The organism is Massilia sp. UMI-21 (genome assembly GCA_015277795.1).
Taxonomy (GTDB): Bacteria; Pseudomonadota; Gammaproteobacteria; order Burkholderiales; family Burkholderiaceae_D; genus Telluria.
Genome location: CP063848.1, coordinates 634388 through 692058, shown reverse-complemented (window position 1 = coordinate 692058; position 57671 = coordinate 634388). Strand labels below are relative to the sequence as shown.

41 protein-coding genes (2 of these 41 running past the window's edge) are annotated in these 57671 nt (G+C 64.3%); 14 read left to right on the top strand and 27 right to left on the bottom strand.

Features of this window, described 5'->3' with window-relative positions; genetic code table 11:
• Window positions 1–917, top strand: partial view of a HAMP domain-containing histidine kinase gene (locus tag IM543_02965; GenBank protein ID QOY94876.1) — the 3' portion only. It extends 445 nt beyond the left edge of the window; only the last 917 of its 1362 coding nucleotides appear in the window; the start codon falls outside the window, past its left edge; the stop codon is at window positions 915–917.
• 37 nt (window positions 918–954) lie between these two features.
• Window positions 955–1731, top strand: a complete 777-nt coding sequence (locus tag IM543_02960) for a spermidine synthase (GenBank protein QOY94875.1) — start codon at window positions 955–957, stop codon at window positions 1729–1731.
• Window positions 1732–1789: 58 nt separating this feature from the next.
• Here IM543_02960 and IM543_02955 read toward each other — a convergent pair whose 3' ends face one another.
• From IM543_02955 to IM543_02935, 5 genes are all read right to left on the bottom strand, one after another.
• Entirely contained in the window at window positions 1790–3433 is a 1644-nt protein-coding gene (locus IM543_02955; protein ID QOY94874.1) for a DUF2235 domain-containing protein, read from the bottom strand.
• 1 nt (window position 3434) lies between these two features.
• On the bottom strand, window positions 3435–3914 hold the full coding sequence (locus tag IM543_02950) for a DUF3304 domain-containing protein (protein ID QOY94873.1): 480 nt from the start codon (window positions 3912–3914) through the stop codon (window positions 3435–3437).
• A 112-nt stretch (window positions 3915–4026) separates the two neighbouring features.
• Window positions 4027–4893 carry a DUF4123 domain-containing protein gene (locus tag IM543_02945; GenBank protein QOY94872.1) on the bottom strand — a complete coding sequence of 289 codons (867 nt, stop codon included), beginning with the start codon at window positions 4891–4893 and terminating at the stop codon, window positions 4027–4029.
• 9 nt (window positions 4894–4902) lie between these two features.
• Window positions 4903–7752: a type VI secretion system tip protein VgrG gene (locus tag IM543_02940; GenBank protein QOY94871.1), complete on the bottom strand. Its 2850-nt coding sequence runs from the start codon at window positions 7750–7752 to the stop codon at window positions 4903–4905.
• 117 nt (window positions 7753–7869) lie between these two features.
• Window positions 7870–9153, bottom strand: coding sequence for an alpha/beta hydrolase (locus IM543_02935; protein QOY94870.1), 1284 nt, complete (start codon window positions 9151–9153; stop codon window positions 7870–7872).
• Here IM543_02935 and IM543_02930 point away from each other — a divergent pair.
• The 5 genes from IM543_02930 to IM543_02910 all read left to right on the top strand — a co-directional run bounded on the left by IM543_02930 (window position 9094) and on the right by IM543_02910 (window position 17427).
• The gene (locus IM543_02930) at window positions 9094–9309 is read left to right on the top strand and encodes a hypothetical protein (protein QOY96841.1); all 216 of its coding nucleotides are present in this window, start codon (window positions 9094–9096) and stop codon (window positions 9307–9309) included. The two genes, IM543_02935 and IM543_02930, sit on opposite strands and share 60 nt — an antisense overlap.
• Window positions 9310–9449: 140 nt before the next feature.
• Window positions 9450–11888, top strand: a complete 2439-nt coding sequence (locus IM543_02925) for a TonB-dependent receptor (protein QOY94869.1) — start codon at window positions 9450–9452, stop codon at window positions 11886–11888.
• Window positions 11889–12032: 144 nt separating this feature from the next.
• A complete protein-coding gene (locus tag IM543_02920) occupies window positions 12033–12971 on the top strand; it encodes a universal stress protein (protein QOY94868.1) in 939 nt (312 codons plus the stop codon).
• Window positions 12972–13010: 39 nt separating this feature from the next.
• Complete coding sequence (locus IM543_02915) at window positions 13011–15725, top strand: cation-transporting P-type ATPase (GenBank protein QOY96501.1); 2715 nt, start codon at window positions 13011–13013, stop codon at window positions 15723–15725.
• Complete coding sequence (locus IM543_02910) at window positions 15718–17427, top strand: cation:proton antiporter (protein QOY94867.1); 1710 nt, start codon at window positions 15718–15720, stop codon at window positions 17425–17427. The genes IM543_02915 and IM543_02910 overlap by 8 nt, the downstream gene beginning before the upstream one ends.
• A 59-nt stretch (window positions 17428–17486) precedes the next feature.
• On the opposite strand, the gene IM543_02905 is transcribed toward IM543_02910, so the two are convergent.
• The 10 genes from IM543_02905 to IM543_02860 form a co-directional block, all read right to left on the bottom strand.
• Window positions 17487–19016, bottom strand: coding sequence for a hypothetical protein (locus IM543_02905; GenBank protein QOY94866.1), 1530 nt, complete (start codon window positions 19014–19016; stop codon window positions 17487–17489).
• Window positions 19013–20992, bottom strand: a complete 1980-nt coding sequence (locus IM543_02900; protein QOY94865.1) for a hypothetical protein — start codon at window positions 20990–20992, stop codon at window positions 19013–19015. Before IM543_02900 ends, IM543_02905 begins: the two co-directional genes overlap by 4 nt.
• A complete protein-coding gene (locus IM543_02895; protein ID QOY96500.1) occupies window positions 20976–21968 on the bottom strand; it encodes a BatA domain-containing protein in 993 nt (330 codons plus the stop codon). Before IM543_02895 ends, IM543_02900 begins: the two co-directional genes overlap by 17 nt.
• On the bottom strand, window positions 21968–22876 hold the full coding sequence (locus tag IM543_02890) for a DUF58 domain-containing protein (protein QOY94864.1): 909 nt from the start codon (window positions 22874–22876) through the stop codon (window positions 21968–21970). The genes IM543_02895 and IM543_02890 overlap by 1 nt, the downstream gene beginning before the upstream one ends.
• A gap of 2 nt (window positions 22877–22878) precedes the next feature.
• The gene (locus tag IM543_02885; protein QOY94863.1) at window positions 22879–23883 is read right to left on the bottom strand and encodes a MoxR family ATPase; all 1005 of its coding nucleotides are present in this window, start codon (window positions 23881–23883) and stop codon (window positions 22879–22881) included.
• A 3-nt stretch (window positions 23884–23886) separates the two neighbouring features.
• Window positions 23887–24507 carry a DUF4159 domain-containing protein gene (locus IM543_02880; protein ID QOY94862.1) on the bottom strand — a complete coding sequence of 207 codons (621 nt, stop codon included), beginning with the start codon at window positions 24505–24507 and terminating at the stop codon, window positions 23887–23889.
• A 9-nt stretch (window positions 24508–24516) separates the two neighbouring features.
• Complete coding sequence (locus IM543_02875) at window positions 24517–25854, bottom strand: TldD/PmbA family protein (GenBank protein ID QOY94861.1); 1338 nt, start codon at window positions 25852–25854, stop codon at window positions 24517–24519.
• Window positions 25855–25866: 12 nt separating this feature from the next.
• Window positions 25867–27504, bottom strand: coding sequence for a TldD/PmbA family protein (locus IM543_02870; GenBank protein ID QOY94860.1), 1638 nt, complete (start codon window positions 27502–27504; stop codon window positions 25867–25869).
• Window positions 27505–27637: 133 nt separating this feature from the next.
• On the bottom strand, window positions 27638–28972 hold the full coding sequence (locus tag IM543_02865) for a TldD/PmbA family protein (GenBank protein ID QOY94859.1): 1335 nt from the start codon (window positions 28970–28972) through the stop codon (window positions 27638–27640).
• A 14-nt stretch (window positions 28973–28986) separates the two neighbouring features.
• On the bottom strand, window positions 28987–30621 hold the full coding sequence (locus tag IM543_02860; GenBank protein QOY94858.1) for a TldD/PmbA family protein: 1635 nt from the start codon (window positions 30619–30621) through the stop codon (window positions 28987–28989).
• 397 nt (window positions 30622–31018) lie between these two features.
• On the opposite strand from IM543_02860, the gene IM543_02855 reads away from it, so the two are divergent.
• Both IM543_02855 and IM543_02850 read left to right on the top strand, forming a co-directional pair.
• The gene (locus IM543_02855) at window positions 31019–31825 is read left to right on the top strand and encodes a class I SAM-dependent methyltransferase (GenBank protein ID QOY94857.1); all 807 of its coding nucleotides are present in this window, start codon (window positions 31019–31021) and stop codon (window positions 31823–31825) included.
• A 132-nt stretch (window positions 31826–31957) separates the two neighbouring features.
• Window positions 31958–33529 carry a trypsin-like peptidase domain-containing protein gene (locus IM543_02850; protein ID QOY94856.1) on the top strand — a complete coding sequence of 524 codons (1572 nt, stop codon included), beginning with the start codon at window positions 31958–31960 and terminating at the stop codon, window positions 33527–33529.
• Between the two features lie 104 nt (window positions 33530–33633).
• Here the strand turns inward: IM543_02850 and IM543_02845 are convergent, their stop codons facing one another.
• Both IM543_02845 and IM543_02840 read right to left on the bottom strand, forming a co-directional pair.
• Window positions 33634–35250 (bottom strand): serine hydrolase, encoded by a 1617-nt coding sequence (locus tag IM543_02845; GenBank protein ID QOY94855.1) that lies wholly within the window; start codon window positions 35248–35250, stop codon window positions 33634–33636.
• A gap of 23 nt (window positions 35251–35273) precedes the next feature.
• Window positions 35274–37130, bottom strand: coding sequence for a M1 family metallopeptidase (locus tag IM543_02840; protein QOY94854.1), 1857 nt, complete (start codon window positions 37128–37130; stop codon window positions 35274–35276).
• A gap of 173 nt (window positions 37131–37303) precedes the next feature.
• On the opposite strand from IM543_02840, the gene IM543_02835 reads away from it, so the two are divergent.
• Window positions 37304–37879 carry a TMEM165/GDT1 family protein gene (locus tag IM543_02835; GenBank protein QOY94853.1) on the top strand — a complete coding sequence of 192 codons (576 nt, stop codon included), beginning with the start codon at window positions 37304–37306 and terminating at the stop codon, window positions 37877–37879.
• A gap of 23 nt (window positions 37880–37902) precedes the next feature.
• On the opposite strand, the gene IM543_02830 is transcribed toward IM543_02835, so the two are convergent.
• The 7 genes from IM543_02830 to IM543_02800 all read right to left on the bottom strand — a co-directional run bounded on the left by IM543_02830 (window position 37903) and on the right by IM543_02800 (window position 48322).
• The gene (locus tag IM543_02830) at window positions 37903–38667 is read right to left on the bottom strand and encodes a response regulator (protein QOY94852.1); all 765 of its coding nucleotides are present in this window, start codon (window positions 38665–38667) and stop codon (window positions 37903–37905) included.
• A complete protein-coding gene (locus IM543_02825; GenBank protein ID QOY94851.1) occupies window positions 38664–41366 on the bottom strand; it encodes a sensor histidine kinase KdpD in 2703 nt (900 codons plus the stop codon). Before IM543_02825 ends, IM543_02830 begins: the two co-directional genes overlap by 4 nt.
• A 60-nt stretch (window positions 41367–41426) precedes the next feature.
• On the bottom strand, window positions 41427–42023 hold the full coding sequence (kdpC, locus tag IM543_02820) for a potassium-transporting ATPase subunit KdpC (protein ID QOY94850.1): 597 nt from the start codon (window positions 42021–42023) through the stop codon (window positions 41427–41429).
• Between the two features lie 10 nt (window positions 42024–42033).
• On the bottom strand, window positions 42034–44070 hold the full coding sequence (gene kdpB / locus IM543_02815; protein ID QOY94849.1) for a potassium-transporting ATPase subunit KdpB: 2037 nt from the start codon (window positions 44068–44070) through the stop codon (window positions 42034–42036).
• 9 nt (window positions 44071–44079) lie between these two features.
• A complete protein-coding gene (gene kdpA, locus IM543_02810) occupies window positions 44080–45783 on the bottom strand; it encodes a potassium-transporting ATPase subunit KdpA (protein QOY94848.1) in 1704 nt (567 codons plus the stop codon).
• A 42-nt stretch (window positions 45784–45825) separates the two neighbouring features.
• Entirely contained in the window at window positions 45826–46527 is a 702-nt protein-coding gene (locus IM543_02805) for a hypothetical protein (GenBank protein QOY94847.1), read from the bottom strand.
• A 136-nt stretch (window positions 46528–46663) separates the two neighbouring features.
• Window positions 46664–48322 carry a CehA/McbA family metallohydrolase gene (locus tag IM543_02800; GenBank protein ID QOY94846.1) on the bottom strand — a complete coding sequence of 553 codons (1659 nt, stop codon included), beginning with the start codon at window positions 48320–48322 and terminating at the stop codon, window positions 46664–46666.
• A 314-nt stretch (window positions 48323–48636) separates the two neighbouring features.
• Between IM543_02800 and IM543_02795 the strand changes: the two genes are divergently transcribed.
• Window positions 48637–49251, top strand: a complete 615-nt coding sequence (locus tag IM543_02795; GenBank protein ID QOY94845.1) for a DUF4760 domain-containing protein — start codon at window positions 48637–48639, stop codon at window positions 49249–49251.
• Between the two features lie 100 nt (window positions 49252–49351).
• Here IM543_02795 and IM543_02790 read toward each other — a convergent pair whose 3' ends face one another.
• The 3 genes from IM543_02790 to IM543_02780 form a co-directional block, all read right to left on the bottom strand.
• The gene (locus IM543_02790; protein QOY96499.1) at window positions 49352–50584 is read right to left on the bottom strand and encodes an abortive infection family protein; all 1233 of its coding nucleotides are present in this window, start codon (window positions 50582–50584) and stop codon (window positions 49352–49354) included.
• Between the two features lie 198 nt (window positions 50585–50782).
• Window positions 50783–51202, bottom strand: coding sequence for a hypothetical protein (locus IM543_02785; protein QOY94844.1), 420 nt, complete (start codon window positions 51200–51202; stop codon window positions 50783–50785).
• 155 nt (window positions 51203–51357) lie between these two features.
• Window positions 51358–52719, bottom strand: a complete 1362-nt coding sequence (locus IM543_02780) for an SIR2 family protein (protein ID QOY96498.1) — start codon at window positions 52717–52719, stop codon at window positions 51358–51360.
• Between the two features lie 846 nt (window positions 52720–53565).
• On the opposite strand from IM543_02780, the gene IM543_02775 reads away from it, so the two are divergent.
• The 3 genes in view from IM543_02775 to IM543_02765 are tightly spaced (at most 18 nt apart) and all read left to right on the top strand, a layout consistent with a single transcriptional unit that may run on beyond the window.
• Complete coding sequence (locus IM543_02775) at window positions 53566–55449, top strand: TonB-dependent receptor (protein QOY96497.1); 1884 nt, start codon at window positions 53566–53568, stop codon at window positions 55447–55449.
• Window positions 55450–55467: 18 nt separating this feature from the next.
• On the top strand, window positions 55468–56073 hold the full coding sequence (locus tag IM543_02770) for a YfiR family protein (protein ID QOY94843.1): 606 nt from the start codon (window positions 55468–55470) through the stop codon (window positions 56071–56073).
• 2 nt (window positions 56074–56075) lie between these two features.
• A protein-coding gene (locus tag IM543_02765) for a response regulator (GenBank protein ID QOY94842.1) crosses the window boundary here: on the top strand, window positions 56076–57671 show its 5' portion. 855 nt of this gene lie beyond the right edge of the window; 1596 of the gene's 2451 nt are visible here — the first part of the coding sequence; it begins with the start codon at window positions 56076–56078; its stop codon lies off the right edge, out of view.

Genomic DNA, 57671 nt, shown 5'->3' with positions numbered 1-57671 from the left:
CCGGCACCATCGTCTATGCCAACCTGGCGGCGCGCCAGCTGTTGTCCGAAGGCCGCAAGCTCGAAGGGCACGGCCTGGGCGCCATCCTCGAGAGCGCGGCCCCGGCCCTGAAGGACGCGCTGGCGCGCGGCGGCGACGGCCTGTTCACCGCCGGCGAATCCGAAGACGAAGAGGTCTATCACCTGGCGCGCAGCAGCTTCACCCTGAACGGCCGGCGCCACGAACTGCTGCTGCTGCGCCACCTCACCACCGAGTTGCGGCGCCAGGAAGTGCAGACCTGGAAAAAGGTGATCCGCGTGATCAGCCATGAACTGAACAATTCGCTGGCCCCGCTGGCCTCGCTCGCGCACTCGGGCGCGGAACTGGTGCGGCGCGGCCAGACCGAGCGCCTGCCGCAGATCCTGCAGACCATCGGCGAGCGCACCCGCCACCTCGAAACCTTCATCCTGGGCTATGCCCGCTTCGCCAAGCTGCCCACGCCGCGCCTCGACGCGGTGCCCTGGCAGGTCTTCGTGGACCGCCTGGCCGACCAGGTGCCCTTCCAACTGTCGGGTGAGCTGCCCTCGGCGCCGGCCTGGATCGACGCCGCCCAGATGGAGCAGGCCCTGCTCAACCTGATCAAGAACGCCCACGAATCCGGATCGAAGCCGGAGGACGTCGAGCTGCACGTGCGGCGCATGCAGGAGGCGGTGCGCATCGACGTGCTGGACCGCGGCAGCGGCATGAGCCACACCGTGCTGACCAATGCGCTGGTACCCTTCTACTCCACCAAGCGCAGCGGCACCGGCCTCGGGCTGGCGCTGGCGCGCGAGATCGCCGAGGCCCATGGCGGGCGCATCTCGCTGTCCAACCGCGACGGCGGCGGGCTGGCCGTGACCCTCATCCTGCCGGCCCTGCCGACCGCCCCACGGGCATAAAGCCGTTATGATCGGTTTTTGCCGCCCTTGTATTACCATGCCGCCTTCCTACACCCGTACCGATCCCCGCTTCGCCCAGCCCGGCCACCCGCCGGCCACCATCGACGAATTCGACGGCGTACGCTTCCTGCACCTCGGCACCTCGTGGGTGCAGGGCGCCATGCGGCTGTCCAAGCCGGACGCGATCGAGCTCGAATACGTCCAGATGATGATGATGTGGACGCTGTTCAACGCCGCGCCGCGCCGCATCGTCCAGCTGGGCCTGGGCAGCGCGGCCCTGACCAAGTTCTGCTACCGGCGCTTTCCCGACGCCCGCGTGAGCGTGGCCGAACTCAATCCCAACGTGATCGCCATCTGCCGCGCGCTGTTCGGCCTGCCCGAGAACGACGCGCGCCTCGACGTGCGCGAACTGAACGCGCTCGACTTCGTGCTCGACGCCGGCAACCACGGCCGGGCCGACGTGCTGCAGGTGGACCTGTACGACCACGACGCGCGCGGCCCGGTGCTCGATTCGCTGGAGTTCTACCAGGGTTGCCACGACTGCCTGACGGAGAACGGCATCATGACCGCCAACGTCTTCGGCGACTTCAGCAGCTACGACAAGAACCTGCTCACCATGCAGCAGGTGTTCGACGCCGTCGTGTGGCTGCCCGAAGTGCACGACGCGAACATCGTGGTGCTGGCCTTCAGGCAGGCGCCGCAGATCGACTTCGCGCTGCTGTACGAGCGCGCCGGGGAGATCCGGCGGCATCTCAACCTGCCGGCCAGGAAATGGGTCGACGGGCTGAAGGAATGGATGCGCGACCACGCGTGAGGCGTTTTGTGCTCATGTACATCCGCTTTGCTGCCGTGCTCACTTGGCGCTACGCTCATCAGTCATCGCCGAGAAAAATTTTACGAAACTTGAAAATTCCAAGCCCATTCATGTGGAACTCATTGGTCATCCACCCACCCATTTCGATGAAGCCGGCCATTGAATCGTGCACATAATTGCCTAAAAAATGTTCAATTGTTGAGTTCAACCTCTCTGGTTTTATTGCATCTACCATTGTAAGAAGATGCTCTGCCTGCCGAGAATCCAAGGCCTTTAACCGGGCGGGCTCCGGAATCTTCTGGTGCTGGGCCACCGCGTCAGCGAAGTTGTACTTCTCGTCGCTTGGCGGGATCGGATAGTTCATCAAGGAACTTAGACGCTTGTTGAAGGTTCCTGTGGTAATTTTGATGAAAGATTTATGCGATGCCGACGCGCGCTGGAAGAACGGCAAGGAGACGATGGAATTGCGGTACTTATATCGATAACTCAAGTACAAGCTCATGTGTTGCTGGTGCGCTTGCTCGACTGGTCCTGCTTTTATGTTAGCGGCCTTGATATACGCGTTGAAATCGGTGATCGTTGCTGGAGAGACTGTAAGATCCGCTCGCACGGACTTCAGCAAGCCATCCCAGTTTACCAGCGGCACTCCCGCGACCCGCGCATCATAATACATTTGCGACCCGGGAATCCTGGCCATCTCGCTCGCAATTTCCGGCGCAATACCAACCGCATTTGGCGCATAGCCGCCACCGAGGTCAGAGTGGGCGCCTGGGTACATCACCTCCTTTGCGTTGCTTGGATAGACCCCGCCAATTCGCACAGAATCAAGTGGAAACGAAGCACGGACTTCGTGCCCTGCGACAAAGTGAACACATTGTTCGACAGCGGGGTGTATCTGCATATTGTTGTCCGCCCAGGACTGGTGCCCTTCCGCAATTGAGTTGCTGAATGAGTTAGGAATTCCGACCGAAGCAACAGTGTCGAAAATTCCTAAAAATCCAACTCGGATAGGCATCCCTGCAAATTCCCAACCGCCACGTACTGGCTCACACACTTCGAATAACCAATTGCAAAATGCCCTAGCTTCTGCTGCCCCTCGGGAAAAGCCAAAAATCGATAAATTGATCAGCTCGACGCGGGGCTTTTTCCCATTCAAATTTGACGCCAGGGTCTCCTGCCAGGTCTTCAATACATGCCGGCGCATGAACGCAGGGTTTGTGACCGATGCCATATTTTCAGTGATACGAGCTGAAAGTTTGTCATCCAGTAGAAGGCTGTTGAGTATATATTGCTGCGGTGCATTTAGCAGACGAGTAAAAGCCCAAATAATTCTATTCTCACCATTCCAAGCCGCCCCACCCCCCAATGGATTCTTCCCGTCGTCGCCAATTTCTGGAAACGACGTTCCTACACCGGGAATGTAATATTTGAAATAGCCACCATCATTCTGGTCGGGATAAGTGTGGAAAAGCTTGACGATATTGCTATGCTTGCGATTTAGAGGACCGAGACTTTCATAGTCAATCTTTCTGCTGTTTCCGGTTCCATCAAAAAAGATTCCAACATTTAGATGACCAGCGCAAGATGGAGTAGTTCTATTTGCAAGAGTGCAGTTCAATGCTTTCGCACGTTGCATGATTTCTTTTCCTGTGAGCTTACGAAGACCATTGCTCGGAAAAGATTCGGGAGGGAGGGTTGCCATGTTAATTTGGCCTGGGATATGGGTAATCAGGGTGGCCGATCGTTTTGCTAGTTACAAGCACTTTGACAGTATCGTCCGGGTAGAAGTGAACGGCAAAGATGCCGATATCTTTGTCGGTATATTTTGGAACCTCGACGGCACGTTGCTTGGATGGGCCAGGCACGCTCGCATCTTCGACCCATCGGACATTGACCATCATGCCAGAACGCCATTTTCTTGGTATGCTTATACAGCATACGAAAGCACCTCCTCCGCCGTTTGGGTAGATAGCATGGCCGCTGTATCCATCAACTGAAAAATCTGCAATTCCAATATCTTTAAAATTTATCCCAGACACTTCAATGCTGGCGTTGACTCTTTCCCCCAAGCATGCAGACAGTTGAGCTGCAAAAAACAATATAATTGCCCAAGATTTGCAGTTCGAGAATTTCCCTACCGAGAATGTACGAGAGAAAAGAACGGTTCGGAAAGGCAAGCTCATGGAAAATCCTTCAGCTTATCCCAAGCACAAGTCGACTCAAGCGCCCTGCATCGAAAAAGAAATCCACCGGAATTTTACGCCCGCAATCATTTTTTATCTCTTGTGCGACGTTCTACTCAAAAAAATCCACTAGGTGGTTGATTAGACTTCCTGATACCCATTCTGAACGCAAAAACATGTCGCCAAGCGTCGGATCCTGCAATTCCTTCCCGTCTTTTAAAAGGGCTAGATAAGCCAGCGCAACCAGATCGGGAAAGGCGGATACTTTATGTCTTTGGGCGAAAAGACACGCGTCGGCTACCTTCTGGTAGATCGCCGCCCGATTGAACTCGGGAAGTGCCTCAGGGTTGCCTTCTGCAATTGCGTCGAGAATCGCATCAGGCTCACTACTGGCGACAAGCTTTGCGAACTCGGCAGGCGACAGTTGAAACCTGCTTTGCAGCGACGCCCTGTTCGCGTTCAGCGGCAACGGACGTGGTTGGCCATCCCGGTCAATCACGATCCAGTTGGCAAGCAGGCAGGTCATCCCATCCCAGTATTCCCGCCGCAGGGAGTCCGGAAGCCCAACCAACACCCGCGTATCCGCAAACCGAAGAAGAAACTCTTGCCCTTCGTCCGTCGCCGCAGCGGCGAACAGCCGAAAGTTCTCATTGACAGCGGATGCCGACAAGGAGGTACCGATGAAGCTCAGCATCGGCCTCTCCTTCCGGTGCAGAACCAATGCGGTCAATTCACGCTGCAGTCGCTCTGCATCGTGGGCGGTGAGTACGATCAGGTAAGGTGATGCCGCGAGCAGGTCCGACATGCCGTCGTGGTCGTACAGCGCATGACGTTCGCCGGGCAAAGAGAGGCCGGCCCGGCCATGATCGAATGCTCCGTCAACCAAGGCGAGCCAGGTAAGATCTGGCTGCTCCCTGATTTTTTCTGCAAGTTCCCTGGTTACAGCTCTCGTCTTGCAAGGTTCAGATGCGAAATACATCAATCCCCCTTATTTGAGCGACAAGGCGCTGCCTGATTTCAACGCCTTCAGGAGGCACTCGATGCAAACTTCCCGGGGCAGGCGCGGAAGCAGGTAGTCCAGGCGCGCGGGACCGATCAAGCTCTTCTTTCCCGCGCGGACTGTCATTTTTCCCGGACACTGCACGGTGATATTCCCGCCTTCGATCGCGATACTGGCCCCCCCAGAAGTCGACAGACGGATACTCTTCGCGGCAGCCCAATCAATGTGAGAAGTGGCACTGATCACGTTCACTTCATCACGCGCCTGTACGGTAGCCGTGTCCCGAAGCGCCTGGAAATCGTTCGCATCTTTCGCAGCGATTAGCTGCAAGCCGGTGTTATTTTCGCCAGCCTTTGATGCACCGCTCAAGAAGCCAATCGTCTGGCCGGTGTGATTTCGAATAGCGCCGCCTGCGATGCATTGGCTGTCTTGGCCACTGAGCGTCGTTACTGCTTCTCCACTGGCCAGCTGCAAACTCAGACCAGCATCCCCGCCGAGCCCGGCCTGGGCGGAAATCCCAAGGATTGCGTCGCTCGCATGCGGCAGCTTTCCTTTGGCAATCCCGATATGTTTTTCCGCCGCATCGGAGCGCGCGGAATCGACAGTTTGGTCGCTGACCGTTTCCGATACTGTCGTCAGCAAAGCCTGAAGCAGCGGCGCGGATGGGTCGAGCGCACTGGCACCCTTCGCGTGCGTGCCAATGTGGGACGCGAAGGCTACTGTCTGATGTGTGGCGGCGGCGTTGCTGAAGGTCTCGCCGAGCGTGAGGGCTTGCTTGGCCATCGCGATACCCGCTGCGTTGTCGCCTGCCGCATCGCGATGGCTCGCCTGATGGTTGACCGTATAACTGGTGATGAGCAATCCGGCACCAGCACGGACGGCGCCGTAGCCATCCGTACGCAACTCGGCGCCCCGGCCGCGGAAACTGCCGCGGTAGTTATCGGCGGTATGGATCAGATGCCCCAGATTGAGTTGGCTGGCAAGGCGTGAGCTTGAGAGCTGAACGCGCCCTTGTCCATCGGTGTCATCGAACAGGAGCTGGTTGTATTTCGAACCACCGAATTCCTTGCTCCGGATGCCCCATTGGGCCGCGGCATTGCGATGGCCGGCACTGTCACCGGAAGCGCCGTGCCACACCGGGCTGTGGCCTCCGGCGCGATTGCCTTGTCCCGCAAACGCGTGGTCATTAGCCTTGGCAAACAGTAATGCGTCGCTCACGCCAACTGATCGCCCTCCAGGCGTTGGCGCAACGCCGCCTTCACCCTGCCCGTTGTACAGGGAGCCAACGATCACGGGGCGGTTGATATCCCCCTCGAGGAATTTCACCAGTACTTCGGTCCCGATGCGCGGCAGGAACTGGAAGCCAATTCCGTCGCCAGCGAATCGTTGCGCTACACGAACCCAGCAACTGGCCTTCTCTTCCTGCCAGTGGAAATGAATCCGCACGCGGCCGAGCCGGTCGCAATACAGCTCATTCGCCCCCGTCGGTTCCTCGCCGCCGTCGGCGCCGACCACGATGGCGGTTTGTGAGCCGGGCGCGGTCGGCCGGCTACTGCCGTCGCCGTCTCGCAATCGAGGCCGCCAGACCACCTTGGCTGGCAAGGCTTCGAAACAGTTTGCATAACCGGTTTCCCTGGCCTGCTCGACTACGAGTGCAAAATCCGCCGGCTCGCTGGTGCTAACGATATCCTCCAGCAGTTCGGGGATGGGACCGAACAGCTCAGCCAATGCGTGCTGTGCCGGCGGCGGCATATTGTTCACGCCTACGCTGAGCACGCGAAGCACCGTGAAAGGCGTGTCGCCGAGCTTCTTCAACGGGGTGTCGAGAACCGTCAGCCGCGTCCCGGCCCGCAGGGTGCGCAAGGTCGACCTGCCGCTCCACACCTGGCTGAGCGCCTCGCGTCTTTCCATCTGTAGATCCGCGGCGCGCCGCGCCTGGCGCGAGTTGGCGTAGGCATCCGGGCCGGGCGTGTCGCAGGATTCGAGAGGGGGCACCTTGCCGTTATGAAGGATGGACGGCGCGCTCGCCGCCACTACTCTCTTTGATTCGAAGTCATAACTGAGCACCATCGACACCGACGTTCCCAGTTTGTGCGTCGACCACAGGCTCTGTACAGTATCCTGGCGCTCGCATGCACCCGCACGGTGAAAACGAACTCCACCGTCGGCTTCGCTAGTAGCGTCCTCTGGACATGCTGACAGCCGGGTGCTGTCCGCAAACAGCACGACCCCAGGGCCATCCTCGCCTTGCTCGAAACGCCAGCCCAGGCCGGCTTCGGTCAACAGCCTTTGGAGGAAGTCCAGGTCGGATTCGCGGTATTGGCAGCAGTAGTCAAGCGGGCCGGCATCCTCCATGATGTACCGGGTCTCGACGCTCCAGCGCCACCGTGCCAGTGGCAGGTAAGCCGAGAATACCGCATCGACAATCTCGACAATGTTTTTGTCTTGCCATACCCGGCAGTTGCGTACCTTGCTCAAACGCCACAACCATGGCGACAGCCGTAAGCGATGGCGCGCCAGGCCGCCATCGCTGCCCAGCATCGCGATATCGGTGATTTCGCCCGCAAAAACGCTGAGGCCGCCGTTGGCAAGCCGCAGCTCCAGCCTGGACTGTTTGCCCAGCAGCGGCTCGAGCGGAACGTGAGCGTCAAGCGACAGCACAATGATGTCGCGCCATCCGATACCTTGCACCTCGTCGTTGGCGGCGAACGCCTCGACCAGCAGCTTGTCCGCGCCAAGGTGGGCAGTATCGTCTTCAAAACCGAGTCCGTACAGCCTGGTCTTGCTGGAAAACTCCACCAGTGCCGCAGTGATCTTGTCAGTCAGAGAGACGCTCATATACGCCTTAGCTCGAGTCCGGGAAGGCCATCAGACTGGACAGCTTACGAGCTTGCTTGGCGTCATTATTGCGGGCCGTCAACCTATGAAGCGGGTTGATCCTCCGCCTGGCGGGCTTCAGCGCGCCAGCGCCCCCTCGGCCTTGGCCAGGTTGGCGCGGTAGCCGGCCAGCACCTTGTCGCTCTTGCCCTGCCCTTTGGCCAGCGTGATCGCCTTCATGAACTGCAGCTTGGCCTCGAGCGGCTTGCCCGCCGCCAGCAGCACTTCGCCATAGCTGTCCTGAACATTGTCTGAAGTGCTGAACCTGGCGGCGTTCGCTTTCATCAAGCGTTCGGCGAGCTGGGGCTGCTTGCGCGGCCCGAGCAGCTCGTAGCCCAGACGATTGATCTCCGCTTCTCCCAAACCGCTTGCTTCCAGCGCCTGGGCCATGTGGGCATCGCTACCGCCCTGCTCGACACTGCGCATCAACCCGGCCCGCGCTGCTTCGCGCACGCGCTTGATGCGCGCGCTTTCGGCTGCCGCGATCACGCCTTCGACCGCCGCGACGACCAGCTGCGGCTGCTCCTGGTGGATGTTGTGGCCGCTCTCGGCGGTCACGATGTGGCTGCCGTTGCTGAAGGTCCGGAAAAAGCGCTCGTGCAGCGTGCGCCAGACCTGCACCGCGGCCGGCGTCTCGAGGAAGAGCTGCGGCTGCTCGCGTTTCTGCACCGAGGTCAGGACCGCCACCGGCACGTCGGGCAGCGCGCCCGCGAAAGGCAGCTTGCCGCTGTCGAGCACCGCCTGCACGCTGCGCAGCTCGGCCTGGAATTTCGGCGGCACGAACTGCTCGGTGAGCCTGGTGTCCTGCTCGACCGCCGCGGCGTCGAGCTTGCGCAGCTCGACATTGAACCCTTCGTCGCTCGGGTCGACGAACACCATGCCGGCGACCTGCTCCGGATGGCGCACGGCATAGCTGCGGACCAGTAAGCCGCCATAGGAATGCCCGACCAGCACGAAAGGCGGCGTCAAGCGTGCCGCGGCGATCAGCTGTTCCAGCTCATTGGTGCGCGCCACGATGGTCGGCGCCTCCGGCCGCGGGTCGGACTTGCCATGTCCCGCGCGCGAATACGCCACCACCTTCGCCGATTTGGCCAGGGCCGGGGCCACGTTGCGCCACACGCCCAGGTCACGTCCGAAACCGGCTTCCAGGATCACGGTGTAGCGACCGGAGCCGAGCGTGGCCATCTGCACATGGTAGTCGCCGACCTTGACGGTGTCAGGGCCGGGCGTGGCCGCCTGGAGGGTACCGGACAATGCGAGCGCCAGCATGGCGGCGGCGACATGGCTACGACAGGAAACGGGATGCTGCAATGCACTCTCCTCGACATGGTGGGGTTCCTGGCACGGAACCAGCCCAGGCATTGTAGGCAGCTTGAGGCCGAAAAGTTCAGCCTGCCGAATATTACCCAATCCGGATATCACGCCAGTCCGACCAATATTCACATCGGCGACGTGATCCCGGTCGACTTCAGCGCTCTACATGGCATCTCCATGCTGGATACCCCCCTCGTTTTGTGAATACGACAAATTACGTAAAAGTGTTGTGTATTGCACAGTTCACACTTGTACTTACAGAAAGATTTGTTCAGAATCAATTCGCTGTGGTTATAGGAGACCTAGTTTTTGTGATTGCGTAATTAACTCAACAAGGGGACAAGATGAATCAACCGAAGAAGCGGGTATTGCTGGCGACCGCACTGGTATCGGCCATGGCATCGGCGTTCGCGCAGGAAGCCGCGAACAGCCAGAGCGGGCAGGCCAGCGCGCCGTCCACGGTCGTCGTGCTGGGTTCGCGCACCCAGGCCAAGACCGCGCTCGACACCGCCGTGCCGGTCGGCCTGATCAGTGCCAAGGACCTGCAGTCGGCCGGCTCGCTCGAACTCGGCAAGGTGCTGCAGGACCTCGACCCGTCCTTCAACTTCACCACGACCTTCATCAGCGACGGCACCGACATCATCCGCCCCGCCACCCTGCGCGGCCTCGGCCCCGACCAGCTGCTGGTGCTGGTCAACGGCAAGCGCCGCCACCAGCAGGCGCTGGTCAACGTGCAGCAGACCATCGGCCGCGGCTCGGCCGGCACCGACATCAATGCGATTCCGCTGTCCGCGATCCAGTCGATCGAGGTGCTGCGCGACGGCGCCGCCGCGCAGTACGGCTCGGACGCGATCGCCGGCGTGATCAACATCGTGCTCAAGAAGGGCGTCACCGATACCCAGCTCAGCGCCAGCGCCGGCACCACCAGCGAAGGCGACGGCGACACCTATGCCGCCAGCGCCCACAAGGGCATCGCCCTGGGCCAGGACGGCGGCTACCTGAACCTGTCGCTTGAAGGCCGGCGCCGCAACGAAACCAATCGCGCCGGCGTCGACCAGCTGCGCGTGGATCCGCCGCGCGTGACCCAGCGCATCGGCGACAGCCTGGCCAAGGACGGCTACCTGTGGATGAACGCGGCGCTGCCGGTCGGCGGCGGCGAACTGTACGCCTTTGGCGGCGCCTCCAGGCGCACCGGCGACGCCGCCGGCTTCTTCCGCTCCGCGGGCGACGCGCGCAACGTGCCGGCGGTGTACCCGAACGGCTTCCTGCCGAACATCCTCACCACGGTCAAGGATGCCTCGCTGGCGGTCGGCTACAAGCACGACCTGTCGAACGACTGGAGCGTGGACCTGAGCCTCAACCACGGCCGCAGCGAACTCGGTTTCCACGAGCGCAACTCGATCAACGTCAGCTACTACTACGAGACCGGCAGTTCGCCGCTCGAAGCCGATACCGGCAAGCTGAAGTTCGACCAGACCACCCTCAACCTCGACTTCAAAGGATCGGTGGACTTCGCCGGCGCCCCGCTCTACATCGGTACCGGCTTCGAGTGGCGCCAGGACAACTACCAGATCGTCGCGGGCGACCCGGTGTCCTACCAGTACGGGCGCAGCAACAACCCGGCCATCGTCATCCGCGACCAGTCGGGCGGCATCGCGGCTTCCGGCATCCAGGGCTTCCCGGGCTACACCCCGGGCACCGAAGTGGACGACGGCCGCCACAACACCGCCTATTACCTCGACCTCGAACGCAAGCTCGGCGACCTGCTCTCGTTGGGGGCGGCCCTGCGCCACGAGCGCTACTCGGACTTCGGCAACACCACCATCGGCAAGCTGAGCGTGCGCTACGACCCGTCGCGCCTGATCGGCCTGCGCGCCAGCGCCTCGACCGGTTTCCGCGCCCCGGGGGTGCAGCAGAAGTTCTACAGCTCGGTGTCGACCAACCTGAACGCCGCCGGCGTGCTGACCGAAACCCTGACCGCGCGCGAGAACAGCGCCGTGACCCGCGCCTTCGGCATCGCACCGCTGCAGGAAGAAACCTCGAAGAGCGCCAGCGTCGGCATGATCCTGCGCCCGACCCAGAACTTCTCGGTCACGGCCGACCTGTACCGCACCAACATCGATGACCGCATCGTGTTCTCGTCGAATATCGCGCCCGAATCGGGCGCCTGCACGACCGCAGCCGCCTGCCCGATCAAGGCCATCCTCGATCCGCTGCGCGTCGGCCAGGCGCAGTTCTTCACCAATGCGATCGACACCTCGACCACCGGCTTCGACCTGGTGGCCCAGCACACCACCCGCGGCCAAGGCTCGACCCTGGTGCTGTCCGGCCAGCTCGGCTTCAACCGCACCAAGGTGAAGGACCGCCGTTCGCAGTCGCCAGTGCTCTCCGGCGAGCAGCTGTTCGACGACACGCAAGTGACCCTGATCGAAAAGGGCCAGCCGCGCCAGCACCACGTGGTGGCGGCCGACTATACCGTCGGCCAGTGGAACGCGACGGCGCGCGCCAACTACTTCGGCGAAGTGGAAGGCCAAGGCTTCACCCCGGGCTTCATCCAGACCTGGTCGGCGAAGTGGATCCTCGACCTGACCGGCCGCTACAACTTCAGCAAGAAACTGAGCCTGACGGCGGGCGTCAACAACGTGTTCGACACCTACCCGACCAAGTGGGATCCGGTCAGGGCGGCGCCATTCCCGCAGCTGGGCTTTACCTACTGCTGGGAGACCTGCCCGTTCGGCATCAACGGCCGGTCGATGTACGCGAAGCTGGATTACGCCTTCTAGGAACCTGTCCAAGCAGGAAGGAGCAAGGACTCAACTGGGAGAGGTGCTACGCGCATGCCTGCCACCCGCGCAGGTTTGCTGTCATAATTGGCAGGACGGCTTTCAAGCACTTTCACGCAACTCTGGCCCAAGAGGAAAGTAGCCATGCAAACATTTGATCGCATTTTGTTTGTCAGCCGCGGCCTCACCCAGGACGTCGACGCCTTGCAGCAGGCGCTCAGTCTTGCCCGCCTCTACCACGCAGACCTGCACGCCCTGCTCGCCTGCCCCGACTTTCCCGACGATCTGGCGAAATACAAGGACGGCTACACGCGCTGGCTGTCCCAGCAACTGGAAGGCGCCATCCAGGTGGCGCGCGAAAGGAGCGGGGTCGGAGAACAGGAGGTGCCGGTTCCGGTGGCGGTCGAATGCGGCGATGCTCCCGCCGTGCGCATCATCCGCCAGGTGCTGAGGAATGCGCACGATCTCGTGGTCAAGGAAGCGGAGAAGAAAGAAGATGGCAAGGGATTCGCGGCGGTCGACATGGAACTGCTGCGCAAGTGTCCTTGTCCAGTCTGGCTGGGCCGCCCGCTCGGCAAGCCCTGGAGCGAAGCCAAGGTAGGCGTTGCGATCGATCCGCAGAGCCCCGAACCGGAAGGACAGGCGCTGTCGCTGCGCCTGCTGCAACTGGCCCGCTCGCTGGCCGATACCTGCAAGGCGGAATTGACGGTTATTTCCTGTTGGGATTATCCGGCGGAAGAGTATCTGCGCGGCAGCCCGTGGGTCAACATACCAGAGGAAGAACTGCTCGAAGCCGTGCTCGGCGTACAGCACCGGCACCGGCGCGCCCTGGACCGGGCCATCCGGAAGTCCGGCATCGGCGCAAGCATCCAGGTGCAGCATGTGCGCGGCCGCCCCGAGCAGCGCATTCCCCAACTGACGAAAGAACGCAATATCGACCTCCTGGTCATGGGCAGCCTGGGGCGGACCGGCATTCCCGGCTTCGTGATCGGCAACACCGCGGAGAACGTGGTCCAGGGGCTCGCATGCTCGCTGCTAGCACTCAAGCCGGACGGTTTCATCTCTCCGGTCAAGGCCTGCTGATCGCGGAGCGCCACGGTGAACGCCGACTTGCCGGACAAACTGGAGGGCGCATGGCACAGCCTGGCGGCGGCGGATGCGCTTGCCCGCGTGCACAGCTCGGCCACGGGTCTGGACGGGGAAGAAGCGCGCGCGCGACTGGCGCGCCACGGTCCCAACCGTCTCCCGGAGGCCCCGCAGCGCAGTGCCTTCATGCGCTTCCTGCTGCAGTTTCACAACATCCTGATCTACGTGCTGCTCGCCTGCGCCGCCGTCACGGCGGCGCTTGCCCACTGGGTCGATACCGGCGTGATCCTGGCGGTCGTCGTCGCCAACGCCGTCATCGGCCATATCCAGGAAGGCAAGGCGGAACAGGCGATGAACGCCATCCGCCACATGCTGGCGCCCCAGGCCAACGTGATCCGTGGGGGCGAGCGCATGCGCATCGACGGCGAGCAGTTGGTGCCGGGCGACATCGTGCTGCTGGAAGCCGGCGACAAGGTGCCCGCCGACCTGCGCCTGGTCGGCGCCCATGGCATGTCGATACAGGAGGCGATCCTGACCGGCGAGTCGGTGCCGGTCACCAAGGGCCTCAAGCCGGTCGCGCCTGAAGCGCCGCTCGGCGACCGTTCCTGCATGGCATTCTCCGGCACCCTGGTCGCCGGGGGCCAGGGCAAGGGCGTGGTGGTGGGTACCGGCGGCGACACCGAGATCGGACGCATCAGCGGGCTGCTGGCGCGGGTGGAAACCCTGAGCACGCCGCTGGTGAGCCAGATGGACATCTTCGCGCGCTGGCTGACCATCCTGATCCTGCTGGTCGCGGGGCTGCTGCTGGCCTACGGCTATTTCGTGGGCGCGCAGGACTTCGGCACCATGTTCATGGCCGTGGTCGGGCTGTCCGTCGCCGCCATTCCCGAAGGCTTGCCCGCCGTGCTGACGATCACGCTGGCGCTGGGCGTGCAGGCCATGGCGCGGCGCCACGCCATCGTGCGGCGCCTGCCGGCGATCGAGGCGATCGGCTCGGTGTCCGTCATCTGCACCGACAAGACCGGCACGCTCACCCGCAACGAAATGATGGTGGCCTCGCTGCTCACGCATCGGCACGGCTTCGTGCTGGACGGCACCGGCTATGAGCCGAAGGGCGTGCTCACGCTGGACGACGCGCCGATCGCACCGGCCGAGCACGCGGTGCTGGCGGAAATCGCGCGTGCGGCCATCCTGTGCAACGATGCGGCGCTGCACGAAACCGGAGGGCGGTGGTGCGTGGAAGGCGATCCGATGGAAGGGGCGCTGCTGGCCTTCGCGGGCAAGATGGACCTGGACGCGCATCGCGAGCGCGCCGCCTGGACACGCACCGATACCATTCCCTTCGATGCCCGGCACCGCTTCATGGCAACGCTGAACCATGACCACGAGCGGCATGCTTTCGTGTTCGTGAAAGGCGCGCCGGAGCGCATCCTGTCGATGTGCCGGTGCCAGCGCGGCGGTGGCGGCCTGGGCGCCACCGAGCCGCTCGACGCGGCCTACTGGAACAGGCAGGCGGAACGCGTGGCGGCGCGCGGCCAGCGCGTGCTGGCCTTCGCCGCGAAGCCGCTCCGGCCCGAGCACACCGTGCTGGAACATGCGGACGTGGAAGGGTCGCTGGTCCTGCTCGGCATGGTCGGCATGATCGATCCGCCCCGCGCGGAAGCGGTGGCCGCGGTGGCCGAATGCCATGGGGCGGGCATCCGCGTCAAGATGATCACCGGCGACCACGCCACCACCGCCGCGGCGATCGGCAGGCAGATCGGGCTGCGCAACCCGGACACGGTCCTGACCGGCGCCGACCTCGACGGCATGGACGAGGCGCGTTTCCGCCAGGCGGTGCTCGACTGCGACATCTTCGCCCGCACCAGCCCCGAACACAAGCTGCGCCTCGTGATGGCGCTGCAGGCGCACGGGCTGGCGGTGGCCATGACCGGCGACGGCGTCAACGACGCGCCGGCGCTCAAGCGCGCCGATGCGGGCATCGCCATGGGACAGAAGGGCAGCGAAGCCGCCAAGGAAGCGGCCGAACTGGTGCTGGCCGACGATAATTTCGCCTCCATCGCCGCCGCCGTGCGCGAAGGCCGCACGGTGTACGACAACATCAAGAAAGTGATCAGCTGGACCCTGCCCACCAACGCAGGCGAAGCCATGACCATCATCGTCGCCCTGCTGTTCGGCATGACCCTGCCCATCACGCCGGTACAGATCCTGTGGATCAACCTGATCACCGCGATCACGCTGGGCATCGCGCTGGCCTTCGAGCCGACCGAGGAAAACACCATGCGCCGCCCCCCGCGCGCGCGCGACGAGCCCCTGCTGAACGGACACCTGGTATGGCATATCGTGCTGGTGTCGGGCCTGTTCCTGGCCGGGGTGTACGGCATTTTCTCCCTCGCCATCGCGCGCGGCTATCCGCTGGAACTGGCGCGCACCCTGGCGCTCAACACCCTGGTGGTGATGGAAATCTTCCATCTCTTCTTCATCCGCAACATCTACGGCACCTCGCTCACCTGGAAAGCCGTGCGCGGCACCCGGGTGATCTGGACCGTGGTCGCCGTGATCACCGTGGCGCAGATCGCCATCACCTACCTGGCGCCGCTGCAGCGGGTGTTCGGCACGGCCGCCATTCCTTTCGCGGATGGGCTGCTGGTGATCGGCATCGGCGCCGCCCTGTTCGCCATCATCGAAACCGAAAAGCAGCTCCGCCTGCGCCTCGCGGCGAGCAGGCGAGCCATGCAAGACCATGCCTGATCTCGGATTCCTGCAGGCCACGCCGTTCTACGAGTTGACGGCGCTGCTCGCCCTGGCCGCGCTGGTCGGCTACCTGGGCCTGTTGCTGCACCAGCCCATGATCGTGTGCTACATCGCCACCGGCATCCTGGCCGGGCAGTCGGTGCTGGGGATCGTGCATTCGACCGACAGGATCGCGACGCTGGCGGAACTCGGTGTCGTGGTGTTGCTGTTCCTGGTCGGGCTCAAGCTCGACCTGCACCTGGTGCGCACGCTTGGCCGGGTAGCGCTGGCCACGGGGCTCGGCCAGGTAGTCTTCACCTCCGGCCTCGGCTTCCTGATCTGCCTGGCGCTCGGCCTGGACACGGTGACTGCGCTGTACATCGCCGTCGCGCTCACCTTTTCGAGCACCATCATCATCGTCAAGCTGCTGTCCGACAAAAGAGAGGTGGACTCGCTCCATGGCCGCATCGCCATCGGTTTCCTGATCGTCCAGGACCTGGTGGTGGTGCTGGCCATGATGGCGCTCTCCGCCTTCGGCATCGGCAGCACGGGCGGCGGCGGCGAAGACAGCGCCTGGCTGCGGATCGGCCAGGTACTGGCGGCCGGCATCGCCATGCTCGGCCTGGCCGGCCTGTTCATCCGTTACCTGGCGACGCCGCTGGTCGGCCGCATCGCACATTCGCCCGAGCTCTTGATCACCTTCGCGCTGGGCTGGGCGGCCTTGCTGGCCGCGCTCGGCGACCATCTCGGCTTCGGCAAGGAGCTGGGCGGGCTGCTGGCCGGGATCTCGCTGGCCTCGACGCCCTACCGCGAAGCGATCGTGGCGCGGCTGTCGTCCTTGCGCGACTTTTTGCTGCTGTTCTTCTTCATCGCGCTGGGCGCCCAGCTCGAGCTCGGACTGCTGGGCGCGCAAGTCCCGTCGGCGCTGCTGCTGTCCCTGTTCGTGCTGGTGGGGAATCCGCTCATCGTGCTGGCGATCATGGGCGCCATGGGCTACCGCAAGCGCACCGGTTTCCTGGCAGGTCTCACCGTGGCGCAGATCAGCGAGTTCTCGCTCATCTTCATGGCAATGGGCATGACGCTTGGCCATGTGGACGCTGAAGCGCTTGGCCTGGTGACCCTGGTCGGCCTGGTCACGATCGCGCTGTCGGTCTACATGATCACCTGGTCGCACACGCTGTACCGCTGGCTGGAGCCTTTCCTGGACCCGTTCGAACGCAGCGTGCCGGCACGCGAGCCGGCCCAGGGGACAGCGGCGGCGCTGCAGGCGTCCGGCGGACAACATGCAGGCTACGATGTCATCCTGTTCGGCATCGGACGCTACGGCTCGGCCATCGCGCGGCGCCTGCGCCAGGACGGGGTCAGGCTGCTGGCCGTGGATTTCAACCCCGAGGAACTGCGCCGCTGGCGCGCCGCCGGATACGACACGGTCTACGTCGACGCCTGCGACGAAGAAGCGGTGGCCTCGCTGCCGCTCGGGGCGGCAGCCTGGGTGGTGTCCGCCATGCCGCAACACGAACTGGGACTCACCCACGAAGACCCGCGCCTGGTCTTGATGAACGCGCTGAAACGCCAGAACTATACGGGGAAGCTCGCCGTCTCCACCCAGCGGGAGCAGGAAGCCGAACTGCTGAAGTCGAAAGGCGCGGACCTGGTCTTCCTTCCCTTCCAGGATGCGGCGGAGCGCGCGGTCGAAAGAATGCGCGAGGCCGGCCTGTAGCAGCCCTCATTGCGGCCCTGCTTTGCCCTCTGCAGTAGCCGCGGCGGCGGCTGCCCGCGTCAGCGGCGCTCGCGCCACCACAGCAGCAGCATCGCCAGGCTGAACGCAAGCGCGAAGGGCCAGGCCGGGAAGGCGCGCGCAGCGCCCTCCAGCGCCTTTGCCGGCGTGCGGGCGGCATAGCGCGCGGTCGCATCGCGGCGCTGCGCGGCCTGCCACTGCGGCCAGTCGCCCGGCGCATAGACGTACACGGCGTGCGCGCCCGCCCTGGCATCCTTTACAAGCAGCCAGCCCGACTTCTCCGGCCACACCGCCACGCAAGCGGCATCGGTGCGCGGCGACCAGGCGCGCGTCAGCTTCAGCTCGGGGAAGGCCACCTCGCCTTTCACGCCGCGCGCGCACAATTCCATGCGTTGGCCCGGCAGCGGCAGTTCTTCCGGCTCCAGCCACTCCACCTCGCCAGCTAGCTCCACGCCGACGCGATCCAGCACGCCCTGCCACCACAAGGCCAGCGCCTGCGGTTCGGCAATCGCATGGCGGTGCCATTCGCTGGCGCCCAGCCAGGCAATACGGCCCTGTTTCCAGCTGCGCGTCCACACCATGTTGTCCGCGCCGCGCCATTCGCCGGCTTCGCGTGCGGCAGGGTTGAACGGCGCAACTGGCAGTTCCAACGGCGACTCGATCTTCTTGCCGGAAGGCTGCGCCCGCAGAGGCAAGCCGAGTGTGCGCGACCAGACCGCCGGGTCGTTGGCATTCGCGCCCAGCACCAGGAGCGGCAGGCCGCCGGCCACGCGGCCCAGCAGGGCGGAACGCTGGGCGCTGCTCGAACGCTCGAACCAGGCCGCGTCGATCACCAGCAGGTTCGGGGCCTTCATTTCTTCCTTCGGCAACTCGGTGCGCGTGACGGCGCGGCCCAGCAGCACCTGCCAGTCGAGCAGCGCGCCGCTGCCGGCCAGCAATTCGTTCAGGGTGCGCAGGTCGAACGAGGGCGCGCCGAAGCGGCCCTCCACCTGCAGGATGCTGGGCGCGTGTACGGTGAGCGGCACCGGACCCTCGGCAATGGTCTTGCCGGCAGCATCCAGCAGGCGCGCCTTGAGCACGAGCCGCTCGGCCAGCGGCGGCGTCCAGGCGACCGCCAGCTCGCCGGCGCCGCGCGTTTCCGCGATGACCTGGCCGTTCTCGGCCAGCAGTTGCAGGCGCGCCTCACGCTTCTCTTCGCGCTCGACGCGCAGCGTAAAGCTTCGTCCCAGGGCCAGCCGGCGCGGATGGTGCAGGCGCAGGGTGCCGCCTGCGGGGCGCTGCCACTGCAGCGGCAGCGCAGGCAGATCGTTCCACTGGGCGGCGCGCAGGCCGTCGCCCTCGAGCGCGAAGGCGCGCACCCCGTCCAGCATCGGCGCGGGTGCGGACGGGTCGAGCACGAGGGTCCGGCCAGCATCGCCGGGCAGGCGGATGCCCGCCGCGAACAAGCCAAGGGCGGCCGCGGCGACCAGCACCAGCAGCGCGTCGATCCATTGGCGGCGCCAGCCGTACAGGCCGGCGCTGGCGATGCCCGCGATGCCGATCGAGGCCAGCAACAGGTTCAGGTTCGTCATGGCTTGGCTCCCTCGCGCCATGCGCGTACGAAGGGCGTCTCCACCGTCGGCCGCGCCTGCAGCAGTACCTGCCCCTGCCCCGCTCCCTGGCGCAACCAGGCGCGCAGCACCGGGCGGCACGGCACGCAGCCGTCCGCCACGTCCTGGATCGCGGTCTGGGCCGACAGGCGCTGCTCATCGTCCTCCAGGTGCGTCCGTACCCAGTCGTGTGCGCTGCGGGTCCACAGGGCGGGCAAGGGACCGTCGCCCGACAGAGCCTGGACCAGCAGGCCGAGGTCTTCCGGCACGCGCTTTTCGGCGCCACCCTGCTCGCGGCGGTAACTGGCCGTACCGTCCATGTCGCCGCTCATGCGTTTTTCTTCCTTGATCGGCGGCGGCACGAAGGCGGTCTTGTGCAGGTAGATGCGTTCGGCCTGCTGCAGTTCCTTGATCGCTTCGAGCGCCTTGTGCTCGGGCGGCAGCGCCACCTTGGGCGTGATCGCACGCAGCGCCTTCTCGGCATCCCACATCGCCACCAGCGCGCGGCGCAGCACCTTCTTGGTTTTCTCGTCGTACAGCGTCGCGTTCTCGGCCTCGTCGTGGGCGTGGCCGTACTGGTGCAGGATGTCCTGCTTCGCTTCGGCGCCGCCATGGTCGTCGTGCTCGTCTTCGCCGTCCGTAAACAGCGAGGACTCCTCGCCCAGGAACTGGCCGTAGCGGCGCCGCAGTGCGCCCTGGTCGCTCGCGATCACCTGGCTGCGCTCGCGTGCCGTATCCGCGCTCATGTTGGTCGTGCGCATGTCCGCCACCAACTGCTCGGTATCGATGATGATCTGGCGCTGGCTGCGCAGGCTTTGCGGTTTGACCAGCATCGGCATCGCGGTACTCTCTTCTTCGGCCTCCTCGGGCGGCGCCGGCAGGCGCAGCGTATAGGTCGGCGACTGCACGGTATGCGGACGCGCCGCGTTGTCGGTGGCGCGCACGAAGAAGTACAGCTCGTCGCCCGGCTCCATGCCCAGGTCGGCAAGCGACCAGTTCTTCGACCAGTTGCGCTGCTTGCGGTCGGGCGATGCGGGCAGCGGCATCTCGCGGTCGGTAAAGCGGATGTTCTCGCCGCTGCCGCGCGCCAGCGTCATATGCAGGGTGGCACGGGTGATGGCGTAGTCGTCGCGCACTTGCACGCCCATCGCGGCGCTGGTGGCGGTTTCCGATAGTTCCTGCACCATCCGGGTCGGCGCGACGATCGTGATGTCGGGCGGCTGGTCGGGAGTGACCTTGATCGTGTAGCGCGTGCCGTGCCAGCGCCAGAACACCGATTCGGTAGCAAGCCAGCGCGCGCATTCCTTGCCCGGCTTGAGCAGCTGGCCGTTGCTGACCTCGATGGTTTCTTCGGCGGCAGCCGGATCTTTCAGGCACCAGGTGACGACGGTCTGCTCCGGCACCTGCAAATCCTTCGGCGCCGACGCGACCGGAGCAACGCCGGTATAGCCCGGCGGCGCAGTGCGCACGACCAGTTGCGCCGCAACCGGCGCCGCGATCGCTGCTGGCGCCCGGCCGGCAACAGCCGCCTTGCCCTGTGGCGCGGGAGCGCTGGCGAACCAGACCGCCGCTGCCGCCACCACGCTGCCCAGCAGCCAGGGCGCGCCGGCCTTCACGCGGCCGCGTGCAATCCGGCGCAGCTGCCGGCTGGAGACGGCGGCGTCGAGGCGCTCGAGGATGCGGCGGCGCTGCAACTGGGCGAGCGGCGTGGGTGCGTGCTCGAGCAGCGCGCTGCTGTCTTCCATCTCGGGCACGGCGCCGTCCAGCCAGGCGGTCCATTCGAAGGCGACGCGGCGGCGCAGGATGGCCCAGTCCCAGGCGCACCACATGGTCCAGGCGATCAGGCCCGGGGCCGAGCGGATGAGCAGCCACGGCAGCGCCCCGGCGATCCACAAGGGAAGCCGGCGCAGCTGGGCGGCCCGCCAGACGCGTCGGGTGATCTCAGCGCCGTCGTGCATGCGTCAGGATCCTTTCGAGTACGAACAATGCCGCCAATGCGGCCATCAACATGTCGCGCAGCGCGCCGCTCGGCGCGGGGGCACGCACGGACGCCGACGCCTCGAACACGCGCGAGGGCGCGGTGTAGACTGGAGGACCGGCGTGCAGGCGCTGCCAGTCGTCCAGCAGCGCACGCGCCGCGTCGACGGTCGTCGGCGGCCAGGCGGCCGAATGCCAGAGGCGGCCGCGCGGGCTGTCGGCGTAGGCCAGCTTATCCTGCAAGCCTTCCGCTTGCGCGGCCTTGGCCAGCTCCGGGAACAGCGCGGGATCGGTGACCAGCCACAGCGGCGCGCGCAGCGACGCCGGAGGCGCATCCTTGCGGTCCCACACGATCAGCGACGTCCTGGCGCCGGGCATCTCGTCGATGGCGATGCCCGCGGCGGCGAACACGCGGCGCCACTGCTCGGGGCGCTCGCTGACGACATGCACACGGCGTTCGCGGTTCTCCGGCTGGCGGGCCAGCGTGCGCAGTTCGATCTTGCGTCCGAATTCGGGCACTTGCGCCAGCATGGGCACGTCGCCCAGCACCAGAAGGCGCGCATCGGGGCGCCACTCGCGCTGGTGGGCACGCAGCCACGCTATCGTCCGGGCCGCGGGCATGGCGATCCGGTCGGCCTTGGCCAGTCCGGCCTGCGCCACCTGCGCATCGGCCCACTCCGGATCGGTGCCGGTCGCCACGATCACGGTATCGCCGCGCCGGGGCATGATCGGGTCGGCCAGCCAGGCAATCGCAGCGGCCAGCATCAGGCAGCGCACCAGCAGCAGGATGAGGTCGCGCCAGGACCATGCGCGTACCTGGCGCGGCTCGGCGCGCGGCAGGAAGCGGCTCGTCGCCAGCAGTTCGGCCTTGTGCTGCTCGCGCTTGCGCCGGTGCCACCAGATCGGCAGCAGCAGGATCGGCAGGGCCAACCACCAGAGCGCATTCGTGTACGACATCATGGGCGGCTCCCCGGACGGCGCAGCGGTGAGCGCAACAACAGGCGCAGGACCTCGCCCGGCGGCTGTTCGATGCGCGCGGACACGACCGGGATGTCGCGCTGGCGGCAGCTTGCCGTCACCGCCGCGAAGTGCTGCTCGCGATTGCGGCGGTAGCCTTCCTTCAGGTCGGCGCCGAAGCGGTAGACGCCCCCGGTTCTGGCCGGCTCCGGGTCGCGGTAAGCCGGCGCGGAGGAAAAGCTGGCATCGACCTCTGCCTGAGTCTGCAGGCACAGCACGCGCACGTCATGGCGCATGCCGCGCAGGCGCATCAATGCCTGCGACAGCGAAGACGGCCAGTCGAGCAGGTCGCTGGCCGCGAAAATGACGCTGGGGGACTGCGCGAAATGCAGGCCGGCGCGCAGGGTGTCGGCATCCGGCAATTCGCCCGCGGCCTGGACCCGGCTCAGTTGCAGCAGTACGCGCTGCAGCTGGCGCGGACCGCGCATGGCCGGCGTGAACTGGAGTTTGCCATCGTTCAGGACCAGCAGGCCGAAGGCGTCGCCCTGGCGCTGGGCGATGGCCGCCACGCAGCCGAGCAGGGTGCGGGCGTAAGAGAGCTTGTCGACGCCTTCCAGCTCGCGGCTGGGTTCGAGCATCGAGGCGCTGGCGTCCAGCACCAGCCAGACCGCCACGTGGCTGTCCCGTTCGGCCTCGCGTACAAAGTAGCGGTCGGCGCGCGCCAGCAGCTTCCAGTCGACGCGGCGCCATTCGTCCCCGGGCGCATAGGCCCGGTATTCCGAGAATTCGACGCCCGCACCGCGCTCGCGCCCGGCGTGGATGCCGTGGCCGAGCCCCGCCAGCACATGGCGGATCGCCAGGTCGAGCTTCTGCGTGTGCGCGATCAGCGCGGTGTTCGCCAGCGACAAGATCAGTCGACCCGGATCTCGTTGCGCAGGGACTGCAGGATGTCGGCGATGGCGACGCCGTCGGCCTCCGCCTCGAAGTTGCGCAGCACGCGGTGCGCCAGCACCGGCAGCAGCATGGCGCCAATGTCCTCGCGGGTGACCGCCAGGCGCCCCTGCATCAGGGCGCGCGCTTTCGCGGCCAGCACCAGCGCCTGGCCGGCGCGCGGGCCGGCGCCCCAGCCGATGTGGTTCTTCACCGCGGCGACCGTGGTCAGCTCCGGACGGGTGGCGCGCACCAGGCGCGTCGCGTAGCGCAGCAGGTGCTCGCCGATCTCGATGTCGCGCACCAGCTGCTGCAGGCGCAGCAGGGTCTCGACCGTCATGGCCGGCTCGGCATCCGTCAGGCCCGCGTGGGTGGTGCGCGAGACCATCAGCACTTCTTCGTCCTCGGTCGGGTAGACCACGTCGATGCGCAGCAGGAAGCGATCCAGCTGGGCTTCCGGCAACGGGTAGGTGCCGGCCTGCTCGATCGGATTCTGGGTGGCCAGCACGAAGAAGGGACGCGGCAGCTTGTGCGTGGTGCCGGCGAAGGTGACCGCGCGTTCCTGCATCGCTTCGAGCAGCGCGGATTGGGTCTTGGGCGGTGCGCGGTTGATTTCGTCCGCCAGCAGCACCTGGGTGAACACAGGTCCGGGCTGGAAGCGGAACACGCGCTGGCGCGTGCCGGCGTCTTCTTCCAGGATCTCGGTGCCGACGATGTCGGACGGCATCAGGTCCGGCGTGAACTGCACGCGGCGGAACTGCATGTCGGTGGCCTGCGCCAGCGATTTCACGAGCAAGGTCTTGCCCAGGCCCGGCACGCCCTCGACCAGCGCGTGGCCGCCGGCCAGCAGGCAGGTCACCAGCAGGTCGACCACCTCCTCTTGTCCGATAATGACGCGCGCCATGCTGTCCTTCAGCGCCTTGATGCTCGCCACCAGTCCGGCGATTTCCTGTTCACTCCACGCTACCGCATCACGCTCAGCCACCACTTACGCTCCCAACGCATATTGAATGATATTGACTGCGAAGCGGGTGTTGTCGACCGCGAGGAACCGCTTGTTGCGGAAGTCGTAGTCCCACTCGCATCCATAGTCCTTGTTCGAGTACAGCAGGCGGATGCGCCCGCCGAACTCGATCGCCTTCAGGTACTCGTGCACCAGGTCGTCGCCCCAGCCGTTGAGTTCCCCGCCGGTGGTCGGCGGTCCGTCGAACTTGAAGAAGCAGGAATACAGCGGGTGCGTATTCGGGATCTTCTTCAATGCGGAGGCGCCGAAGATCTTGACCATCTCGGCCTCGAACGATTTCGCGAACAGGCCGTCGATGTCGTGGTTGCAGTCGTCCACGAACACGAAGCCGCCGCCGCGCACGTATTTTTCGAGGTTGCGCCGCTCTTGCGCGGTGAACTGCACCAGCTTGTGCCCCGCGAAATAGCAGAACGGCGCCTGCAGCATCTTCGGATCCGACAGCGCGACCACGCGCTCTGCCGGATCCACCCGCAGCGTGGTGTACTCGACCAGCGAGTTCAGCACGTTGCTGGGCATACGGATATCCACGTCCCAGTCGCCCGACTCGTAGGTCAGGCGCGTGAAGTAGAAATCGTAGTTGGCCATTCGTGGACCTTACACCGCGTCGGACAGCGAGGTGAAGTTGAAGTCGCGGACCTTCATCGGCGGCAGCACCATCTGGAACGGCACCTCGTCGCCACCGATGATCTGCGGCTTGCCCAGTTCGTCGATGTTGTTGAGGATGGTGACCGGGCTTTCGTTGAAGCGGAAGTTCTTCACCGGGTACTTGATCTTGCCGTTCTCGACGTAGAAGGTGCCGTCGCGGGTCAGGCCGGTGATCAGGAGCGACTGCGGATCGACCATGCGGATGTACCAGGTGCGGGTGACCACGATGCCCTTCTTGGTGCCCGCGATCAGCTCTTCCAGCGACTTGGTGCCGCCGGCCATGATCATGTTGCCGTGGTTGGCGGTGGCCTGGTTGCCGGTCTTCTTCGCCCAGAACGGCGAATAGCCGAGCGAGGCGACGCGGCCGTCCTTGATCAGGTCGGTGCGCTTGCGGGCCAGCATGGTGTTGTCGTCCCACGGCGCCACCGGCACGTCCGGGTTCCACGGGTCGGCCCAGATGTTGACCTGCTCGTCGAACAGCTTTTCGCCCAGGCGGTTGCCGCCGCCCTTCTTGGCCAGGAAGCTGCGGCCTTCATCGGCGGCGCGCGCGCTGAAGGAAGCGAACATATTGCCGAGGATTTCCGAGGTCGCCGCCGGCTCCAGGATCACGGTGTAGCGGCCCGGCTCCAGCGCCTTGGCATCGACCGAGCGCAGTGCCTTGTCGATCGCGACCTCGGCCGCTTCCGAGGCGTTGAAGCGGCGCGCGTCGACGGCCGAGCGGGTCACCCAGCCCGAGCCGCGGCCGTCTTCGGTGCGCGCGGTGCAGGTGAAGGACAGGTCGGTGAATTCCTGGAAGCCGAACACGCCGTTCGAGTTGGCCACGCAGGAAAAGCGGGTATTGTCGGTGAAGAAGCCGGCGGTCACCAGTTTCTTGGCGCGTGCCTGGCCGATGGCGGCTGCGGCGACTTCGGCGCGGTAGTCCGGGTCGATGCCTGCGGTCGAGCCCATGAAAGTCTTGGTGGTCAGGTATTCCTGCTTGCCGACGGCCGGCATGAATTCCGGATTCTCCGGCGCCAGGCGCGCCAGCTCCTCGGCGCGGCGCACGGCTTTTTCCAGCGACTTGTCGTCGAACTCGTTGACGACCGCAGTACCCACGCGCTTGCCGAAGGCGACGCGTACGGCCAGCTGGGTGTCTTCGGTCAGGCCGGCGGTCGACACGCTGTTGCGTGCGAAGCGGATGTTACCGGTGCGGTTGCCTTCGATCGACACGCTGCATTCGTCGGCTTTCGAGAAACCGATCACGCGGTCGGCGATGCGTTTTGCTTGTTCCTGGTTCAGCTGTTTCATGTTGTCTCCTCCTCAACCGATCTTGCGTGCGGTGTTGATGACGTTGATGCCATTGAAGCGACTGGTGGACGAACCATGCGAGACTGCGCTCACCTGGCTCGGCTGGCCCTTGCCGTCGAAGAACGAGCCGCCCATGCGCCAGTCGCGCTCGTCGCAAATGGCCGAGCAGGCATTCCAGAATTCCTGGGTGTTGGCCTGGTAGGCCACGTCTTCCAGGGGGCCGGTGATCTTGCCGTTCCTGATCTCGTAGAACAGCGTGCCGCCGAACTGGAAGTTGTAGCGCTGCTGGTCGATCGAGTAAGAGCCGCGGCCGAGGACATAGATGCCCTTCTTGACGTCCTTGACCATCTCGTCCGGCGTGAGCCTGGCTTTGCCCGGCTCCAGCGACACGTTCGGCATGCGCTGGAACTGGATCGTGCTCCAGCTGTCGGCGTAGGAGCAGCCGTGCGATTCCTTCTCGCCGATGATGTGGGCCTGGTCGCGCGTGGCCTGGTAATTGACCAGCATGCCGTTGCGGATGATGTCCCATTTCTTGGCGCGCACGCCTTCGTCGTCGTAGCCGATCAGGCCGAGCGAACCCGGGGTGGTGCGATCGGCAACAAAGTTCACGCGCTCGGAGCCGTACTTGAATTTCCTGGTTTCCCACTTGTCGAGGGTGGCGAAACTGGTGCCGGCGTAATTGGCTTCGTAGCCGAGCACGCGATCCAGCTCCGTCGGGTGGCCGACGTTCTCGTGGATGGTCAGGAACAGGTGTTCGGGGCTGAGCACCAGGTCGTACTTGCCCGGCTCGACCGACTTGGCGCCGAGCTTCTCGCGCGCCTGCTTGCCCGCCAGGCCCGCGTCCTCGACGATGTCGTAGGAGCCGGTGTACAGCGTGGTCACGCCGCCGGCGGCCTGCACCTTGTCGCTGGCCTTGGCATCGAAATATTCGTAGCCCATGCTCACCGGCGAGGACAGGCCCGCGCGCGAGCGGAACTTGCCGCTGGCCTTGTCGACGGCGGTGGCGTTGATCGGGGCCCACAGGCGATGGATGTCCTGGTCGATGTAGGAGCCGTCGGTGGAGGCGAAGTACTTCTGCTGGTTGATCTGGAACAGCGACGCGGTCATGAAGCTCGCGCCAGCGTCCAGGCCCGCCTTGTTGGCGGCGATCAGCATGTCGGCCTTGTCCTTGACCGGGATGCCGCGCCAGTCCTTCCTGACCGGGGTGGCCCAGGCCACCTCGCCCACGCCTTTCACCGGCGCCAGGCGCACCTGCTCGCTCTGCAGCTTGGCGTTGGCCTTGGCGATGGCGACCGCCTGGCGCGCCGCATTGGCGATGCCGTCCGGTGTCATGTCGTTGGTCGACGCGAAGCCGTAGGCGCCGCCCGCCACCACGCGCACGCCCACGCCGCTCGACTCGGTGTTGCTGATGTTCTCGACGTTCAGGTCGCGCGTGATGATGAACTGGTTCAGGTAGCGGCCGATGCGCACGTCGCAGTAGGACGCGCCGGCCTGGGTGGCGGCGTTCAGTGCGATGTCGGCCAAGGCCTTCTTGGCGCTGCGCGGCATCGCATTCAAGAGCTCATCGGCGGCGATAGCGTTGCCGAACACCGGGATCAGCATGGCGCCGGCGGTGCCGGCGCCGATTTGGAGGAATTTACGACGTTCCATTTAAGTATCCGTAGGTTTTCGTAGGGTGGGCGGGTCTCCCGCCCACGCGTTCAATCCGGGCTTGAACAGACGATGTATCTGTTCAACCGTGGTTTGGACGCGTGGGCGGCAAAGCCGCCCACCCTACGGATTCTCAGACCGCGTCCGAGAGCGAGGTAAAGTTGAAATCGCGGATCTTCATCGACGGGATCAGCATCGAATAATTCGCCTCGTCGCCGCCGATCACCAGCGGCTTGCCGATCTCGTCGATGTTGTTCAGCATGCTCACCGGGCTCTCGTTGAAGCGGAAGTTCTTGATCGGGTACTTGACCTTGCCGTTCTCGATGTAGAAAGTGCCGTCGCGGGTCAGGCCGGTGACCAGCACCGACTGCGGGTCCACCATCCGGATGTACCAGGTGCGGGTCACCAGCACGCCCTTCCTGGTGTTGGCGATCAGCTCTTCCGTGCTCTTGTCGGTGCCGGCCATGATGATGTTGCCGGCGCTGCCGATGGCGCGCTGGCCCTTTTGCTTGGCCCAGTACTGCGAGTAGTTCAGCGCATTGATGCGGCCGTCCTTGACCAGGTGGATCCGTTCGCGCGGCAGCATGTTGCCGTCCCACGGCAGCACCGGTACGTCCTTGTCCCAAGGGTCCGACCAGATGTTGACCTGCTGGTCGAACAGCTTGTCGCCCAGGCGGTTCTGGCCGCCCTTTTTTGAGAGGAAGCTGCGGCCCTCGTCGGCCAGGCGCGCATTGAAGCCGCCCATCATGAAGGTCAGGAGGTCGCTGGTGGCGCTGGGCTCCATCACCACGGTATAGCGGCCCGGCTCGAGCGCCTTGGCGTCCACCGAGCGCAATGCCTTCTCGATGGCCACGTCGGCCGCTTCGCGCGCATCGAAACGGGCGACGTCGCGTGCCGAGCGCTTGACCCAGCCCGAGCCGCGCCCGTCTTCGGTGCGCACGGTGCAGGTGAAGTCGAGCGAGGTGGCCACCTGGTGGCCGAACACGCCATTCGAGTTGGCCACGGTTTCGAACATCTCGCGGTCGGTGAAGAAGCCGGCCGACACCAGGCCCTTCTTGCGGCAGGCCTCCATCGCGTAGGCGGCGGCCTGGGCACGGAACTCGGGGTCGATGGCCGCGGTAGCCGGGACGAAGGTGTCGGACGACTTGTAGCCGGTCTTGGCGATCGCCGGCATGAACTCCGGATTCTCCGGCGCCAGGCGCGCCAGGTCTTCGGCGCGACGCACGGCCTTTTCCAGCGACTTGTCGTCGAATTCGTTGATGGTGGCGGTGCCCTGGCGCTTGCCGAAGGCGACCTGCACCGTGAGACGGGTGTCGTCGGCCAGGCCGGCGGTGGACACGGCGTTGCGGGCGAAGCGGATGTTGCCGATGCGGGCGCCTTCGATGTTCACGATGCACTCGTCGGCTTTCGAGAGCGACATCACGCGGTCGGTGATGCGCTTGGTCTGGTCCTGGGTAAGGATGCTCATGGTTGTCCCTTGCCTCAGCCGATCTTGCGGGCGGTGTTGATCACGTTGATGCCGTTGAAGCGCGCGGTCGACGAGCCATGCGACACGATACTGATCTGTGGCGGCTGGCCCTTGCCGTCGAAGAAGGAGCCGCCCATGCGCCAGTCGCGCTCGTCGCAGATGGCCGAGCAGGCGTTCCAGAACTCCTGGGTGTTGGCCTGGTAGGCCACGTCTTCGAGCATCGGGCCGATCTTGCCGTCCTTGATTTCGTAGAACAGCTGACCGCCGAACTGGAAGTTGTAGCGCTGCTGGTCGATCGAGAACGAGCCGTCGCCGACGATGTAGATGCCCTTCTTGATGTCCTTGACCATCTCGTCCGGGGTCAGCTTTTTCTTGCCGGCGGCGAGCGAGACGTTCGGCATGCGCTGGAACTGCACCGAATTCCAGCTGTCGGCGTACGAGCAGCCGTGCGATTCCTTTTCGCCGATGATGTGGGCCTGGTCGCGGGTGGCCTGGTAGTTGACCAGGATGCCGTCCTTGATGATGTCCCACTTCTTGGTCCTGACGCCTTCGTCGTCGTAGCCGACGCAGCCCAGGGAGCCGGGGGTGGTCTTGTCGGCGAACAGGTTGACGATCTGGTTACCGTACTTGAATTTCCTGGTCTGCCACTTGTCGAGGGTGGCGAAGCTGGTGCCGGCGTAGTTGGCTTCGTAGCCGAGCACGCGGTCCAGTTCGGTCGGGTGGCCGACGTTCTCGTGGATGGTCAGCCACAGGTGTTCCGGCGACAGCATCAGGTCGTATTTGCCCGGCATGACCGACTTGGCGGTCAGCTTGGCCTTGGCATCGCGGCCGGCGGCGCGCGCGTCCTCGATGAGATCGTAGGAGCCGGTGTACAGGGTGGCGACGCCGCCCGCGGCCCTGAGCTTGTGCTCGGGACGGGCGTCCAGGTATTCGTAGCCCATGCCGACGGGCGCTCCCAAGCCGGACCTCGAGCGGAACTTGCCGGTGGTCTTGTCCACGGCGGTGGCCTGGAACGGCGCCCACAGGCGGTGCACGTCCTGCTCGATGTAGGAGCCGTCGGTGGAAGCGAAGTACTTCTGCTGGTTCACCTGGAACAGCATCGAATTCATGAAGGTCGCGCCGCCTTCCATGCCGGCCTTGTTGGCGGCGATCAGCAGGTCCGCTTTCTCCTTGATCGGCACGGTGCGCCAGTCTTTCTTGATCGGCGTGGCCCAGGAGACGTCGCCGACGCCCTTCACCGGAGCCAGGCGCACCGGTTCGGACTGCAGCTTGGCATTGGCCTTGGCAATCGCGACCGCCTGACGCGCCGCATTGGCGATGCCGTCGCTGGACATGTCCGAGGTGGCGGCGAAACCGTAGGCGCCGCCCGCGATCACGCGCACGCCGACGCCGGCGGACTCGGTGTTGGCCACGTTCTCGACGTTCAGGTCGCGGGTCGTGATGAACTGGTTCAGGTAGCGGCCGATGCGCACGTCGGCATAGCTGGCGCCGGCCTTGGTGGCGGCATCGAGCGCGACGTCGGCCAGCGCCTTCTTGGCGGCCGTCGGCATGGCGCTGAGCAGTTCTTCCGCGGCGATCGCGCGAGTGAAGGGGACGAGCGTGGAGGCGAGCGCCAGGCTGCTGAAATTGAGAAAGGTACGGCGTTCCATAATGTCTCCTGAAATCAAGCTACTTCTGGGCAGCGGTTCCGCCTTGTCGTGCGGCCCGCATTTCTTGTATTTACCGCGAAGGGGGTGGGTCTTTGCCGGCGGCGGCGCGGCGCGGCAAACCTGCCAACCTTAGCAGTAAGTCGTGGTTTTGAATAGGCAATTGTTGTGCCAGATCACAGCATCTTTTAAATCCATGATTTCAAGGACTTCGACTGTCCGCCGCGAGCGTCCGCGCAGGTGTCCGGGTGTCCGCCGCGGACAGCCGCGCGGACAGCTTTACAGGGCAAACATGCATACACAAGGAACGCTTGACTGTCCGCCAACTGTGGCCGATCATCAGCGCGGCGGCGGCGTCCCGCCCGGCCGCGCACACCAAACACATGGAGACTTCGAACCGATGAAACGACTGATCCTGGCCGCCGGGGCCATCACGACCCTTGCTGCGACCCTGGCCGCCGGCGCGGCACAGGCGGACGACGCCCTGAAAGCGGCCATCGCGGGCGAGCATCGCAGCGCCGCCAACAAGGCTCGCGACGCGGCGCGCCATCCATACGACACCCTGAGCTTCTTCGGCATCAAGCCAACCATGACGGTGGTGGAACTCGCGCCCGGAGGCGGCTGGTACACCGAAATCCTGGCGCCTTACCTTCGCCAGAACGGCAAACTGATCGCCGCAGGCCAGGCTTTCACGCCCGAGAAGCGCGGCGGCATGGCCTTCAAGCAGAAACTGGATGCCACCCCTGCCCTCTACGACAAGGTCGTCCCGGCCGTGTTCGAACCGCCCACCACCTACCAGATCGCCGCGCCGAACAGCGTCGACATGGTGCTCACCTTCCGCAACCTGCACAACTGGGTCGGCAACGGCGACGAAGCGCTGAAGAACACCTTCAAGGAAATCCACAAGGTGCTCAAACCGGGCGGCGTGCTGGGTATCGTCGACCACCGCCTGCCGGCCTCGATGACGCAGGACGCGAAGGCCTCGAGCGGCTACCTGCACGAAGCCTGGGTGATCAAGACCGTCGAAGACGCCGGCTTCAAGCTGGCCGCCAAGTCCGACGTCAACGCCAACCCGAAGGACACCGCCAAGCACGAAAAAGGCGTGTGGACCCTGCCCCCGGTGCTGGCCAACAAGGACAAGGACCGCGAAAAGTACATGGCGATCGGCGAGAGCGACCGCATGACGCTCAAGTTCGTGAAGCAGTAAATGCGTGGCCGGGAGGCCGGCAGCCCGATGGGCTGCCCCTTCCGGTGAGGATTGGTGCATTTCCTTCGGCGAGGAGCGTGTATATTCTTGCCATTTGGTCCAGTCGACACATTTGAGCCACCGAAGGAATTCATGAAAACCGCACGTCTCGCCGCCGCCGTGGCATTTGCCCTGGCCGGCCTTGTCCACGCACAGGACACCTCCCCGCCGCCTGCCCCCACGCCCGCCACGCCGCCGTCGCCGGCCGTCGCCACCCCGTCCGCCACCACCGCTCCGGCCTTGCCGTCGGTCGAGAACTCGGTGGTCAAGATCTTCGCCACCGTGCGCCGGCCGGACCCGTACAAGCCCTGGATCAAGCAGTCGCCGGTCAATGTCACCGGCTCGGGCGTGATCATCGAGGGCAAGCGCATCCTGACCAACGCCCACGTGGTCGGCTACGCCAGCCAGGTCGAGGTGCAGGCCAGCCAATCGGGCGACAAGGTGTCGGCCAGGGTGATCGCGCTGGCGCGCGGCCTGGACCTGGCGGTGCTGGAACTGGACGATCCGTCCTTCTTCGACAAGCGCCCGCCGGTGCGGCGCGCGGCCGTGCTGCCGGATGTGCGCGAGGCGGTGTTCGCCTACGGCTACCCAGTCGGCGGCAACTCGTTGTCGACCACCCGCGGCATCGTCTCGCGCGTGGAGTTCGTCGGCTATGGCTCGTTCAGCTCGGGCCTGCGCATCCAGATCGACGCGCCGATCAACCCGGGCAACAGCGGCGGCCCGGTGATCGCCGGCGACAAGATGATCGGCCTGGCCTTCTCGATGGCGAGCAATGCCCAGAACATCGGCTACGTGATTCCGAACGAGGAAATCGAGCTGTTCCTGAAGGACGTGGCGGACGGCCGCTATGACGGCAAGCCGCTGCTGCACGACAGCGTGCAGACGCTGGAGAACCCGGCGCTGCGCCAGTACCTGAACATCGACAAGTCGGTGGAAGGCGCGCTGGTGCACCGCCCGTACAGGCTCGATGCCGGCTGGCCCCTGAAGGAAGGCGACATCATCACCCACATCGGCGAGTACCCGATCGACAACCAGGGCATGGTGAAGCTGGGCTCGAACCTGCGCGTGCGCTTCCAGTACCGCATCCAGCAGGTGGCGAAGAACGGCAAGGTGCCGATGACGATCCGCCGCGGCGGCAAGCCGATGCAGGTCGAGGTGCCGGCCAGCGGCCCGCGCCCGCTCCTGATCCCCGACCTGAACGGCGGTTATCCGTCCTACTTCGTGTACGGCCCGGTGGTGTTCACGCGCGCGACGACCGATTTCATGGGCTTCCTGCTGGCCAACCCGCGTGCGATGGGCGCCTACAGCTTCAACGACAGCCCGCTGGTGACCCATCTCGGCGATTCGCCGACCGATGGGCGCGAGGAGCTGGTGGTGATCAGCGGACCCTTCTTCCCGCACAAGCTGGTGACCGGCTACAGCAACCGCTTCGGCTCGGTGCTGGATTCGGTCAACGGGACCAAGGTCCGCAGCCTGGCCCACCTGGTGGCGCTGCTGCGCGACCTGAAGGACGAATACGTGGCGTTCAAGTTCGACCAGCGCTATGGCGAGACCATGATCCTGCCGCGCAAGGCGGTGCTGGATGCCACCGAGGGAATCCTGTCGGACAACGGGATCCGGACCCAGGGGTCGGAAGACATGATGAAGGTGTGGGCAGGGAAGTAATGCGTTTCGACGTCTCTACGTTGAGTTGAACGCGCGGGCGGGGAACCCGCCCACCCTACGTAGGGTGGCCGGGTTTCCCGGCCGCGCGTTCAAGCAGCCTTAGATCAACCCTTCTTCTCTGTCTTCACCGGGGTAAACAACAAGTCCTGGAAGTCGTAGCTGAAGTCGGTCTCGGTCGACACCGGCTTCATGCGCACGCGCTCGATGCTGCCGTCGGGTTCCAGCGAGAACGTGACGTAGGCATCGGCATTGAAGTTGCGCTCCTTCCAGCGCACGATGAAGGTATCGTGCTGGAAGTGCTCCATCTCGCCGGTCAGGTCGGGCGTCTTGGCGAAGGACATCTGCAGCTTGTCGTTGACGCGGCGGATCGCCATCTTGCCGTACCACGCGTCCTGGTAGTCGCCCGCGTACGAGGCCAGCGCCAGCGAGGGCTTCGACGACGCTGCGCGCGAAGCCGCCTCGCCCTTGACACGGGCCGCCTCCTTGGCCTGCAACTCCTTGTCGATGTCCGCGATGCGGCCGATCCAGTCGGTCGGCGCCACGCCCAGGTGCTGGTCCAGCAGGCGATACTGCAAGGCGTTGAGCGAGGGGCCGCTTTCGGCATTGGTGAAGATCGCGATGCCCAGCTTCGATTCCGGCACCAGCATCACGCGGGTGTAGAAGCCCTGCAGCGCGCCGCCGTGCATCGCCACCAGCTTGCCCTGGTAGTCGCGCAGCTGGAAGCCTAGGCCATAGGCGTAGAAATTGGGCTTGGTCGCCGCCAGCGGCGGACGCGGCGTGCTGATCGTCATCGGGGTCTGCGCGGTCCAGAGCTGGCGCGCCTGCTTGTCCGACCACAGGCGCACTTCCTGGCCGCCCTCGCCCTTGACCACGCCGCCGGCGAGCAGCACGTTCATCCAGCGCGCGATATCCTCGGCGTTGGTGTTGATGCCAACCGCGCCGACCGCGTTCGCCACCGGCATCGGCTTCACCGGCACCGCCTTGCCGTTGATCTTGCTATGCGGCGCGGAAACGTTGGCGAACTTCGCGCTCTCTTCCAGGCTCGTGGTGGTGCCGGTCATGCCGATAGGTGCCAGGATCCACTCGTGCATGGTCTCGCCCCAGGTCTTGCCCGACTTGGCGGCGATGATCTTGCCGGCCACGATGTACAGCAGGTTGTCGTAGGCGTAGCTGCTCCTGAAGCTGGTGGCCGGCTTGATGTAGCGGAGATTGTGGATGATCTCGTCGGTGCTGAAATTGGTGGTCGGCCACCACATCAGGTCGCCGGCGCCCAGCCCCAGGCCGCTGCGGTGGGTCAGCAGGTCGCGGATGGTCATCTCGGCGGTGACGTAGGCGTCGTACATGCGGAAGTCCGGCAGGTGCCTGATCACCGGGTCGTCCCAGTCCAGCTTGCCCTGGTCGACCAGCATGGCCAGCGCGGCCGCGGTAAAGGCCTTGGAGTTCGAGGCGATCTCGAAGATGGTCTTGCCGTCCACCTTGGCCGGCTCGCCGCGCTTGCGCACGCCGAAGCCTTCGGCGGCCAGGACCTTGCCGTCCTTGACCACGGCGATGGCGATGCCCGGCACGTCGAATTGCTTCATCACGCGCTCGACATCGGCTTTCAGGTCATAGGCGGGGCCTTGCGCGGCTGCGGCCTGCACGGCGGCGCCTGGCGCGGCTTCCTGCGCAAAAGCGGCGCCGGCGGTCAGCGCGAGCAGGGCCGCGGCTGCAATGCGATTCATGGCAAACACTGTGGTCATCCCCTTCATTGTTTATTCATCTGCTTGTCGACGCTGCCCTGCGTCTCCGGGTGGTAGCGCTCGCGCGCGGCCTTGTACACGCGCTCGGCCCAGGCCCGGTCTTGCGCATTGGCGCGCAGCGCGCCGTACAGCGGCACCACGAACTTCTGGCGCCCCACCTGCATCAGGAAGGCTTCCAGGTCCGGGCGAATGCCGCGGTAGCCGGCGTGGACGGCGGCGCGGTAGAAGCGGAAGGCCACTTCATTGTTGCCGGTCTTCGACAGGCCATAGGCCTTGTCCAGCTCTTCCAGTTTGGCGGCATTGGCCTTGTTGTCGATGTCGTTCAAGAACTTCATCCACTCGGCGGCATTCCACGCCTTGGTGGGCAGCTGCGCGGTCGTCAGCTCGCCCTTGAGCCAGCGCGCGGTGGTGTCGTTCAGCCTGGCCAGGCGGGTGGAGACGGCCTTCTTGGCGCTGGCCGGGATGCCCGTGCCGTACAGCCATTCGTTCAGCTCCGCGTCGCTCATGACCTTCGGGTGCTTGGCCAGCAGATTGGTGCGCAGGTAGTGCACGAACTGGTCGGTGGTCACGCTCTGGAAGGCATGCTGGTCGAACCAGCCGCGCAGGAAGGGATCGAAGACGTCGCGGCCGGCGCGCTGCTCGAGGGTGCGCAGGAACCAGGCGCCCTTCGGGTAGGCCAGGCCTTCGTCGGTGTAGTGCTCGGAACTGGTGTCCGGGTCGCGCGTGAGCAAGGCCTGCTTGGCCTTCGGAATGTCCTTGAGCGATTCCAGCGCTTCTTCCTGCTCGAGCTGCAGGTTCATGGTCGCCACTTCCTCGCCATAGAGCTTTTCGAGGATGCGGGTGGTGACGTAGGTGGTAAAACCTTCGTTGAGCCACCAGTGCTTCCACGAGGCGTTGGTCACCAGGTTGCCCGACCAGCTGTGCGCCAGCTCGTGCGCGATCAGGTCGACCAGGCTGCGGTCGCCCGCGATCATGGTGGGGGTCAGGAAGGTCAGGCGCGGGTTTTCCATGCCGCCGATCGGGAAGGACGGCGGCAGCACCAGCATGTCGTAGCGTCCCCAGCGATACGGGCCGTACAGCGACTCGGCCGCGGCCACCATTTTTTCGGTGTCGGCCAGTTCGTAGGCGGCGGCCTTGATGCGCATCGGTTCGGCGTAGACGCCGGTGCGGGCGCCCAGGGTGCGCGCTTCCAGCTCGCCGATGCCGATCGCCACCAGGTAGGCCGGCACCGGTTGCGGCATGCTGAACTTCCAGCCGCCCTTGCCCGTCGCCTTGGGATCGTCATCGGCGCTCATCACGACGCGCATGCCTTCCGGCGCCTGGATCCGCGCGGTGTAGGTGAAGCGCACCGCCGGGGTGTCCTGGACCGGCATGAAGGAGCGCGCATTGATCGGCTGCGACTGGCTGAACATGAAGGGGTACTTGCCCGACATGGTCTGCTTCGGGGTCAGCCACTGCAGCGCCGGCGCGGTGGGCGCGGTGTGGTAGTGGATGCGCACCTTGGCCGGCTGGCCCGGCAGCGCGATATGCAGGGCCTGGCCCTTCTCGGCATCGAGCTTGTCGAGGGTGTACTTGACCGGCTTCCACACGCCTGCCGCATCCTGCGCCTCGATCTTGGCGATGCTCAGTTCGCGGGTGTCGAGGTCGAGCGTGGTGGCCTTGTCGTCGAGCCAGTCCAGGCTCAGGTCGGCGTAGCCGGCCAGGGTCTTGCGCGTGAAGTCGGCCTTCAGGTCCAGGTGCAGGGCCGTGGTCTTGACCTGGTCGTATTTGGCGTAGCTGAGGGGGTCGAGTGCGAACGCGTAGGCGCTCCACTGGCAGATAAAGGCGCAGGCCGTGGCGCGCAGCAGGGTGCTTGTCTTCATGGTCTCTCGTGGAAGGAATGACGGCGTCGAACAGCCCTGGTAGGGCCGGGGGCGCAGGCAGGATAGCATCTTCAACGGTGGGGGAAAAGCACGAGGTGGGTACGGACGCGCGCTGTATTGACGCTCGCCTCTGCTATGATCGGGCCCTTCGTATCTGCCGTAGCTGCCGCTTCATGGACGCCTTTCTCGTATCGACCGGCATCGTGGGACTTGCCGAGATCGGCGACAAGACCCAGTTACTGGCCTTCCTGCTCGCGGCGCGCTTTCGGCGCCCCCTGCCGATCGTGTTCGGCATCTTCGTCGCCACCATCGCCAACCACGCCTTTGCCGCCGCCGTCGGCGCCCTGGTGAGCGAACTGCTGGGCCCCGGCCCGATGCGCTGGGTGCTGGGCCTGTCCTTCCTCGCCATGGCCGCCTGGACCATGGTTCCCGACGCGGTCGACGCCGGCGAGCTGCCGCTGCCTCGCTACGGTGTTTTCTTGAGCACCCTGCTCGCTTTCTTCATTGCCGAGATGGGCGACAAGACGCAGGTGGCCACCGTCGCCCTGGCGGCGCGCTACGCCTCGATGGCGGCGGTGGTGGCCGGCACCACCTGCGGCATGATGCTGGCCAACGTGCCGGCCGTGTACTTCGGCGAGCGCATCGCCAAGCGCGTGCCCTTGCGGCTGGTGCACGGCCTGGCGGCGCTGGTCTTCGCGGTGCTGGGCATCGCGACCTTGCTCGGCGCAGGAGAAGTGCTCGGGTTCTAGCGTGCATCCGCAGGTGCGGAGCGTCAGTCCGGACGGCCAATGCCGGCCTGGGATGTTTTCTCGCGCGACTGGAAGCGCAGCCCTACTCCCGGCTCGGTGATGATGTAGCGCGGATCGGCGGCGTCCTCGCCCAGCTTGTGGCGCAGCTTGCCCACCAGGATGCGCAGGTAGTGCGCATCTTCCTGGTGCGTGGGCCCCCAGACCTGGCGCAGCAACTGCGGCTGGGTGATCAGGCGGCCGGGTTCGCGTACCAGCAGGGCCAGCAGCGCGAACTCCTTGCGCGTGAGCGACACCGGCTGGCCGTGCATGCGCAGCTCGCGGTTGGCAAGGTCGATGAACAGTTCGCCGTCATCATAGACCTGGGCGCCCCCCATGCGCGTCAGGACGCCACGCAGCAGCGCCCGGACGCGCGCCATCAGCTCCTCGATGCCGAAGGGCTTGGTCACGTAGTCGTTCGCGCCGGCGTCGAGCAGCGCCACCTTTTGCTCCTCGGCGGAGCGCACCGTCAGCACGATGACCGGGACGGCCGACCATTGACGCAGCTCGCGCAGCACGTCCTGGCCGTCGCGGTCGGGCAGCCCGAGATCCAGGATCACCAGTTCCGCCCCCTGGCTGGCCAGCAGCGCCAGGCCGCGCTCGCCGGTGTCGGCGAGCTGGGTGTGGTAGCCCTGGGCGCGCAGGCTGATGTCGATGAACTTGCGGATCTGCGGTTCGTCGTCGATGACGAGCACGCGGGCCGGCGCCACCGAGTGTGTGCCGTGGTCGGCGCTGCGGTCGCCATGATTCATGCGGATGTCTCCTCGCTGAGTGGTAGCTCACCCCAGGGCAGGACGAGGCGGATCGTGGTCCCGACGCCGTCGGGGCCGGGCAGCGCTTCCACGCTGCCCATGTGGGCGCCGATGATGCCTTGCACGATCGTCAGGCCAAGGCCTGTTCCGTGCCGGCCGCGGTCGCCGCGCTCCACACTGTAGAACATGTCGAAGATCCGGCGCCGCTCGTTTTCCGGAATGCCGGGTCCGCGGTCCGAGATGTCGACCTGGAGCAGGCCGTCAGCACGGCGTTCGGCCCTGACCAGGACCGGTTCGCCTGGCGGCGAGAACTTTGCCGCGTTCTCCAGCACGTTGAACAGCGCCTGCTCGACCAGCGCCGGATGCACGTGGATCGGTGGCATGCCGGCGGCGAGCCTGGCCACGAAGCGGGTTCCGGCGACATAGCGCTGCACGCGCCGCGTGGCCGAGCCGATCAGTTCGTCGACGCCGATCCAGTCGCGCGTCAGGCTCAGCCCCTGGTGACCCAGGCGTGTCATGTCCAGCAGGTTCTGGATGTAGCGGTCGAGGCGTTCGCCTTCGAGGCGGATGGTCTCGAGCAGGCTGCCGCGGTCGTCGGCGCTCATCGCGTCGCCGTAGCTGGCCAGGCTGCCGGCGGCGCCGATCATCGACGCCAGCGGCGAGCGCAGGTCGTGCGACACCGACGACAGCAGGGCCGAGCGCAGGCGCTCGGTTTCGCCGCTGACGCGGGCGGCTTCGAGATCCGCGACCAGCCGCGCACGCAGTGCCGCCTGGCCGATATCGTCGACCATGCGTTCGGCCAGCCGGCGTTGTTCGAAGCTCAAGCGTGGTGCTTCGGCGGGAAAGCGCAGGCCCACCACGCCCACCGCCTCCTCGCTCGACTGGACTGGAAGAAACCACCAGCTGGAACTGGCGAGCGTGTCGGTAAACCGGCCACTGGGCTGCCCATGGCGCTGGCACCAGTCGGCCGCGACCCGGTCCTTCTCACCGATCGCCCCGCTCGCCGGGGTCGGTCCTTCCTGGCCGCTGATCCGAATCCAGGCCTGCGCGCGTAGCGCAGACGCCAGCAGCCGGTTGCCGGCGGCGATCACCTGCCCGAGGTCGGCCGCCTTGGACAGCTCGCGGCCGAGGTTCTGCATCGTCGTCGCGTGGGTATTTGCCACGCGCAGCGCGATGACCTGGGTGCGCAGGCGCGAGGCCAGCCGGCCGGCGATCAGGGCGGCCGCCAGGAACAGCAGCACTGTCGCCACGCCCTGGTGCGCTTCGATGAAGAAGGTGTAGCGCGGCTCGATGAAGAAGAAGTTATATGACAGAAAACACAGGGTCGCGGTGACGACCGCCGCAGCCATCCGCGAGCGTGCGGCCACCAGCAGCACGGCCACGATGAACACCATCGACAGGTCGCTCAGGCCGAGGAAGCGCTCGCCCAGTGCCGCCGCCGCGACGCTGGCAGCGGTCGTGCCGAGTACCAGGACCGGTTCGCCCCGGCTCAACCAAGGCTTGCCGGACGGGCCATAGCCGCCACGCGCACGCAAGCGCGCCTGCGGCGTGCTGACGATGGTCAGCTCGTACCGCGCGCCGCGCCGCAGCAACTGCTGGCTCAGGGTACGGTTGAAGACGCGCGCCACCGGACGTTCGCGCGTCCTGCCGATCACGATCGCCGATGCGCCGCGCGCCGCCGCCGCATCCAGCAGGGCGCCGGCGATGTCCGAGCCGTGCAGCACCTCGGTGTCGCCGCCGAGCTTGCGGGCCAGTGCGAACGCGCGGTCGATTTCCATCTGGCGCCCTTGCGCTTGCCCACTGCCGGGCGGGCTGTCGCCCGCGCCGCTCATGCTGGCGGCGGTCCTTCCGGTCTCGACCGTGACCACCGACCAGGGCGCCCCCCGCCGTTCGGCGATCCGGCTGCCGGCCCGGACCAGGTATTCGGACTGTCCCCTGCCATCGATGGCGATCAGCACATGGCGCTGGATCGAAATGCCCGCCAGGCCCGCGGCGGCGCGGGTCTGGCGCAGATCGGCATCGACGTGGTCGGCGACGGTCTGCATTGCCAGCTCGCGCAGGGCGGTGAGGTTGGACGGCGAAAAGAAGGCCTGCAGCGCGTGGGCCGCCTGCTCCGGCAGGTAGACCTTGCCCTGGTTCAGGCGCTCGATCAGTTCGCGCGCCGGCAAGTCCACCAGCCGGATGTCGCGCAGGCGGTCGAACACACCGTCCGGCACGGTCTCGCTCACGCGCACGCCGGTGATCTGGTGCACCAGGTCGTTGAGGCTTTCCAGATGCTGGACGTTGACGGTGGTGGCGACGTCGATGCCGGCGTCGAGCAGTTCCTCGACGTCCTGCCAGCGCCGCTCGTGGCGGCTGCCCGGCGCGTTGCGATGGGCGAGTTCGTCGACCAGGACTACCTGCGGCCTGCGCGCCAGGATGGCGTCGAGATCCATCTCGTCGAGCCGCCGGCCCTGGTAGTCGATCTGCCGGCGCGGCACCAGCGGCAAGCCTTCGACCAGCGCCTGGGTGTCGCCGCGCCCATGGGTTTCCACGATGCCGATCACGATGTCGATGCCCTGCCGCTGCAGTTCCCGCGCGCGCGCCAGCATCGCGTAGGTCTTGCCCACGCCTGGCGCCGCCCCGAGAAACACGGTGAGGCGCCCCGCGCCCTGGCGCCGCAGCGTTTCCATCAATGCATCTGCCTGTTCAGTTCTCATATCCGCTTGGTGTTGTGCCCCGCCATCTTAGCCGCAGATCGCAGGGCCTGCCTGCCGCCGTCAGCGCGCGCCTGCCGACACGCGGTCGAGGGCCAGGTTCAGGGGCAGCACCTTGACGCGCGGCTGTCCGAGCAAGCCGAACTGCGGCGCCTCGGTGTACCGCGCGACCAGCCCTTGAACCTGCTCCGGCGCGAGGCCGCGGGCCGCCGCCACGCGCCCGACCTGGATCGCCGCCGCCTCCGGGCTGATGTGCGGATCGATGCCGCCGCCGGACTGCGTGACCAGGTCGCTCGGCACCTGCGCCGGATCGACGCCCTCGCGCGCCGCGACCGCGGCCCTGGCCTCGTCGACCCGCTTGCGCAGGTCCTGGTTGGTGCGCGCCGCATTGCTGCCGCTGACGCCCATCGGATCGTAGCCGGCGGCCGAGGGCCGCGACTGGAAATAGCCAGCCGCGGCGAAGGGCTGGGCCACCAGTTCCGAGCCGAGTACCTTGCCCTGATGCACGATCATGCTGCCGTCGGCGCGTTCGGGATACAGCAACTGACCCAGCCCGACGCCGGCCATCGAATACAGGAAGCCGAAGCCGGCCAGGGACACGGCGGCCAGGCCGAAGGCAGCGCGCCAGGCGCACGGCGCTGAAGTAGAAATATGTGCCACGAAAGACTCCTCAGAGTGTGAACAGGGCCGCCAGGACCATGTCGATCAGCTTGATCGCGAAGAAGGGCAGGACGATGCCGCCGGCGCCGTACACCAGCATGTTGTTGCGCAGCAGTTCGGTCGCACCGGCCGGCTTGAAGCGCACACCGCGCAGCGCCAGCGGGATCAGAAGCGGGATGATGACGGCGTTGAAAACCAGGGCCGACAGCACCGCGCTGGCGGGGCTGGCGAGCTGCATCACGTTCAGCGCCCCCATCTGCGGCAATGCGCTGGCGAACAGGGCCGGCAAGATCGCGAAATACTTCGAGACGTCATTGGCCAGCGAGAAGGTGGTCAGCGCACCGCGCGTGATCAGCTGCTGCTTGCCGATTTCCACCACCGCCAGCAGCTTGGTCGGGTCCGAGTCGAGGTCGACCATGTTGCCGGCCTCCTTGGCGGCCTGGGTGCCGGAATTCATCGCCAGGCCGACGTCGGCCTGGGCCAGCGCCGGCGCGTCGTTGGTGCCATCGCCGACCATCGCCACCAGGCGTCCCTGGGCCTGCTCGGCGCGAATCCGCGCCAGCTTGTCCTCAGGGCGCGCTTGCGCGACGTAGTCGTCGACGCCGGCTTCGGCCGCGATCGCGGCGGCGGTCAGCTTGTTATCCCCGGTGATCATCACGGTGCGCACGCCCATCTCGCGCAGGCGCGCGAAGCGCTCCTTGATGCCATGCTTGACCACGTCCGACAGCTGGACCACGCCCAGGACCTGGCGTCCCTCGGCCACCACCAGCGGGGTGGCGCCGGAACGCGCGACCCTGTCGACGCGCGCCGACAGTTCGGCCGGCACCTGGCCGCCGAGTTGTCGGACGTGCTCGACGATGGCATCCAGCGCGCCCTTGCGGATCACGCGGCCGTCGCGCAGGTCCACGCCGGACATGCGGGTCTGGGCGCTGAACGCGACGAATTGCGCGCCGCTCGGCTCCACCGGCTGGCTGCCGCGCTCCCGGGCCAGCTTGACGATGGATTTGCCCTCCGGCGTCGGGTCGGCCAGCGAGGCCAGCATGGCGGCGTCGTGCAACTGGGCCGCGGTGATGCCGGCCAGCGCCACGAAGTCGGTGGCCTGGCGGTCGCCGTGGGTGATGGTACCGGTCTTGTCGAGCAGCAGCACGTCGATGTCGCCCGCGACCTCGACCGCCTTGCCCGACTTGGCCAGCACATTGGCCTGCAGCGCGCGGCTCATGCCGGCGATGCCGATGGCCGGCAGCAGGCCGCCGATGGTGGTCGGAATCAGGCACACCAGCAGCGCGACCAGCAGCACGACATTGATTTGCACGCCGACGAAGGCGCCGATGAAGGGCAGCGTCGCCACGACGATGACGAAGCTCAGGGTCATGACGGCCAGCAGCAGGCCGAGCGCGACCTCGTTCGGCGTCTTCTGGCGGCTCGAGCCTTCGACCAGGGCGATCATGCGGTCGAGGAAGCTGTTGCCGGCCTCGGCCGTCACGCGGACCACGATGCGGTCCGACAGTACCTTGGTGCCGCCGATCACGCCCGAGCGGTCGGTGCCGGCTTCGCGCAGCACCGGCGCCGATTCGCCGGTCACCGCGGCCTCGTTGATGGTGGCCAGGCCCTCGACGATTTCGCCGTCGGCCGGGACCAGTTGGCCTGCCTCGACCACGACGGTGTCGCCCGGGCGCAGCGCGGCGGCCGGCACAAGCTGTTCCGCCCCACTGCCGTCGAGCCGGCGCGCGCTCAGGTCCTGGCGCGCCCGCCGCAAGGAGGCGGCCTGGCCGCGACCGCGCGCTTCGGCCACGGCTTCGGCGAAATTACCGAACAGGACCGTGAGGAACAGGACCACGGTGACGCTCCAGCCGAAACCGGGCGTGGCCACCCCGGCCAGCGTGGCCACGGCGGTGAGGACGGTGCCGCCCCAGACCACGGCCATGACCGGGTTCTTGATGATGTGCTGCGGCGCGAGCTTGACGAAGGCCTCGGCCAGCGCCCAGGCGGCGCCGCCCTTGCCCATTGCGGCGGTGGGGCGGGTCCGCGAAATGTGTGGTGCATCCATGTTGATTCCTTAAGGATTGATCAGCGCGAGGTGGTCGGCGACCGGGCCGAGCACCAGTACCGGCATGAACTGCAGCAGCGTGAGGATGACGATGATCGCGATCAGGGTCAGGCCGAAGGTCGGCGTTTCCACCTGCAGGCTGCCTGCGGTTTCCGGTGCCTGGCGCTTGGCCGCGAGCATGCCGGCGATCGCCAGCGGGATGATCAGGGCCGGGTAGCGGCCGGCGGCCAGCACGACGCTGCAGCTGAGGTTCCACCAGACGGTCGCATCGCCCAGTCCTTCGAAACCGGAGCCGTTGTTGGCAAATGCCGAGACATACTCGTAGAACACCTGGCTGATGCCGTGGAAGGCCGGATTCGAGTTGCCGGTCAGGGAAGGCACGGCCAGCGTGAGCGCCGTCAGGCCCAGCAGCACCAGCGGCTGCAGCAGCACCAGCACGCCCAGCAGCTTGACCTCGGGCGCCTCGATCTTGCGGCCGAACAGTTCCGGCGTGCGGCCGGTCATCAGCCCGGCGATGAACACCGCCAGCAGCAGGTAGGCGAGGTATTGCTGCAGACCGCAACCGATGCCGCCCCAGATCGCGTTGATCAGCATGTTGCTGATCGGGACCAGGCCGGTGAGCGGTGCCAGCGAGTCGTGCATGGCGTTGACCGAACCGTTCGAGGTCTGGGTCGTCAGTGCCGCCCACAGGGCCGACGGCGCCACGCCCAGGCGGGTTTCCTTGCCTTCCATCAGCGCGATATCGCCCGCACTGCCCGAATAGGCTTCCGACCATACCGAGCAGCCGGCCGAGACGAGCGACATCAGCAGCATCGTGCCGACCACCAGGCCGGCGAACTTGCGGCGCCCAGTAAAGGGACCAACCATGAACGCCACCGCGACCGGCACCAGCACCAGCGCCAGCGTTTCCAGCAGATTCGAAAACGGTGTCGGATTCTCCAGCGGCACCGCGCTGTTGGGGCCATACCAGCCGCCGCCGTTGGTGCCGAGCTGCTTGATCGCGACCATCGGCGCGACCGGGCCCAGGGGGATCTTCTGCTCTTTCATCCCGGCCGACGCATCGAGCGGCGCCAGCACCGGCCCGCCGTCCAGCGTGGCCGGAACTCCCTGGCTGGTCAACAGCACCGACCAGACCAGGCACAGCGGCAGCATGAAACGCACGGTGGGGCGCAGCACGTCGGCCCAGTAGTTGCCGATGTCGGGCTCGGCCCGGCGTGGCGCGCCGGCCGCCGGTTCGTTGCGGCCGCCGAACAGGCCGCGCAGGGTGGCGGCAAGGACCGCCAGGCCCATCATGGGCGTGACGACCTGCAGTCCGACGATGGCCACCGCGTGCGCCAGGTAGGACAACTGGGCCTGGCCCGAGTAGTGCTGCTGGTTGGTGTTGGTCAGGAAGGACACCATCGTGTGCAGCGCCAGGTCCCAACGCATATTGGGAGCACCGTTGGGGTTGAGCGGCAGCCAGGCCTGGGTCATCAGGATGCCCCAGACGATGACCGCCAGCACGGCATTGCTCAGCAGGAAGGCGCCGGCATAGCCGCGCCAGCCCATCCCCTGCTCCGGACGGGTGCCGATCAGTGCGTAGATCGGCCCTTCGATCCAGCGGAACAGGCCGTCGCCGGCCATGGGCGCGCCGCGCATGACGGCCGCCAGGTAGCGGCCGAGCGGCCAGCCCAGCAGCAGCGCGAGTGCAAAAACGAGAAAGAATTCAATCATGTGGAATGCTCCATGGATCCTTGGTCAGGCTGTCGGGCACGCTCAAAAGGAAGCTTGCAGTGCAAACTCGGCACGCGACCCGCCCATGCCGGGGAACAGGCGCCTGGCGGCGGAATCGGTCGCATGCAGGGTCAGGCGGGCTTCGAACGGCGCCTGGAAGGCCCAGATGGCGCTCAGGTTGGCGTGGCTGTAGCTGTCGGCGTAGGACTGGTCCAGCACATAGCGGGCCAGCGTCCCCTCGACCCGCACGCGCTCGTGCATGGGGACGCGCACACCCGCCAGAACATAGGTGCCGCGCGCGCCGCTGGCCATCGCATTGGTCGAATGGCCCAGCGCCAGCCAGGTGTTGTCGCGCCAGGTGAGGGTTGCGTTGAGTTCGTTCCAGTTCAGGTCGGCGTTCGTGGAGGGATACTGGTAGCGCAGCAGATACAGGTCGAGCGCCCAGTCCGGCGCAATCTTTCCGGCCCAGCCGAATGCCAGGTCGAACTCGCTGCTGGCCTGCAAGGCCGGAGCGAACTCGACGGACGAGCCCCACACGGAGGCATACCAGCCTGAGGCGTGCGCGTACCTGAAACCGGCCTGGACGGCGGGATCTTCCAGCGTTTGCGAGCTGCCGCGCCAGACGTAGTCGGAGGTGAGGCTGGCGCTGCCGGAAACCTGCGCGTGGGCAGAAGGGGCGGCGGCCGGCAGGATAATGGCCAGCGACAGGGCAGCAGCAAGCCTGCTCTTGTTCTTGATATACATGAGAATTGTCCGCGTAAATGGCTGAATTGCCACGGCTCAAGTATCGAACCGGAACGCGTAAACTCTCTATGCCGAGACGACGGCGGCAGCGTAAATTCTTCGTAAACTTTGCCGGCGCCCGGCCTGGTACCCGCAATTATTCCTGCGCCACCCACACCGGCGCCGACCACAGCACCTTGCCATCGTCCTGCGTGACTTTCGCATAATAGAAATGCCGGCCCGGCGCCGGCGTGAAGCTGGTCTCGGCCAGGTTCGACGCCTCCGTCACGGTGCCGTTCCGCCCCGGCACGCCCTCCATGATCGACACCGCCGCCACTTTCTTGCCGGCGCTGGAGGCGAAGTGCGTGCGCAGCGTGAGTGGGCCGCGGTTGGTAAAGCGCTCGCCCATCAGCTTGCCGTTGGCGGTGAAGACCAGCTGCGAGCCCTTGTCCATGGTGGCGAACACGCGGCGCGCCTGGAGCGCGGCGACGAAGCTGTCGCGGGTGAGCGCGGTACCGTTGGGCAGCAGCACGCCGGTGCGGTTGGTATACGACGCGCCCCAGTTGGCGCAGTGGTTGTCCTGGTTGGTGCTGAAGGCCAGGTGGTAGCCGGCTTCCAGCAGGCGGTTGCAGGCCTGCTCGAAGTTGCTGCGCCGGCGCTCGGTCTCGGTATCGTTGGTGGAGAAGGCGGTGCTGTTCATCACCTCGCACAGCACCATGGCCTCGTCGCCATCCGGGTGGTAAGCGAGCGGCACGCCGTTCACCTTGAACTGCCCGCTGTGCGCCGGATGGTTGAACTGCCCCACCCAGCCGCGCGCGCGCATCAGGGTGTAGAGCGCGGCGTAGTCGCTGCGCGGGGTGCGGGTATCGGCCAGCAGCTCGCCGAGGGCATTGGTCTCCCAGCCCAGCAGCGCGTCGCTGTTGAAGATGTTGATGTGGCCACCGTTGTTGATGACGCCCCACTCCATGCCGTACAGCGCCAGGAAGCCCGGCTTGGTGGCGTTGAAGGCCGCCGCGCTGGCCAGGCCGGCCTGGTACAGGTCCCGGGCGGTGGCCGGGTCGGCATCGGCGTCGGTGGCGTCCGAGCCGTCATACATGTGGTTGTGCTCCGAGACGGCCAGGATGTCCAGGCCGCGCCCGCGCGCATAGGCAAAGGCGGCTTCCGGACCGTACCTGCCCTTGCCCGGCTCCTGCGCGCCCTTGCAGTCGTCGAGGGCGCCGCCGCCGTCGCTGTGCTTGCTCTGGCTGTGCAGGTTACCGAGATACACCGTGTAGGGCAGCGAGGCCGTGGCCGGCGCCATGCCGGCAGTCGCCCCATTGGCGTCCAGCTCGCGCATGCCCGGCAGCGGCGCGAAGCGCGGCATGCGCGGCGCGGGCGGCGCCCCGACGGCGATCTGCCAGTCCTGCTCGACGGCGTGGTCGTCGTCCTGGCCGTCGCCGTCCGGCACGCCGCGCAGGATGGCGCGCATGCGCACCCGATACAGCCCGGCCGGCGCCGCCCTGCCCTTGAGGCGGCCGTCCCAGGCCACTTGCACGGCCACGTCCTGGCCCGCAATGGCCTTGCTGCCGCGCCAGCGCTGGACGACGCGCCCTTGCGGGTCGAGCAGCTCCAGCTTCCAGTAGACGGTGCCGGGCCGTTCCAGGCCGGGGTAGCTGAAGTTCAGGCTGAAGGTCCGGCGCGCATCCTGCTTGCCCTGGAAGGGCGCGTGCAAGGTGGCGTCGAATTCCTTGTGCTCGGCCGGGGCCGCGAACGCGCTGCTGCAGCACAGGGCTAGCAGCAGTACACCAAAATTAGGGGAGAGGATTGTGGTTTTCATAATGCAATTTTGACAATTGCATCCTGCTCCACTTTGATGCCCCGTACCCTCAACTTGCAAATTTATCTAGATAATTTGCGCAGATTCAAACTTCCCGCAAACATAGCTCCAGCTAAAGGTAGTTGTCGTTACTTTGACGATCACAGCCTACAAGCCACAACGTCTATGACAAGAGTCCGTACCGCGAGAGGCAATACAGGGGCTTTTTGATGGCCTGCAGATGGCCAAAAGTTGGCGTTCGAGCGATAATCTGAGACAGATTCTTCGCTTACAATTGAATATGAATAGGAATAGGTACAAAAATGCAATCAAACGTGAATAAGAAAAAATTTCGCGTAGCACAACCCGCAAAAGTTTTATTGACTTTTTTTTCATTCGTTCTTACGATTTTTCTTCTATTTGTCGTTTGGCAGCTTAACCATTGGATCATCTTTGGCATTAGTGCACCAACTTTAAATACTCAGAATTGGCTATTCTTAATTGGAGTGGTTGCGGGTATTGCAGGTTGGGTGTGCTCGTCGTTTGTGACCATGCGAAATTCAATCAAACAACACACTGTCAGCATTTATATTCAATCGCGACTATCAAGTCCATACGCCGAAATCAGCAAGCGAGTAAATCTCAAACATTTTTCGATCGGCTGTGTCCCGGGACCAATTCCTCGAGAAGTGTTCGCAAATCCCGAAAACGCTGAAATGATGCATGATATCAATATGGTATTAAACTATTTCGAGTTCATAGCAGTTGGTCTTCGTCACGGCGATCTTGATGAATCGATGTTAAAAAAAATCATGCGCAGCATGATTACCAACATGTGCTCAAAGGCAAGCCTTTATATCGAATTCGTTAGAAACAAAGAGAATGGCATCGGTGGCGAGCACAGCTTTGAACACCTGCTGTGGCTGAACGAACGATGGAAGACGTTGTAAAAATATTTCCTAGAAAATGTCGCTATCCACCTATAATTGCGGTTAGGGAGACATTAGCCGTGCACTGAGCCGTGATAAGAGCACACTGTTGCCTATGCATTCAATCAGCAGGCGCATCACTATTGCGATGTTCTCGTTGGTGATACGTTGCGACAACGAAGTCCACAAATGCAACCGCTGAGGCGACAGCCAGTCGTGCATGCCTCGACTGAAGGCCGCGATGCTTTCCATCGCGGCCATGCCCGGTCCCGTAGAGCCCGCGTAGCTGGGCAAGATTGTTCGTCAGCTGCGTCAGGTTGCGCAGTATAAGACGGATATTATCTGCGCCCTTTGTCTGATCGGTAATTCCCTCAGGAACTAATTCAAGTTCTTTTGTTAACTTTTTCGTGAGTTCTCCAAGGTCTTCCGATTTAGTAAACGGGACATTGCGCTTGGTAAGAATCGTCTTGCAACAAGTCTCTACCATTTCCTTCGCTGTACCGATGGCCAACGGCGGGTCACGCTCAACCGCGTTCTCCAAACGTTCAATCTCCATAGCCATCCAACCGGCATCTAATGCGTCGGCCACAGTCCTACCTCGCGATACAGAGCGATCCGAGGTTCGGACCATACGTCGGTACCAGTACCGCAGTCTTCCAGCAATTCTTTCCTCCTCAAAAAGTTCCCAGCCACACTGACGTAGCTGGTCGTTAAACTGTGATACCAGTCTTCTCGTTTGCTCCTGGTCGGGTCGAACAACAGGGTGAACAACTTCGCAAAGGAACCGAAGGAACACATCGGCTGGGCCGTCCATGAGCTGGAACCTCTCGTCGGTATATAGCCAGTCTTGCTCCCAATCATCATTGTTGATGCAGTGCTGCCAAATATCACCCGCCGCGTCCTTGAATCTGCTATCCCCCGACGGCAGTGTTTGTAAATCATATAGCCGGCTCAAAAAATCAACGTCATCGAGCAGGCCGCTCCAAGCAACGTTCTCGAGGCGCAGGCCGTCAAGGATATTTACGCGGGCTTGACGCGGCAGCGAAAATTCCTGGACGCGCCAATCCTGATTAGTAACTTTTGCAGGTATAAGCTTTGCCGCATAAGAGCGAAGAGTATCGTGCTCCAAGACAATTCTAAATTTCTCTGTAATCTGGTCCTCAAGTCCAGCGCGGCGCGCTCCAAGACGTGAAAATTCAGCGACAGGCAGGTCAAAGTACACATCCCAAAATTCTGTTCCGCCGTTCCAATTGTCATACCCAGTCTGTTCCGCACGCGCAGAATATTCACGCACAATCTTCGCGCCCTCGTGCATCGCGTCAGCCAGCAGTAACGCATGAGCGGTTGCTAACATCTGCTCTAAGTTTTTCTTGTCCACGTATCACCTTGTATCAACAACCTTCGGACGATTCTGAACACGAACACGGAAGTAGTTTCGTGTCATTGCCAAGCTTTGAATGAATTTTATTACGCAACGCTGGTGCGTGGTTGCTCATCAGGGTCAATGACGCGCGTCCGCGAATTTAATCCAGAGACACGCCATCAAAGGTGCTTACAGCGCCTTTCGGCGAGATAAAACATTCAATTTATCCCGATTTAAGAGCGAACGCCAGTCACCCTGCATCAGCGTCGAATTCTTGCTAAATTGATTCATGATTTCAAGAAGCGGCATCGACACAAAAGGAAAACCGACGCGACGCGACCTGATCTGAATACGCGAATATCGCCATTCGAAAAGACTGAGTCCGAACATGTGCCCACGCTTACGGCGCTCAGGATGATTTAAAACCTCAGTTCGCATGGAGGGCAAGTAAACCGAAAGCCGCTGCCCGATGTCTTTGGAATCTACGACTACGCGCTTGCCGACCTCCGTGGCAGAGGAAAGCGAGGATCGAGCAGTTTCGCCAAAACTGATATTGAGTGAAGGCAAGTGGTAACAGTCTGTAGAGGCGCGTGCAACCTGGGTGTTCAACTAGCAATACGTTGGCGTCTTTGCGATTTTGTTAATCCTTCAAATTGTACATGCAGAGCTACTAGCACGGTCAGAAATGCGCAGTTTCACTCGTTTCTGGGTCTGCTTCTCGTAAATCAAAGCAGCCATTTCGCAAGACGAAACGGCACATGCGCCTACATGGACTGTTCGCGATACTCTGCCTGCAACTCGTACGTTTCGCCCGCCAACACCTTCCGAAGCAAGTCTATCGCCGCTGATGAATACTTGTGCATACGGGTTTTCTTTCCTGCAATCATTGTAATGTGGTATGCATTATCAGATTCTTTCATGTCAAAACCAAATTTTTCCGTCACCTGATCAATAAGTTTGTTCACGTAATATGGCGACTTAACGCCGATTTCGTTCGCCACATCAGTAGGAGTATAGGGGAAAGATACATTTACTTTTGATGGATGGTCCAACGAAGCAACTCCCAACAGTGTGGCAATACTTCCGCCTTCCGACAGTTTTCGATCAAGCATTTGAAAGTCTACTTCCACTCGTCTTGTTGGCACATCTTTTCTAACAAGATCAACTGTTCGAGCCATGAGAGCACGCAACAGCTTCATATTTACCTTTTCAAGTGCACCACCATTGCCAAATGCCTCAAAAACCCACTTGAAAGAAGATGCTGAGATACTCTTAATTCTAATCTCACGACCATCACCGACTGAGAGTACCCTATCCCGTGGCGGATATGATTTCATAGATACGTCAGGAGCGTACTCCAATACAAAAATATTCGGGATTAGCTGAAAATCGGCTCGAATCATGCGATCGACATCATAGAGAACGCTACGAATATTCGAGTCAGTTGCACTATAACCTACAAATAAAAGTGGATGCTCTGCAAAATAGGTTAGCAACTTTGCGCTTAAATATTTCTTGTCAGTATCAAATGCCTCGTAGTCACGCTTGGTCAGCACTAATGAAGCCGGGTCAGATACGCATCCATGAATCTTGAATACTTCTCCTACTGACAGGTAAGGTTGACGGAGAATTGTTTGCCCAATTACTCGACTATATTCTGGAAAGATGGATTCGATCAGCTCATCGTAATTTGTAGTTACGATTGCGTGCGGATTCATAGCTTTTAGCGCAGCAATTTCTTCATCTAGCGACTTGCTGCCAAACGAGCCATTCGCATCCGGGCGAATTTTAGAAAGCAATTCGGCAACCTTGTGCTTAATAAAAATATCGCCCGGTATTTGTTCGCTGAAGTACCCAGGCGGGAACTGATCGCGCCCCGCACCCCACGCCCATTCTCTATAAGCGTCAGCAAATACTCCACCTATCTCAGTTAAATCAGCAAACTTTTGCTTGTAATACCCATAGTTCTTGTCTACCACCGGGTATGCCTCGGCAAGTTGCCGTAAGAGGTTATCCCACGTCGGACCACCAGCATACCGCTGCGAAAATCCAGATCCAACGAAAATGATGGGTTGGCAGCCAGCGTCATTGAGGACGCCCTCAACATCTTCTGTCACGTCCCTCATGTACTGGGCATAGTCAAGCATGTTTTGCTCCGTCTTTAACGTTATCGATGTTATTACTCTACATCAATCTACAAATTTTTTTCCACTTACGCACAAAGTTTTAGCATGGTTCAGGGCCGCTTTAGACACGTCTTCTAAATCAAGATCCTTCGAAATTGGCACAACCAAAACAAAGCAGTTTCTCTGCGGAAGCCTTTGGTTTGCCCTGCTGTCGGGTTAAGATTTTGGCAGCGCAAGTAGCCGCGTAGCACCATAAACGCTAGAAGGTGCTTCGGACTCCTTCGGCCACACTCCATGGCGCAGCTTCGTATTTGAAGTAAAAGTCCGCCGTACCACCGGCATGTTGGCGCGCTGCCTGCCCCGCCCGTGATGCCGCGCGCACTGCCTAACTCGTTGTTCCAGAAATAGTAGCCGACGCTACCCCAGAGACAGCGCCACTGCAGCACAAAGCCGGCAGTGCGCGGAAGGAAATGCCTTGCTTTTAATACAATTTTTATAATTTCACTCTTGCTCCTCCAAGCTCTTAAGGCGCATTAACTTCAAAAACTAAAGCAACTTACGCTTGTCTGGCTCCGGCACCGTCCAGAGACCGCGGCGGGCGGAGACAAGCACACCTTTACCGAGTTCCCCACCCGTGGTACCCCCCCTTAAGCATCCTGCTCCCACGCGCTCAATAGAAATTAACGCAGTGCAACGTACTCAAGTAGAATCGCGATGTTTACAAAATTTGTTTCCTGACAATTCCGTCAAGACCTTGCTTTCTCCATGGTACGAATGATCCCTCCCTTGCTTACTTCCGCGCGCGGCATGCCGCGGCTTCGTCCGCTTGTTTGCGCCCTCGCCCTGATGCTGACGGCGGTGGAAGGCCGTGCAGACGTGCTCGCCGCCGCCCCGCAGGATATAGGCGACCTGAGCCTGGAAGAGCTCGCGAACATCCAGGTCACCTCGGTGTCCAAGCGTCCGGAGTCGCTGTCCGGCGCCGCGTCCTCGATCTTCGTCATCAACGGCAGCGAGATCCGCCGCGCCGGCGCCACCACCCTGCCGGAAGCCTTGCGCCTGGCGCCCAACCTGCAGGTGGCGCGGGTCGATGCGCGCAACTACGCCGTGACGGCGCGCGGCTTCAATAGTCCTTTCGAAAACAAGCTGCTGGTCCTGATCGACGGCCGCACCGTTTATTCGCCGCTGTTCTCCGGCGTGTTCTGGGACGTGCAGGACGTCGTGCTGGAAGATATCGAGCGCATCGAGGTGATCAGCGGGCCGGGGGGCACGCTGTGGGGCGCGAATGCGGTCAACGGCATCATCAACATCATCACGAAATCGGCCGCCGCGACCCAGGGCACCCTGGTCAGCGCCGTCGCAGGCCGGGACCAGAAGAACGGCGCGGTCCGCTACGGCGGCACCCTGGCCAACGGCGGACATTACCGGGTGTATGGCAAGCACGCCGACAACGACGATACCCGTACCGCGGCCGGCGCCACCGTGCTCACCGGCTGGCGGCGCCAGCAGGCCGGCTTCCGTGCCGACTGGGGCGATGTCGGCAGCGAGCTCACGCTGCAGGGCGACGTCTACGACGGCAGCTTGCACCAGGCCGGCACCGCGGACATCCAGGTGCGCGGCGCCAACCTTCTCGGGCGCACGAGCCGTCGCTTCAGCGATGGATCGACGGCCACCGCGCAGCTGTACTGGGACCACACCGAACGTGACCAGCCGCTCGCCTTCGTCGAGCACCTCGATACGCTCGACCTGCAACTGCAGCACGCGGTCACCCTGGGCGACCGGCATCACCTGGTCTGGGGCGGCGGCTATCGCTGGGGACACGACCGCGTGCGCAACGGCGCCGCGTTCGGCTTCCTGCCCGGGACCAAGGACCTGCGCTGGGCCAACCTGTTCGCACAAGACGAGATCACGCTGCGCGAGGACCTGCGCCTGAGCGCGGGCCTGAAACTCGAACACAACAATTACACCGGCGTGGAAGTATTGCCGACGCTGCGCCTGGCATGGAATCCGCATGCCTCGACGATGGTCTGGGGTTCGCTGTCACGCTCGGTACGCGCCCCCTCCCGAATCGACCGCGACCTGTACAGCCCGACCACGCCCCGCATCGTGAACGGTATCCCGCAATACGCCATCGCCGGCGGCCCGGACTTCGAATCGGAAGTGGCGAACGTGTTCGAACTCGGCTACCGGGCGCAGCCCACGCCGACGCTATCGTATTCGGCCACGGCCTTCTACGGCCGCTACGACAGGCTGCGCACCCTCGAGCCGAACCGCAAGGGCGCGGGCTCGGTATTCCGCAACTTTGCCGAGGGACGCACGCGCGGCATCGAAACCTGGGCCAGCTGGCAGGCGGGCAAGACCTGGCGCATGTCCGCAGGCGGCGTCGTGCAGAGTGTCGACACGACAACGCAGCCATCCAGCCAGGATGCGACCGGGGCAACCGGCCTGGCCACGAGCGATCCGAGCCATTACTGGATGCTGCGCTCGTCCCACGATCTCGCGGCCGGCCAAGAACTCGACTTCACGCTGCGCCGGGTCGGCGGCCTGGCCAGGCCGAGCGTGCCGTCCTATACGGCGATCGACCTGCGCTATGGCTGGCGTATCCGTGAAGGCCTCGAGCTGTCGCTGATCGGGCAAAACCTGGGCGATCCGCGGCACGCGGAGTTCGGCGCGGCGCCGGGACGCAGCGAATACGAGCGCGCCGTCCTGCTGCGGCTGGTCTGGAACCTGTAAGCCTTGCGAGCAGCGCACATGCTTTCCGATATGCACACGACCAGCTCGCCTCACGGCCGCCGCCGATGCATCGGCGCCGCCCTGACCGCTCTTTTCCTTGCCGGCGCGGGCTTGCCCCTGGCCGTGCCGGCTGCGTCCGCCGCCGCCATCGTCGCCAGCGCCGAGCGGGTACAGGCCGCCTACCTGCACAGGTTCCTCAACTATGTGGAATGGCCTGCGGCCACGCTTGCGCAGGCGGATGCCCCGTATGTCATCGGCATTGCCGGCGATGATGCCGTCGCCGACGAACTGGCGCGCATTGCCGCCGGACGCAGCGTCAACAACCGCGGCGTGATCGTCAAGCGCGTATTCCCGGGCGACCCGCTGGGTGGTCTTCACGTGCTGTTCATCGGCGACGGCGAGCGTGCCCGCCTGGCGCAGTGGCTGCGCATGGCGAAGGGACGGCCCATCCTGACCGTGAGCTCCTTCGAGGGCGGACTGGACCAGGGCAGCATCATCAATTTCCAGACTGTCGACAACCGGGTCAGGTTTGAAGTATCCGTCGAGGCGGCCGAGCAGCACGGCCTGCGCCTCAACTCGCGTCTATTTAGTGTTGCCACCAATGTGGTGAAAGGGAGTCGTTGACCATGTTCGGGGCCGTCAAGCAATCAATTTCACGCAAGCTGGTGCTGGGGGTACTCGTCACCACGCTCACCGCCCTGCTCGTCGCATGCGCCAGCATGCTGGTACTCGACATCCGCAACTACCAGACCGGCTGGGCCGGCGACCTGCAGGCCCAGGCCGATATCGTCGCCGAAGTGACGAAGCCAGCGCTGGAGTTCAACGACGCGCAGGTGGCACGCGAAAACCTGCTGCAGCTGCGCGCCCGCCCGGCGATCGCCGCGGCCGCCATCTACCGTCCGGACGGCTCGGTCTTCGCGTCCTATGCCAAGTCGCCGGAGGATGCCCGGCGCTTGCCGCAGCGCCTGCCGCAGGCGGGCCAGGCGATCGACGGCGGCCGGATCGCAATTGCCACGCGCATGCTGCGTAATAGCGAGCTGGTCGGCATTGTGTATGTCGAGGCCGAATATCCCCTGATGGCCCAGGTCAGGCGCTATCTCTCGATACTTGCCGCCGTCCTGTTCGGCAGCCTGCTGGTCGCCCTGGTGATGTCGAGCTGGCTGCAATCGGCCATCATCAAGCCGGTGCTGGCCCTGACCGCGGCCGTGGATCAGGTCATCCGCCGGCGCGACTTTTCGATGCGCGTGGAAAAGACCACGCAAGACGAGGTCGGCGTGCTGGTCGACGCCTTCAACGGCATGCTCGGCGAAGTCGGCGAGCGCGCCAAGGCGCTGGAAGAATCGAACGCCAGGATGCAACATGAAGTCAGCGTGCGCATCGAGGCCGAAGAAGCCGTGCGGCAGTTGAACAGCTCCCTGGAGCGGCGCATCAAGGACCGCACGGCCGAGCTGGAAAAAACCCATGCCCAATTGCGCCAGTCGCAGAAACTGGAAGCGATCGGCCAGCTGACCGGCGGCGTCGCCCACGACTTCAATAACGTCCTGCAGGTCATTGCCGGCAACCTGCAACTGTTGCAAATGAGCCTGGCGGGTAATCCGGAAGCACAGCGGCGCCTCGAGGCCGCGGCCTTCGCGGCCGACCGCGGCGCCAAGCTGTCGTCGCAACTGCTGGCCTTCGCCCGCCGCCACCCGCTGCAACCGGTGGCCACCAATATCGGCCGCGTCCTGCGCGGCATGGATGAGCTGCTGCGGCGCGCCCTGGGCGAATCGGTGCAGATCGAAACCGTGGTCGCAGGCGGCTTGTGGACCACCCTGGCCGACCCGCACCAGCTCGAAAACGTGATTCTCAACCTGGCCATCAATGCCCGTGACGCCATGCAGGGCGACGGCAGGCTCACCCTCGAGCTCAACAATGCGATGCTCGACGACGAGTACGTCCTCCACGAGCCGGAAGTCGCGCCGGGACAGTATGTCATGCTGGCGATTTCCGACACCGGCTGCGGGATGCCGCCCGAGGTCATCGCGCGCGCCTTCGAGCCCTTCTTCACCACCAAGCGCGAGGGAGAAGGCACCGGCCTGGGCCTGTCGATGGCCTATGGCTTCGTCAAGCAGAGTAACGGCCACATCCGTATCTACAGCGAGGTCGGCAGCGGCACGACGATCAAGATCTACCTGCCACGCTCGATGCAGCCCGAGGTCGAGCTGCCGAACCTGCGCAAGGCC

Bases quoted from the DNA above. Each gene is read 5' to 3' on its own strand.
- IM543_02935 (QOY94870.1), bottom strand. From the start codon at position 9,153: ATGCCTGGGCTGGTTCCGTGCCAGGAACCCCACCATGTCGAGGAGAGT.
- IM543_02775 (QOY96497.1), top strand. From the start codon at position 53,566: ATGCTGACGGCGGTGGAAGGCCGTGCAGACGTGCTCGCCGCCGCCCCG.
- IM543_02900 (QOY94865.1), bottom strand. From the start codon at position 20,992: ATGCACGACGGCGCTGAGATCACCCGACGCGTCTGGCGGGCCGCCCAG.
- IM543_02925 (QOY94869.1), top strand. From the start codon at position 9,450: ATGAATCAACCGAAGAAGCGGGTATTGCTGGCGACCGCACTGGTATCG.
- IM543_02875 (QOY94861.1), bottom strand. From the start codon at position 25,854: ATGAAACAGCTGAACCAGGAACAAGCAAAACGCATCGCCGACCGCGTG.
- IM543_02805 (QOY94847.1), bottom strand. From the start codon at position 46,527: ATGTATATCAAGAACAAGAGCAGGCTTGCTGCTGCCCTGTCGCTGGCC.
- IM543_02930 (QOY96841.1), top strand. From the start codon at position 9,094: ATGCTGCAATGCACTCTCCTCGACATGGTGGGGTTCCTGGCACGGAAC.
- IM543_02895 (QOY96500.1), bottom strand. From the start codon at position 21,968: ATGTCGTACACGAATGCGCTCTGGTGGTTGGCCCTGCCGATCCTGCTG.
- IM543_02950 (QOY94873.1), bottom strand. From the start codon at position 3,914: ATGAGCTTGCCTTTCCGAACCGTTCTTTTCTCTCGTACATTCTCGGTA.
- IM543_02790 (QOY96499.1), bottom strand. From the start codon at position 50,584: ATGTTAGCAACCGCTCATGCGTTACTGCTGGCTGACGCGATGCACGAG.
- IM543_02770 (QOY94843.1), top strand. From the start codon at position 55,468: ATGCTTTCCGATATGCACACGACCAGCTCGCCTCACGGCCGCCGCCGA.
- kdpA (QOY94848.1), bottom strand. From the start codon at position 45,783: ATGATTGAATTCTTTCTCGTTTTTGCACTCGCGCTGCTGCTGGGCTGG.
- IM543_02920 (QOY94868.1), top strand. From the start codon at position 12,033: ATGCAAACATTTGATCGCATTTTGTTTGTCAGCCGCGGCCTCACCCAG.
- IM543_02830 (QOY94852.1), bottom strand. From the start codon at position 38,667: ATGAATCATGGCGACCGCAGCGCCGACCACGGCACACACTCGGTGGCG.
- IM543_02905 (QOY94866.1), bottom strand. From the start codon at position 19,016: ATGACGAACCTGAACCTGTTGCTGGCCTCGATCGGCATCGCGGGCATC.
- IM543_02940 (QOY94871.1), bottom strand. From the start codon at position 7,752: ATGAGCGTCTCTCTGACTGACAAGATCACTGCGGCACTGGTGGAGTTT.
- IM543_02855 (QOY94857.1), top strand. From the start codon at position 31,019: ATGAAACGACTGATCCTGGCCGCCGGGGCCATCACGACCCTTGCTGCG.
- IM543_02865 (QOY94859.1), bottom strand. From the start codon at position 28,972: ATGAGCATCCTTACCCAGGACCAGACCAAGCGCATCACCGACCGCGTG.
- IM543_02825 (QOY94851.1), bottom strand. From the start codon at position 41,366: ATGAGAACTGAACAGGCAGATGCATTGATGGAAACGCTGCGGCGCCAG.
- IM543_02840 (QOY94854.1), bottom strand. From the start codon at position 37,130: ATGAAGACAAGCACCCTGCTGCGCGCCACGGCCTGCGCCTTTATCTGC.
- IM543_02800 (QOY94846.1), bottom strand. From the start codon at position 48,322: ATGAAAACCACAATCCTCTCCCCTAATTTTGGTGTACTGCTGCTAGCC.
- IM543_02780 (QOY96498.1), bottom strand. From the start codon at position 52,719: ATGAGGGACGTGACAGAAGATGTTGAGGGCGTCCTCAATGACGCTGGC.
- IM543_02955 (QOY94874.1), bottom strand. From the start codon at position 3,433: ATGGCAACCCTCCCTCCCGAATCTTTTCCGAGCAATGGTCTTCGTAAG.
- IM543_02835 (QOY94853.1), top strand. From the start codon at position 37,304: ATGGACGCCTTTCTCGTATCGACCGGCATCGTGGGACTTGCCGAGATC.
- IM543_02845 (QOY94855.1), bottom strand. From the start codon at position 35,250: ATGAATCGCATTGCAGCCGCGGCCCTGCTCGCGCTGACCGCCGGCGCC.
- IM543_02945 (QOY94872.1), bottom strand. From the start codon at position 4,893: ATGTATTTCGCATCTGAACCTTGCAAGACGAGAGCTGTAACCAGGGAA.
- IM543_02880 (QOY94862.1), bottom strand. From the start codon at position 24,507: ATGGCCAACTACGATTTCTACTTCACGCGCCTGACCTACGAGTCGGGC.
- kdpB (QOY94849.1), bottom strand. From the start codon at position 44,070: ATGGATGCACCACACATTTCGCGGACCCGCCCCACCGCCGCAATGGGC.
- IM543_02960 (QOY94875.1), top strand. From the start codon at position 955: ATGCCGCCTTCCTACACCCGTACCGATCCCCGCTTCGCCCAGCCCGGC.
- IM543_02910 (QOY94867.1), top strand. From the start codon at position 15,718: ATGCCTGATCTCGGATTCCTGCAGGCCACGCCGTTCTACGAGTTGACG.
- IM543_02870 (QOY94860.1), bottom strand. From the start codon at position 27,504: ATGGAACGTCGTAAATTCCTCCAAATCGGCGCCGGCACCGCCGGCGCC.
- IM543_02860 (QOY94858.1), bottom strand. From the start codon at position 30,621: ATGGAACGCCGTACCTTTCTCAATTTCAGCAGCCTGGCGCTCGCCTCC.
- IM543_02850 (QOY94856.1), top strand. From the start codon at position 31,958: ATGAAAACCGCACGTCTCGCCGCCGCCGTGGCATTTGCCCTGGCCGGC.